The following is a 56449-nucleotide window of genomic DNA, read 5'->3' on the forward strand; positions in this document are numbered from 1 at the left end:
CCGACCAGTGGAGTCTCGTCAAGGACCAGGTCGCCTCCGGATTGCCGAACGGCGAGCCGGGCGGAGTCTACCTGAACGGCGAGGGCCCGAGTGTCTTCCCCGCGAATCCCGGCGACGTGAACGGGCTCGACTGGTACCTGTTCATCGACCAGCCCGACTACCACGGTGGCCCGAACCACTACATCCCGTTCGGGACCGACTCCCTCGACGACGGCGACTCCTGGGAGCCGTTGGGGGCCAAGCTCCGGGAGAACCTCCCTCAGAACGCGGACGGCGGAAAGCCGAGGCACGGCACGGTCATCCCCGTGACCCGTGCTGAGTACGAACGTCTGTTGACCGCCTACGCGCCGGCTGTCGCCGTCCAGGACGTCTCAGTGCCCGAGGTCGTCACCGCGGTGGGTACGGCTCCGAGCCTGCCGTCCGCCATCCTGACGAAGGTGGACGGTTCGATCGAGACGGTCCCCGTGGAATGGGCGGCCGTGCAGGCCGATCAGTATGGTGCGCCCGGCAGCTTCACCGTGTCGGGAACGGCGGCAGACGATGCCCGCACGCCGGTCGACGTCACCGTCACCGTGCGGGCAGGGGGCGTGCTGCCGGGTGAGCCCGAGCCGTCCACCCCGCCAGCGGCGGAACCGGGTTCGTCGTCGGGTGGTGACGCCGTCAGCGGCCCTGGCCCGAGGGACGGCCTGGCGTCCACGGGGGTCGACACGGAGGCCGTCGCGCTCCTGGCGACGGCCGGGACCATCGCCCTCCTCGTCGGCGGGCTGCTCACCCGGCGCCGCACGAGACGCGGGGAGATCTGAGGGCGATCTCGGCGTCGCACAGGCGTGGACAGCTGCTGTCCAGTCAGCGACGCGTGAACTCCACCGAGATCTCGACAGCATCGACGGTGTCGACGTCGAAGAGCTGCGGATGCCCTTGGATGAGGACAAAGGCACGGCGCTGCAGAGGATCATCCGGGCTGATGGCTTGGGTGTCGTCGCATACGCCGGTGACGACCGTGGGAACCTGCCTGCGTTCAGAGTGGCGCTGGCCAGCGGCGGGTATGCACTCGTCGTCGAGGGCCCCGACGCTGCGGAGGAGGTCGCTCGGATGCCCGGAGTCCACTTCTCAGGTCCCGGCGAGTTCCAGCAGTGGCTCCAGCAACTCGACGACGCTCTAAGCTGACCGGATCGCTACTCGCAGTCGTGCGCGATTCAGCGATCGCCGCAGCAAAAGAGAAAAGCACCGAAGAAATCTCCGGTGCTTCTCTCTTGAACAGCTGATCTGGTAGCAGGAGAGAGATTCGAACTCTCGACCTCACGATTATGAGTCGTGCGCTCTCACCAACTGAGCTACCCTGCCACGTCTCTCCGTATGCCGGCGAGAGCAGTGACGGAGAGAACGAGCCCCGAGCGGGACTTGAACCCGCGACCTCTTCCTTACCAAGGAAGTGCTCTACCACTGAGCTATCGGAGCGCGAACCAGACCGCTCACGCGGAAATGGCACCAGTAGAGACTAGCATCCCGCGAGGGGTGCTTCGTACACCGGATCGGGATCAGTTCGCGGCGAAGGTGTCCGCGGCGTGGACGACCTTCTGCAGGTACGACGCGGCCCCGTTGTACGAGCCGATCGCCGCGATCCAATCGGCCTCGATGCGGAGGTCCCGGCCACCGTGGCACAGGTAGTGCGCTGCGGCGAGCGCCGCGTCGTCGATCTGTTGCGGGTCCGCGACACCGTCACCGTTCCCGTCCGCGCCCCACCGCTGCCAGGTCGACGGGATGAACTGCATGGGCCCGACCGCACGATCCCATCTGGCGTCGCCGTCGAAGGCGCCGCGGTCCGTGTCGGTGACGGCGTCGAACTCGGTGCCGGTGAGCGCCGGGCCGACGATGGGTGGAACGGCCCGCCCGGCGTCGTCGAGGGCACCGCCGAAGATCGTGCCGTGGCCGGACTCGACGCTGCCGAGCGCGGCCAGCGTGTTCCAGGCGATCCCGCAGCCCGGCTGCGTCTCCGCGACGGCGAGCGCCGCACCGGCGTAGGCGACCATCGCCCGCTCGGGGATGCCGAGGCGGAGCGCCGTGGCCGTCGCCCAGGCACGGTCCACCCGGTCGGTGACGGCCGCCGGCGCTGTTCCAGCCGAGCCCGCGGCGGGGATGCCCGGTCCCTCGACGGCTGCATGTGGCGCGGTTCCGAGGGTCGAGTCCCGTGCTTCCGCCCGACTGATGAGCTCCGGTCCCCAGACGACCGCTGCCACGATGACGGCGAGACCGACGATCGCGACCGCCCCGCCGGCGACGAGCCATCCCACGCGGATCCCCGCCCGCCGGTTCCGGCGTGTCGGTGCGACGGGGCGCCGGGAGCCGTTGCGCGCGCCGGACGGTCGGGACCGCGGCTTCCGCGTCGAGCGGGTGGCGCTGGTCGTGCGTCGTCCGGGCGCAGCGGTCTTGCGTTGTGGGGGCCGACGCGCACCATTCCCCTTCGCCGATGTCCCCACCGGTCCACCGTACCCGCGCGTCGGTCGGCGCCGGGCGCCGCGGGCTCAGTGCTCCGGGGCAGCCTTCGCAGCCTGCTTGGCCTGACGCTTCGCCCGAAGTTCCTTCGCGATGGCGACGCCCTTCTTGGCTGCGGCGTTCGCCTTCGTGCTGGCCTGCTTCGCACCCTCGAACTCCGAGGCGAGGACGGCGAGCCCGCCGACGGCGATCAATGCTCCCGGTCCGGGAAGCGGGATCAGGGCCACACCGAGGGCCACGGTGCCACCGCCGACGACACCGACGCCCGCCCGGTAGACCCGGTTCGCGGTCGGATTCCGACGGATGATGCCACGCGTCGTCCGGGCCGCTGATCCGGCGATGCCTGCCGCCTGCGAGGCGACGCGCTTCGCCGTGCTGCGGGCCGAGCCGTCCGATTCCGTGGTCATGTCCCCACTCTAAGCAGGGCGGGCGGGTCGGTGGCCGGGAATCCGGTCCGAATCGACAGCCGCGCGCCCGCCCTGGTGACACCGCGCTGGCCAGTCCACGAGCGGCGACGGGCCCCGTGAATGGCCTAGGGTAGCGACATGGACTCCGCCCTCCCGACCACGTCGGCGACCGCAGCTCAGCACGCCTCCCCCGCAGGAGGCTCCACCCCCGGTTCGGAGTGGTGGCGCTCCGCCGTCATCTACCAGATCTACCCGCGATCCTTCGCGGACGCGAACGGCGACGGCCTCGGCGACCTGCCCGGGATCACCTCCCGCCTCGGCGCCCTGCAGGAGCTCGGCGTCGACGCCATCTGGCTGTCCCCCTTCATGACGAGCCCGCAGAAGGACGCCGGCTACGACGTCGCCGATTATTGCGACGTCGACCCCATCTTCGGCACGCTCGCCGACTTCGACGCGATGACCGCTGCCGCGCACGCTGCCGGCATCCGCGTCATCGTCGACCTCGTCCCCAACCACTCCTCGAGCGCCCACCGTTGGTTCCAGGAGGCCCTCGCGGCCGGGCCCGGCTCGGCGGAGCGCGCCCGGTACATGTTCCGCGACGGCAAGGGCGAGCACGGCGAGATCGCCCCCAACAACTGGGAGTCCGTCTTCGGCGGTCCGGCCTGGACGCGGGTCACCGAGGCCGACGGCACGCCTGGCCAGTGGTACCTGCACATCTTCGACTCCTCGCAGCCCGACTTCGACTGGACGAACCCGTGGGTCCGCGAGCAGTTCCGCGACATCCTCCGGTTCTGGCTCGACCGCGGCGTCGACGGGTTCCGCGTCGACGTGGCGCACGGCATGATCAAGGCCGACGGTCTGCCCGACTACACCCCACCGGCCGAGGGCGGCAGCATGGGTGGCGCCTCGGCGGGCGTCGCACTCGAACCCGGCATCAGCACCGGGCCCGCCTCGTGGCCGGAGACCGCACCGTACTGGGGTCAGGACGGCGTGCACGAGATCTACCGCGACTGGCACGAGCTCCTGGAGACGTACGACGGTGACCGCGTGCTGTGCGCCGAGGCCTGGGTCGACCCGCTCGACAAGATGGCCCTGTGGGTGCGCCCCGACGAGATGCAGCAGGCGTTCAACTTCCCGTACCTCGAGACCCCGTGGAACGCCGCAGACCTCAAGGCGGTCATCGGCCAGTCGCTGCGGGCGTTCGCGCAGGTAGGCGCTCCGAGCACGTGGGTGCTGTCCAACCACGACGTCGTCCGGCACGCGTCCCGCCTCGCGCTCACGGAGGAGAACCCCCAGGGCTACGGCGTCGGTCCGAACACCCCCGGCCAGCCGGATCGGGCGCTCGGGTTGCAGCGGGCCAGGGCGGCGACCGCCCTCATGCTGAGCCTGCCCGGTGGGGCGTACCTGTACCAGGGCGAGGAGCTCGGGCTCCCCGAGGTCATCGACCTGCCGGATGACGCCCGACAGGACCCGACGTGGTTCCGCACGAACCACGAGCGGTACGGCCGCGACGGTTGCCGCGTGCCGATCCCGTGGGAGGCCGGCCACCCCGCGTACGGCTTCAACACGACCGGTGCGTCCTGGCTGCCGCAGCCCGACGACTGGAACGACTACTCGCGCGACGCACAGGCCGGTATCCCCGGTTCGACGCTGGAGCTGTACCGCACGCTGCTCCGCCTGCGCCGCGAGCACACGCTGGGACTCGGCTCGATCGCCTGGATCGAAGGGGCTCCCGACACCATCCTCGCGCTGACGAACGGTGCGGTCACGGTCGTCGCGAACACCGGTGCCGACGACATCGCCGTGCCCTCGTCGCTCGCGGACTCGGCCGTGCTCGTCGCGAGCGGACCCTTCGACGGCAGGACCATCCACGGCGACACGACGGTCTGGTTCACGACGCCGTCGACCCTGCCCGTCGGCTGAGACACTCCGCCGGCCGGTGCGCCAGCGCGGTGCGCCGACGTGACCGCGCGCGTTCCGGCGTCGGCGCGGTGCGCTGACGCGAGCGCGCCGGAATCGGCCCCGCCGCGGGGCGTGCGCGTGAGCGCGCCCCACCGGAGGGGCGCGCTCACGCCGTAGACCCGCGCTCGCGTCAGCGCACCGCGCTGACCCGAGGCCCAGGGACTCAGTGGTGCAGGATGGCGACGGAGTGCGCTCCGAGCCGCAGTGACCCCTCCGTCGTGACGACCTCGCCGAAGCTGTCGAGCAGCTCACCGACCCGCTGGGTGAGCTCCACCGGTTCCGTCCCGAAGTTCACCGCGAGCATCGCAGAGCCACGACGCAGGACGAACGAGCCGGTCGCCTCGTCGACGATCGCGGTCGTGTCGGCGAACGCCGGATCGGTGAACGCCGGGACCGTCCGCCGCAGCTCGATCACCCGTCGGTACCAGGTCAGCAGCGTCGCGTGCCGCCCACGGGACCGCTCCGACCAGTCGAGCACCGACCGACGGTAGGTCTCGGGATCCTGGGGATCCGGCACGTCGGCCTCGTTCCAACCCATCCGGGCGAACTCGGCGATCCGGCCCTTCGCCGTCGCCTCACCGAGCTCGGGCTCCGGGTGCGAGGTGAAGAACTGCCAGGGCGTCGAGGCGGCCCACTCCTCCCCCATGAACAGCATCGGGGTGAACGGTCCGAGCAGCGTGACGGCGGCGGCGATGGCGAGCTGCCCGTCGTCGAGCGTCGCGGCCAGCCGGTCGCCCGTCGCGCGGTTCCCGATCTGGTCGTGGTTCTGGTCGGAGACGACAAGCCGCCAGCTCGGCGTCCGTTCGAGGTCGATGCGGCGGCCGTGGTGGCGCTTGCGGAAGCTCGACCAGGTGCCGTTGTGGAAGAACCCCTCCTCCATGACCTTGCCGAGGGCACCGAGCGGCGCGAAGTCGGCGTAATAGCCGGACACCTCGCCGGTGAGCGCCACGTGCAGTGCGTGGTGGAAGTCGTCGCTCCACTGCGCGTCGAGACCGTACCCGCCGGCACCGCCGGGCCCCCGGGGCGTGATGAGCTTCGGGTCGTTCAGATCCGACTCGGCGATGAGCGTGAACGGTCGGTCGAGGTCGGCGCTGAGCGCATCCACCGCGGCGTCGAGTTCCTCGAGGAGGTGGATCGCACGGGTGTCGTGCAGGGCGTGCACGGCGTCGAGGCGAAGGCCGTCCACCCCGTACTCCTCGAACCACAGCAGCGCGCTGTCGATGATGTACCGACGCACCTCGTCGGAGTCCGGCCCGTCGAGGTTGAGGCTGTCGCCCCAGGTGTTGCCGGCGCCGTCCGCGAGGTACGGGCCGAAGCGGGGCAGGACGTTGCCGGAGGGACCGAGGTGGTTGTACACGACGTCCTGGATGACGGCGAGCCCGCGCTCATGGCACGCGGCGACGAAGCGACGGTAGCCGTCCGGTCCGCCGTAGGCCTCGTGGACAGCCGACCAGAAGACGCCGTCGTAGCCCCAGTTCCAGACGCCGTTGAACGCGTTGACCGGCAGGACCTCGACGGCGTCGACGCCCAGCTCGACCAGGTCGTCGAGGCGTTCGATCGCCCCGTCGAAGGTGGCCGCCTCGGTGAAGGTGCCGATGTGGAGTTCGTAGAGCACGGCACCGATGAGGGAGCGACCCCGCCAGCCGGTCCCGTCGCACGGCACGGGGTCGGAAGCGACGACGCGTGACGGGCCGTGGACGCCCTCCGGCTGCCGACGCGAGCGCGGATCGGCGAACGGACCCTCACCGTCGACGAGATAGCGGTAGTCGCTGTCGACGACCGCCGCGCGGTGCTCGGCACCGTCGAGCGCGATCCACCATCCCTCGGCGACGTCGCGGTCCATCGGGTGCTGCTCACCGTCCAGGACGAGGTCGACGCGCTGGGCCTCGGGTGCCCAGACACGGAACCCGTCAGCCGGACTCGTGGTGCTGGTCGTCATCGTGCTCACTCCTCGCTCGCGGCCTCGGCCGCATCGTCGGGTCGCGTCAGGACGGCGACGGGATACTGCTCCAGCAGCGCCGCGAGACGGACCTCGCCGCCCTGCAGCTCACGGCCGGTCAGCACGTCGACGAGCCGGCCCTCCGGCAGGGTGACCGTGGTCGACTTCCATCCACCGTGCTCCGCGAGCCGGAGCGAGAGCCGGGTCGCGACCGTGGTGACGCCACCGCGTGAGAACGCGACGACGTGGTCGGCGGCCGGTCCGTCCGCCCCGATGGGGGTGTACTCGGCGAACCGCGACGGGTGCTCGCGTCGCAGGCGGAGGAGCCGGCTGGTCACGAGGAGCTTCGCGGCTCCGTCGGCGTCGACCGGCGGCAGCCAGCCCTCGTCGAGACGGGCCAGCACCGCGCGACGCTCGGCGTAGTCGACCGGGCGACGGTTGTCGGGGTCCACGAGCGATCGGTCCCAGAGCTCGCTGCCCTGGTACACGTCCGGCACGCCCGGCATCGTGAGCTGGATCGCCTTGGCGACCAGACTGTTCGTCCATCCGGCCGCCTTGACGTCCGCGACGGCGTCGAGCAGCGCGGCGTTCGCACGACGGCTGTCGTACAGTCCGTCGACCGCTGCATGCAGGGCGGCCTCGAACGTCTCGTCCGGTGCGGTCCACGTGGTCGAGTCACCTGCCTCACGGGCGGCCTTCTCAACGTAGGCGTGCAGTCGCTCGCGCTCGATCGGCCACGCACCGACGGCCGCCTGCCAGACCAGCTGCTCGAGCTGCCGGTCGGGGAAGCCGTTCGAGGTGTGGAGGGCGACGGCGTGCTCCGCCCACCGGTCCGCGACCTCGCTCAGGGCGTCGATACGGGCGCGGACGTCTTCGCTGCGCTTCGTGTCGTGCGTGCTGAGCGTCGTCATCGAGGACGGCCACTCCGCCTGCCGCCGTGCCTGGCGGTGGTGGAACTCGGCGACACTGATGTCGGTCTCGGCGGGGTCGCCACCGACCTCGGTCAGCGAGGTGAGCGCCGTGTAGCGGTAGAACGCGGTGTCCTCGACGCCCTTCGCCATCACCATGCCCGAGGTCTGCTGGAACCGCGCGGCGAGCGGATCGGTCGAGCTGCGCAGGCGCGGAGCCAGCGCGGCGAAGGCGTCTGCGAGCTCCGGCCGACGGGCCTCTGCCTCGTCGAGCGCGGCGTCCAGGTACTCGTCGCCGAGCGGCAGGTAGGAGCGGTAGACGGGGAACGCGGTCAGGATCTCGGCGAGGGCGTCCACGGCGTCCGGGACCTCGGGCACGAGCCGTGCAAGGCGTCGCACCTCGGAACCGAGGATCCCGTCGGCGATGCCGCGCTTCGTGGTGTGCACGAGGTCGTCCCAGGCGTCGCGCGTCAGTTCGACGCCGGCGAGCTGGCCGAGCGTCGGCAGCCCGGTCGGGTCGACGAGCACCCGGTCGACGTCGCCCAGGGCGTCGTAGCCGGTGGTGCCGAGCGTGGCCCACTCGGCCGGCAGGTCCTCTTCGCCCTCGAGGATCTTCTCCACCCAGATGGGTGCTCCACCGATGCGCTCGGACAGTCGGTCGAGGTAGGCACCGGGGTCGAGGAGCCCGTCCGGGTGGTCCACGCGGATCCCGTCGGCGAGGCCGTCGTCGAACCAACGACCGATCTCGACGTGCGAGCCGTCGAAGACCGCCGGGTCCTCGACCCGGATCGCTGCGAGCGTGTTGACGGCGAAGAACCGTCGGTAGTTCAACTCGCTGTCGGCGCGGCGCCAGTTCACCAGCTCGTAGTGCTGGCGGTCGTGTACCTCGCGGGCGCTCGCGTCGTCGTCCGCCGTCCCGGGAGCGATGGGCAGTCGGTGGTCGAAGTAGCGCAGTTCGCCGTCCTCGATGCTGAGGTCGTCGAGCGCACTACGTCCGTCCTCGTCGTCGCCCAGGATCGGCACCCGGATCCGACCGTCGCCGGCCTCCCAGTCGACGTCGAACGCGGCCGCGTGCTCTGCGTCCCGACCGTGCTGGAGCAGGTCCCACCACCAGGCGTTCTCCACCGGTGTCGCGACGCCCATGTGGTTCGGGACGGTGTCGATGAGGACGCCGAGGCCGGCCGCGTGGGCTGCTTCGGCGAGCGCCGTGAGCCCGTCGGCACCGCCGCGCTCCGGGTCGACCTCGGTGTGGTCGACGACGTCGTAGCCGTGGGTGGATCCGGGTTCCGCGCGGAGGATCGGCGACAGGTAGACCCAGTCGGCACCGAGGGCCTGGAGGTAGTCGACGAGCGCCGCGGCGTCCTGGAGTCGGAAGTCCGCGGTCAGCTGGAGACGGTAGGTCGAGACGGGCACGGTGGAACGCTGTGGCCCGCCGCCGGACACGGTGGTCATGATGCGACCCCCGATCGCAGGAGGGTGAAGGAGGTCCCCTGCACGATAACCGTCGTCGACCCCTCGGCGAGCATCTGCTCCGGGTCACTCGATTCGACGAGCGCCCATGGCAGGCCGGGAGCCTTCGGCAGGCTGAACTCCACACCGTTCTCGGCCGCGTTGAGCAGCAGGGCGAACGACGCCGATCCGGCGTGACGGAACACGAAGGTGATCGAGCGGGCGTCCGGGTTGTCCCAGTCCTCGTCGGCGAAGGGCTCGTCGTCGGACCGGGTGATGAAGACCCGGTCGTCTGCTTTGGAGCCCGGACCCTGGCGGAACCAGTCGGGTCGCAGGGCCGGCTCGGCGAGGCGCAGGGCGATCAGACGCTTCGTGAAGCCGAGGAGGTCGTGGTCGGCGTGCTCCCAGTCGAACCACGACACCTCGTTGTCCTGGCAGTAGGCGTTGTTGTTGCCGCCCTGGGTGCGGGCGATCTCGTCGCCGCCGAGGATCATCGGGACACCGGCCGACAGCAGGACCGTCGCGAGGAAGTTGCGACGCTGACGGTCGCGGCGCGCGTTCACGGCGGGGTCGTCCGTCGGACCCTCCGCACCGTTGTTGCTGGAGCGGTTGTCGCTCTCGCCGTCGTTGTTGTCCTCGCCGTTTGCCGCGTTGTGCTTCGTCGAGTACGCCGTGAGGTCGGCGAGGGTGAAGCCGTCGTGCGCGGTGACGAAGTTGACGCTGGACAGCGGCGAGCGTCGGGACGCCTCGTAGACGTCGGGGCTACCGAGGACGCGCTGCGACATGGTGCCGAGCACGCTGTCGGCGCCGTTCCAGAAGTCGCGCACGTCGTCGCGGAACTTCCCGTTCCACTCGGACCAGCTCGCGGGGAAGCCACCGACCTGGTAGCCGGCGGTGTCCCACGGCTCTGCGATCATCTTGATCGGGGCGAGCACCGGGTCCTGCTCGATGAGCGAGAGGAACGCACTGTGGATCTCGGCGGAACCGTCCTGGCGGGTCAGCGTCGTCGCGAGGTCGAAGCGGAAGCCGTCGACGTGCATCTCTGTCACCCAGTAGCGCAGGGAGTCCATGATGAGGCCGAGCGCCGCGGGGTGGCCGACGTTGACGCTGTTGCCCGTGCCCGTGGTGTCGAAGTAGTGCTCGCGGTCCTCATCGACGAGACGGTAGTAGGCCGCGTTGTCGATGCCCTTGAACGACAGGGTCGGGCCCATGTGGTTGCCCTCGGCCGTGTGGTTGTAGACGACGTCGAGGATGACCTCGAGGCCGGCGGCGTGCATCGCCTTGACCATGGCCTTGAACTCGTCGACCTGCCCACCGGTATCGCCGGCGGCCGCGTACTCGCCGTGCGGGGCGAAGAAGCCGATGGAGTTGTAGCCCCAGTAGTTGCGGAGCCCCTTCTCCTCGAGGTGGCTGTCCTGCACGAACTGGTGCACCGGGAGGAGTTCGACCGCGGTCACGCCGAGGTCGGTGAGGTAGCGGATGGCCGCCGGGTGGGCGAGGCCGGCGTAGGTGCCGCGGATCTCCTCGGGCACCTCGGCGAGCTGCTTGGTGAAGCCCTTCACGTGGACCTCGTACACGATCGTCTCGGCGAGCGGGATGCGCGGAGCGACGTCCTGGCCGTCGGCGTCCCAGTCGAACGAGGACGGGTCGGTGACCACACCGAGCGCGACGTGGCCTGCGGAGTCGGTGTCGTCCATCGTCTCCGGAGCGTCGAGGCGGTGGCTGAACTGCGCCTGGCCGAGGTCGTAGCGCCCCGTGACCGCCGTCGCGTGCGGGTCGAGCAGCACCTTCGCCGGGTTGTGGCGGAGACCGTTCGCCGGGTCCCAGGGGCCGTCGACGCGGATGCCGTACCGCGTCCCGGGGACGAGGCCCTCCACCAGTCCGTGGAACACGTGTCCGGTGCGCTGTTCGAGGCGCGTCTGCTGCTCCTCCCCACCCTCGGGGAAGATGCACACGGTGACGGCGTCGGCGGTCTCCGAGTAGATGGCGACGTTCGCACCATCGCCCCGAAGGGTGACGCCGAGCGGATAGGGGGTCGAGAGCGTCATGGCGCCCTTTCACTCGAAGGGATCGATCGTTGTTGAGACGGTACACCGGCCGGATGACTTCCCCGGTTCCGGACGAAACGTGGTAATGGGCCGATCAGAACGCGAAGATGCCGACCGCGACGCCGATGGCGAGCCCCGCGGCGGCCGTCGCGGCGGCGAGGAGCAATGCGATCCGGGGGTCGACGCCCTGGTCGACGACGAGACCGAGGCGCGCACGCACCCGGCGGACCCGGCGGACGCGCGACTCGGACCAGATCTCGCGCAGGCTGGCTGCGACCTCGTGCGCGGCGGGTCGGTCCTCCGGCTTGCGGGCGGTCATCGACCGCAGCAGCGGGTGCCAGGCGGCGGGGAGCTCGGGCGGGATCACCGGGTCACGGTGCAGGCGTGCGATGGCGGCCTCGACGAGACCGCCGTCGAACTCCCGGCGACCGGTCACGGCCTCGAGCAGGACGAGGCCGAGCGAGTAGATGTCCGTCTCGGTGCCGACGGTGTCGCCGAGCGCCTGCTCGGGCGAGAGGTAGGACGCCGTGCCGGAGATGGCCTCGGTGTTCGTGAGGCGCGACCCGCCCACGAAGTGCGCGATCCCGAAGTCGGACAGCTTCACGAGGTTCGCATGGCCGAACGCGGCGATGTCGCTGAAGAGCATGTTGTCGGGCTTGATGTCGCGGTGCACGATCGACCGCGTGTGGATGAAGGACAGCGCGTCGGCGACCTGCGCACCGAGGGCGGCTGCGTCACGCGGGAGCATCGGGCCGGCCTGCAGCTTGTCAGTGAGCGTGGCGCCCGGGATGTACTCCATGACGAGGAACCGGTGCTCGACGCCGCGGTGGACGACGGAACCGGAGTCGTAGAGCTCGACGAGGCCCGGGTGGCGGAGTTCCCCGAGCAGACGGATCTCCCGCTCCTGACGCAGCCGGTCGTTCGCGGTCGCGGCCTCGTCGCGGAAGAGCTTCACGGCGACGGGGCGCGAGAGCAGCTCGTCGCGTGCGCGGTAGACGTTGGCGGACCCGCCGGAGCCGAGCTGCTCACCGATGCTGTAACGCCCGTTCGACAGGCTGACGCCGGTGACGACCGTCTCGGTGTGCTCGGTGAACATCGCAGCTGGATCGGTGATCGATCCGGCGTGTGCCGGCGGTCGGTGCAGGGAGTCGCTCACGGCCGCCCCCTTCACGGTGCAGTCGATGTTGGCCGCGCCACCGTGTTCTCGGCAGGCTGTTCCAGCAACCACGTTACAAGGCGTTCGTCGTTCAGGCGGATTCGTGTCGGAGTGTTGAGAACGGCTAGCGCACCTGGTAGGCGTCTGCAAGACCCCGATGCTCCCTTGCGGGCCCCGAACCGCGACGAGGACCATGGAGAGGGCCGGGGAACCCGGGCCGAGTCGTCTGCTGCGAGGAGCACCCATGTCCACTGTCGCTGAAACCGTCGTCGCCACCCTCCAGGCCAGCGGTGTACAACGCGTCTACGGCCTCCCCGGCGACTCCCTGAACGGCTTCACCGATGCTCTCCGCTCCTCCGGCGGCATCGACTGGGTGCACGTGCGCCACGAGGAGGCGGCCGCCTTCGCCGCGGCGGCGGAAGCGGAGCTGACCGGCGAGCTGGCGGTCGTCGCGGCGAGCTGCGGCCCCGGCAACCTGCACCTCATCAACGGCCTCTTCGACGCGAACCGCTCACGGGTACCGGTGCTCGCGATCGCCGCCCACATCCCGAGCTCCGAGATCGGGACCACCTACTTCCAGGAGACCCACCCGCAGGAGCTGTTCCGTGAGTGCAGCGTCTACGTGGAACTCGTCTCCCAGCCGGAGCAACTGCCGCGGGTGCTCGAGATCGCGATGCGCACCGCGGTCGAGCGCCGCGGCGTGGCCGTCGTGGTCGTCCCGGGCGACGTCATGCTCCAGCACGCGGTCTCGGAGCACGTCGCCGCCATCCGGGCGACGCGACCCCGGATCCTGCCGTCGGAGCACGAACTCGACGAGGCCGCTCGCCTGCTCAACGGCGGCAAGCGGGTCACCATCCTTGCCGGAGCCGGCGTCGCCGGAGCGCACGAGCAGCTCATCGCGACCGCGGACGCGCTCGGCGCCCCCATCGTCCACGCCCTGCGCGGCAAGGAGCACGTCGAGTACGACAACCCGTTCGACGTCGGCATGACCGGCCTCCTCGGGTTCGCCAGCGGCTACCACGCCATGCTCTCGTGCGACGTCCTCCTCATGCTGGGCACCGACTTCCCCTATCCGCAGTTCTTCCCCGAGCACGCGACCGTCATCCAGGTCGACATCCGCGGTGAGCAGATCGGCCGGCGTCACCCGGTCGACCTGCCGCTCGTCGGGACCGTCCGGGACACGCTCGAGGCGCTGCTGCCGAAGCTCGAGCGCAAGACGCACCGCAAGCACCTGGAGGAGTCGCTCAAGCACTACCGCGGCTCGCGGAAGGGCCTCGACGACCTCGCGACCGCGGACCACGACGGCCAGGCGATCCACCCGCAGTACCTCGCGAAGGTCGTCGACCAGCTGGCGACGGACGACGCCGTGTTCATCCCCGACGTCGGCTCCCCCGTCGTCTGGGCGTCGCGCTACCTCACCATGAACGGGCGGCGCCGACTCATCGGCTCGTTCAGCCACGGCAGCATGGCGAACGCCGTCTCCCACTGTCTCGGAGCCCAGGCGTCCCACCCCGGCCGCCAGGTCATCGCGCTCGCGGGCGACGGCGGACTCACCATGCTGCTCGGCGAACTCATCTCGCTCACCCAGAACAAGCTGCCCGTGAAGATCATCGTCATCAACAACTCCTCGCTCAACTTCGTGGAGCTGGAGATGAAGGCCGCCGGGTTCGTCAACTTCGGCACCGACCTTGTGAACCCCAACTTCTCGCATGTGGCGGAGGGCATGGGGATCCACGGCGAACGCGTCGAGCGGGCGAGCGAGTTGGAGGGCGCCATCCGTCGGGCCTTCGATCACGACGGTCCGGCGCTCGTCGACGTCGTGACCGCCAGGCAGGAACTGTCGATCCCGCCGACGATCACCGCCGAGCAGATGAAGGGGTTCACCCTGTACGCGCTCCGGACGGTCATGTCGGGCCGCGGCGACGAACTGCTCGACCTCGCGAACACGAACCTGCTGCGCCGCATCCTGCCCGGTCACTGAGCGACGGCCGGATTCCCCCGCGGTATCCAGGGACCGCCGGGTAGACTCGTCTACCGTGTCCAGACTTCTCGTTACCGGCGGCGCCGGATTCATCGGCTCGAACTTCGTCCACTACGTCCTGAACAACACCGATCACTCGGTGACCGTCCTCGACAAGATGACCTACGCGGGCAACCGCGCCTCACTCGACGGCCTCCCGGCCGATCGTTTCGAGCTCGTCGTCGGCGACATCCAGGACGCGACGCTCGTCGACGAGCTCTTCGCCCGTCACGACGCCGTCGTGCACTACGCGGCGGAGTCGCACAACGACAACTCCCTGCATGACCCGCGCCCGTTCCTCGACACGAACATCATCGGCACGTACACGCTGCTCGAGGCGGCTCGCAAGCACGGCACCCGGTTCCACCACATCTCGACCGACGAGGTCTACGGCGACCTCGAGCTCGACGACCCGGAGCGTTTCACCGAGCAGACGCCGTACAACCCGTCGAGCCCGTACTCCTCCACGAAGGCCGGCAGCGACCTCCTCGTCCGCGCGTGGGTGCGGTCCTTCGGCGTCAAGGCGACGATCTCGAACTGCTCCAACAACTACGGTCCGTACCAGCACGTGGAGAAGTTCATCCCGCGCCAGATCACGAACGTGCTCGGCGGCGAGCGCCCGAAGCTGTACGGCACGGGCGAGAACGTGCGCGACTGGATCCACGCGAACGACCACTCGTCCGCCGTCCTCACGATCCTCGACAAGGGGGTCATCGGCGAGACGTACCTCATCGGTGCCGATGGCGAGAAGAACAACAAGGACGTCGTCGAGCTCATCCTCACCCAGCTCGGTCAGCCGGCGGACGCCTACGACCACGTGAACGACCGTCCCGGCCATGACCTCCGCTACGCGATCGACTCGTCGAAGCTGCGCACGGAGCTCGGCTGGACCCCGGCGTTCAGTGACTTCGAGGCCGGCCTCGCCGACACGATCGCCTGGTACCGCGACAACGAGTCGTGGTGGAAGCCGCAGAAGGCCGCCACCGAGGCGAAGTACCAGGAGCAGGGTCAGTAACCCTCAGACACCGTCACGAAGGCCCGTCCGGCATCAGCCGGGCGGGCCTTCGTCGTTCCGTGCCCCGACCCCCGAGCCCCGACACCGGCCCCTGAGCCACAACACCGGTCCCTGAGCCACAACACCGGTCCCTGAGCCTGTCGAAGGGCACCCGCCCTCGGGGTGAAACACGACTGCCCCGCCCGGAGTCGGGCGAGGCAGTCAATTCATTGGGTTCCGTGGCGTCAGTTGACGTTCGCGTAGAGCCACTCGAGCGGGTCGACCCAGGTGACGCCGTCGAGTCGGATCTCGAAGTGGAGGTGCGGGCCGGTGGACATGCCCGTGCTGCCGGTGAGGCCGAGGATGGTGCCGACCTTGATCGCCTGCCCCTCGACGACGCGGACCGAGCCGTGCTGCATGTGCGCGTAGACGCTCGAGACGAGGCGGCCGTTGATGGTGTGGTCGACGATGACGTTGACGCCGAGCGAGCCTTCGCCGTCTTCGACGTGGCGGACGACGCCGTCGGCGATGACTTGGATGGGCGCACCGTTGCCGGGGTTGAAGTCCTGGCCGTGGTGGTCGCTCGAGCAGCCGGCGCAGTCGCGGGCACCGAAGCGGTCACCGATGGTGACACCGACCGCGAACGGCCACTGGATGGTCCCGTTCGGGTTGTTCGTGAAGGTGTTCGCGGGGCGGATGCCCATTGCGGCGGCGGCTTCCTCGACGGTGCTCGTCGTGTAGTCGTCGCGGGTGAAGGTCAGCTCAGCCGATCCCTCGCTGTCGAGCGACTGCGACGCCTGGTTGCTCAGCCCGTTGCCGTCGCCGAGCTCGGCCTGCGAGGCCTCGGCCACCGACGTCGCGACGTCTTCAGCGGTGAGCAGCGCGTTGGCGGGCACCGAGGTGGCCACGGCCATGAGGGCGACGAAGCCCATCGCGGCACCCGCGAAGATCTTGGTGGTGATGCGACGCTTGCGCGCGATGGTCGTCGGGCGGGGCGACGCCGGTGCGGCGGACGGACGGGACGATGCGCGGGGCTTCGAGGCCGGCTTCGGTGCAGCTGCGCGGCGTGCACGGGGAGCGTCGACGGTGGAGGCGTCGACCGTCACCGTGATGGACTCGGTGGCCTGAGCGGTGTCGGAAGCCACGGCCGGTTCGGCGATGAGCGGCTCTGCATCGACCGGCGCGATGTCGGCGACGTCGGTGGTGTGCACGGCGTCGATCGCCTCGGCGATCATCTGGTCGACCGGGTCGATGGCCGCGGCCGCCTCCTCCTGGTCGGCGCTGGCCTCATGCGTCGGCTCCTGCAGAACGGACTCCTGGTGCTCCAGGGCGGCCGCCGCCTGACGCTCACGTTCGCGGAGTTCACGGCGGCTGAGCGGCGGCGTCTGCACGGGTGCAGCGCTGTTCTCGACAGACGTGTTCTGCGGGTCCTGAGGGTCGGGAAGCACAGGGGTGTCCTCAGGGCTTGCATGGCGTGACAAGGGGGCGGGGGCCTTTCAATGGGCTAGCAGGAAGATCTCGACGTCCGTCCGCGCGGGGGAACGCGAAGGTAACGAATGCATAAATGCTAGCAACGGGAGGCTGAAAAAGCCATGGCAGTGATCGGTTTTATCCGATAAAGACCTGGTCAGAGGCCATATGAGAGTTCTCTTATGAACGAGTCGCCACCGGAGCGCTACCGCGAGCGGCGGCGGCGCGCATGGAGTGTCACCCGATCGGCGTCGCGAAGCCCTGCTCGATGAGGAGCCGTTCGAGGACCGCGAGTAGCGGTGCATCGGCGGCCATGATGAGCTGCGTGGTGGCCGGAGCACCGTCGAAACCGGCGACCGTCGCGCCCGCCTCGGCAGCGATGAGCGCGCCCGCGACCTGGTCCCACGGCTTCAGGCCGCTCTCGTAGTAGGCGTCGAGGCGGCCGGAGGCGACGCTGCAGAGGTCGAGTGCTGCGGAGCCGATCCGCCTGACGTCGCGGAAGGTCCCGAGGAGGGCGCCGAGCACGGCTGCCTGCTCCATGCGACGCGAGGCGGTGTAGGAGAAGCCCGTGCCGAGCAGCGCCACGTTCGGTGCCACGCCTCGGTTGACCTCGAGGGCGCGGCCGTTCAGTCGTGCTCCACCGCCGCGGGAGGCGGTGTAGTGCTCACCCAGGACCGGGTTCACCACAGCCCCGGCGAGGGCGGTCCAGGTGGCCGGGTCCGGTTCACCTTCGACGACCCCGATGCTGACGGCGTACGCGGGGATGTCGTAGAGGTAGTTGACGGTGCCGTCGATGGGGTCGACGACCCAGGTCAGGCCGGAGGTCCCCGTCGCGCCGCCTTCCTTGCCGGTCTCCTCGCCGAGGAATCCGTCGTCCGGTCGTGCAGCGAGGAGGCGGTCGCGGATGAACTGCTCGGACTCGCGGTCGGCTCGGGTCACGACGTCCTCGACCGACGACTTGCTCGCCGCGATCTCGACGCCCTCCCGGCGTCGGCGCAGGATCAGTTCGCCGGCCTCTGCGGCGATGTCGGTGGCGATCTGGAGGAGTTCTTCGTGTCCGGTCACCCCACCACCCTATGGCGGCCCCTCCTGCCCTTCGACACGTCGACCGCCTCAGTGCGCTGCAGCTCAGGGCCGGCGACTCCGGGCACCCCTCTCCCGGTCACCGAGCTTGTCGACGTGCCCACGAGGACGCCTCGTCGTTCCGGGCGCACCCCTACCGCTCACTGAGCCTGTCGAAGTGCCCACGAGGACGCCTCATCGTTCCGGGCACACCCTTCCCGGTCACTGAGCTTGTCGAAGTGCCCACGAGGTACCCTTCGACAGACTCAGGGACCGGACCCGTTCAGAACGGTGCGGGGTCCGGTTCCGTTTGATGGTGTTTGCCGTCGGGTGTCGTCCAGTCGAGGGCCCCGCCGGGCCCGTGGTCGAGGTCCCAGCCGGGAAGGTGCTTCAGCCTGTGGTGATGTCGACACAGGCAGGCGAGATTGCCGACATCCGTCGTGCCGCCGTCTTCCCAGGCGACCGAATGGTCGAGGTCACAAGCCCTGGCGCGTCGACCGCAACCGGGCGCCCGACAGGTGCCGTCTCGGAGGCGCACCGCGCGCTGGAGGTCGGCCGGAACGCGGTACTGGCCGCGCCCGACCGACAAGACCGCGCCGGTTTCCGGTTGGACGAGGATCCGGGTGAAGCTGGGCGCGTTCACCGCGATACGTGCGGCGGTCTCCGGGTCGATCGGGCCGTAGCCGTCGAGCGTCGCCGGGGCATCGCTCACACCGGCCATACTGAGCGCCGGAACCGTGATCTGCACCGTCGGCTTGATGTGCTCCTGGACCTCGATCGGGTGCGGGAGCACCGGGCTCGACACGACGTCTTCCGGCGTGACGCCGGTGAGGGCGAGGGCTGCGAGGGCGTCGGCCTGGAGTTGTGCGCAGGTGCGGGTGTCGCCAGCTGCGCGTGACTCGGCCGCGGCGGCTTCAACGCGCTCGATGATGCCCTGCGCGATCGGCGCCGTCGTGAACAGGTGCACCCACGCCATGCCGTCCGCTGCGGGTTCGAACTCCGCCCGGCGGTCCGCCTCCGAGCGAGTTGCGCGCGCGGTGATGGACTCGGGGTGGAGGCGCTCGCGCAGGACGCGGGCACGCCTCCGGAGGTTCGCGTCGGTCAGCTGCTCCGCGGCCGGCAACACCGCCTCCAGGAACGCCGTCCGCCCTGCAGCCGGCACATCACTGAGCTGGTCGATGATCGTCCGCGCGTGCCGCGCCGAGATACGACCCGCCTCGAGCGAGGCAAGCACGGCAGGTGCTTCGTTCACGAGACGCTCGGCGCCGTTCGTCGCCCGCTGAACGGTCCGCTCAGGCGTGCGCGTCGCCATCGCAAGCGCTGCACATGCCGACCGGCGGGAGAGCGCCTGCCGCTCCGCGGGCGGAAAGATCGCCGGGACGGTGGCATCTGCGCGAGGCGCGCGGCGCACTCGTCGCCAGCTCGAACTGCGGAGGCGGCGGTCTCGGTCATGGAACAAGTTCATCATGGACCACTGACATTCCAGATGGTGAGTTGTGTCGGCTGTGGAGGTCTCCTCATGTGCCCTTCGACAAGCTCAGGGACCGGAGGAGGTCGGCCGGATTGGCGGTGTTTTCCGTGTGCCCTTCGAAGCTCAGGGATCGGGAGAGGCGTGCCGGATTCGCGGGGTTCTCCGTGCACCCTTCGACAAGCTCAGGGACCGGAGCGGGTTGCTCAGGGACCGGAGCGGGTTACTGAGGGACCGGAGGAGGCATGTCGGGTTCGTGGGGTTCGCCGTTGGCACGTCGACGCATCGACAGGCTCAGGGCGGCGCAGCTCAGGGACCGGCGGGGGTTCCCGCCAGACGCTCGCCAGCACAACGAAAAATCGCCCCATCCGAGGATGAGGCGATTTGTCCGTGGCGAGTGAGGGATTCGAACCCCCGAAGGCTGAGCCGTCTGATTTACAGTCAGATCCCTTTGGCCGCTAGGGTAACTCGCCAAGCGCGCCCGACCGACTTTCGAACAGCCAACCGAAAGCGCTTGACCAATATAGCCGTCAGACCGCCGGACGCGAAATCAGCATCTGCATCCGTCACCGGGCCGCTCAGCGCTCGTCGGACGGCGCAGCTTCGGCGTACTCGTTCGCCGCGGCGGCGACCCGGCGAAGGTACTCGGGTGACGAGTTGTACGCCCGGATCCCGCTCAGCCAGCCGTCCTCCGTCCGCATGTCGTAGTCGCTCGCCCGGCAGAGGTAGTTCGCGGCCGCCATCGCCGCGTCGTCGAGGTTCTGCGGGTCGAGCACGCCGTCACCGCTCGCGTCGGTCCCCCAGTTCTCCCACGACTGCGGGATGAACTGGAACGGCCCGACGGCACGGTCATGGACCGGGTCGCCGTCGATGACCCCCTGGTCGGTGTCGGTGATCTCCTCGGTCTCGCCACCCTTCAGCGGCACACCGAAGATCGGCGGCGTCACGACACCGTCCTCGCCGAGCTTCGAGCCGTCGTGGCGACCGTGGTCGCTCTCGGCGAACCCGACGGCCGCGATCGTCGTCCAGCCGATACCGCACTCCGGCGTCAGCTCGGCCTTGCGGATGGCGGCACCGGCATAGGAACGCAGGGCGCGCTCGGGGATGCCACTCGCCTCGGCGACCTCGGTGATCCACTGGGAGTCGGCGAGGTCGACGTTCGCGACACCGCCGTCAGGGGCGTCGCTCTTCGGCGGGAGCTCGACGGGGACCGCATACGGGACGGGGTCCGGCTCGGGAGCGCAACCGCTCAACACGAGCACACCGATCGCCAGGGTCGCTCCGGCGAGCGCCCCTCGTCGTCCGACGATGGTCCGCTGGTCCTGCTTCACCGGGCTGCGCATCGCACCCACCCAACCACACCTGCCTGAGCGACACCGGCGCTACCATGGTCCACATGGCAGATTCATCGTTTGACGTCGTGAGCAAGGTCGACAAGATGGAGGCGGACAACGCCCTCAACCAGGCGCACAAGGAGGTCGAGCAGCGGTACGACTTCAAGAACGTCGGTGCCTCGATCGCCTGGAGCGGCGAGAAGATCCTCATGAAGGCCAACACCGAGGAGCGCGTGAAGGCGATCCTCGACGTCTTCGAGTCCAAGCTCATCAAGCGCGGCATCTCGCTCAAGAGCCTTGAGGTCGGCGACCCGTTCGCGAGCGGCAAGGAGTACCGGATCGAGGCGACCCTCAAGGAGGGCATCAGCCAGGAGATCGCGAAGAAGGCCAACAAGCTCATCCGCGACGAGGGCCCGAAGTCGGTCAAGTCGCAGATCCAGGGCGACGAGCTCCGCGTCTCGTCGAAGAGTCGTGACGATCTCCAGGCCACCATGGCGCTGCTCAAGGGTGCCGACCTCGACATCGACCTCCAGTTCGTCAACTACCGCTAGCGGGTCGGACGCGGTCGATCACCTCGATCGCGTCATGATCGGCCCCCGCACCACTCTCTTCACCGGAGCACCCGCACGAGCGGGCTCGATGGTTGGAGTGGAGCAGTGGATCATCAGAGACCCGCGGACGGGTCGCATCTCGAACTCTTCCGGACCTCGCGCGCCGGCCAGGAGGTCGGTGTCCCGTGTTGGTGCGCGATCGGCGCGAATCACAGCTACGCCGACTGGCTCGCCGCCGGCCGACCGGATCCGCGGCGTCCGATGGGCTCGCGACGGCGCCTCCCGCCCGCTGAACGCTAGCGGCCGACGGTCGGCGGCTTCGTGAGGTAGCCACGTCCCCACGCGACGATCTGCTCGAACGCACGCTGTCGGACGGGCTCCTCGGACAGGAAGACGTCGTGCAAGGCGCCGTCGAGGCGCACGATCGTGACGGTCTCGCCGAGATCGAGTGCGCGTTCCGCGACCGCGTCGACGTCGAGCGCCGTGTCACTGCGCATCATCGCGTCGTTCCACCGCGGCAGCAGGACACTCCGCGCCGACAGCAGCGTGAGTGCCGGCACACGCAGCTGCAGGCCCGCGTCGACGAGCCGATGCCCTCGCAGGATCGCGTTCAACCATCCCGGATGCAACGGGAAGCCGTGGAGCGGACGCCAGGCGAAGTCGTAGTCCCAGGCGCCGTCCATCGTGCTCGACACGGAGCGGGTGTAGAACCCGAGGTCGACGACAGGGAGCTGCGCACGTGGGTCGATCCGCGATCCGGCTTGGACGAGCGGGGCGATCGCGAGCCGCCCGAGCTGTCTCGCCTGGAATTCGAGCCACGGACTGTTCAGGACGAGACCGGCGACGCGATCCTGGTTCCTGGCCGTCCAGAGACTCAGGGTGAGCCCGCCGGTCGAGTGGCCGAGGAGGACGAGTCGGCGCCGGTTCCGCCGCCCCGCGGGATGCTCCTCGGAGCCGTGCCCCATCACCGCGAGCGCGGCCTCGATGTCCTCGTCGTAGGTGCGGAGGTCGTCGACGTACCCCGGCGTCTGGTGCGGACGGAGACTCCGGCCGTACTTGCGCAGGTCGAGCGCGTAGAACCGCGCACCGAGCCTGGCCCAGAATCGCGCGAGGTGACGTTGGAAGAAGTAGTCGGACCAGCCGTGGACGTAGAGGACGTCGATACCGTCCGCGACGTCCGGCAGGAGGAACTCGCCCAGCTGTTCGAGGGGCGGCATCCGGTAGCGGACGAGGGTCGCGACGACGTCGCCCTCGTCATCCGGTTCGAGGGTCAGCGTGCGCTGCTGGAAGCCCTCGCCGAGGATGTCGGCGGTCCACCCTCGAGATCCGGCCATACCGTCACGTTACCGCGCCCGGTGATCGGTGGTCGGGCTCGCGCGCCGACCACCCGACCTCCGACTACTGCTGGTACGGGTTGTGCTGCTGCGGAGCCTGCGGCTGCTGTCCGTAGGGCTGCTGCGGCTGACCGTGCTGCTGGTGGGAGCCCTGGTCGTGCTGACCCTGCTGGTGCTGCCCCTGCTGCTCGTGCTGACCCTGCTGGAACTGCTGACCGTGCTGCTGACCACTGTGCTGCTCGCGCGGAGCGTCGGCGAGGCCCTCGGGTGCGACGAACCGCGTCACGAGCACGGCGCCGATCGTGAGGAAGCCGGCGAGGGTGATCCCGTAGAGGATCGGCGAGAGGAAGCCCTGATTGACGAAGAACGCCGGCGTGCCGTACTGCTCGACCACGCCGCGCACGATGGTGACGATGAGCACGATGAGCAGCATGACGCCGGTGCCGACGGCCGCGGCGATGCCCACCGACTGGATCAGGTCTCGGGCGGTGCGGACCCGGGTGAGCGGACGGACCATGATGAGGATGAGAGCTGCTCCCGCACCCCAGAGGGCGATGTTGACGAGGTTCGCGCCGAAGCTCAACAGGACGTCGCCGATGGGGTAGAACTCCGAGATGCTGAAGAACGACCCGATGAGGCTCACCAGGGCGACGGCCGCGGCGATACCCGCTGCGATCCCGACCGACACGAGGGCGAGACGCGTCTCGCGCGCACGGGGGTTCGGCGCCTTCGGAGCCTGCGCGTACTGCTGCGGCTGACCGTACTGGCCCTGCTGCGGCTGACCGTACTGACCCTGGGGGGCTCCGTACTGACCGGTCTGCTGCGGCTGGCCGTACTGGCCGGTGTCCTGGCCGTACTGGCCGGTGTGCTGCGGCTGGCCCGGGTGCTGGGGCTGGCCGTACTGGCCCTGCTGCGGCTGACCCCACTGGCCCGCCTGCTCACCCGTCTGCGGCTGACCCCACTGGCCACCCTGCTGCGGAGCCGGGGTCTGCTGGCTCGTCTGGTCCCACTGCTGCTGCACGGGGTCCGGGTGCATCTCGCCGTAGCGCGGCTGCTGCTGTTGCTGCTGCTGGCCGTCGGCGACGAATGCCGGCGGCTCGGACGGCGGTACGGACGTCGGCTGCTCCGACGGGACGTTCTGGGGCGCGTTGGGGTCGGTCATCCGTCCAGCATAGTGACCGACTCGCGCCGAAACCGGGTTCCGTGAAGCGGCTTGACTCGCGGCGATCGGCCGGATTGCGACCGTCGCCGGTGCGACTCAGGCGGACGGTGTCCCGTCATCCGACGACTGCGCCCGCGAGATCGCCACCATCTCCTCGCGCGGCACCACCTTGATGCGGGCACGACCCTGTGGTTCACCGAGCGCGATCTCGTGCTGGTCGAGGAGGTGCCAGCCCTCGAGGTCCGTGTAGGCGACGCCACGCGACTCGAGCAGCGCGACGACGGCCTCCTCCTCGGGTTCCGCGGGCGCCCACCAGTCCGCCTGATCGTTGATGACGTGACTGATGGTCTCCATCGCGTCCGACTTCGTGTGGCCGATGAGGCCGACCGGACCACGCTTGATCCACCCGGTCGCGTAGACGCCCGGGACGCGCTCGTTGCTCTCGGGGTGGAGGACCTTGCCCTCGTGGTTGGGGATGACGCCGTGCCGCGAGTCGAACGGCACGCCGGGCAGCGGGCTTCCGAAGTACCCCACCGCGCGGTAGAGCGCCTGGATCGGGACCTCGCGGATCTCACCCGTGCCCTCGACCCCGCCCTGACCGTCTGGTCTCGTCCGCTCGTACCGGAAGGCGGCGACCTTGCCGGAACCGTCGTCGACGACTTCGAGCGGCTTCGCGTAGAAGTGCAGGTGCAGTCGGCGCGAGGCCTGGCCGGTCTCGCGCTTGCGCCACTGCTGCAGGACGCGGTCGATGACCATGACCTGCTTGTTGCTCGCCACCGCCGCCTTCGACGCCTCGTCGTAGTCGAAGTCCTCGTCGGCCAGGATCATGTCGACGTCGTTGAGTTCCCCGAGTTCGCGGAGCTCCAGCGGCGTGAACTTCACCTGCGCGGGCCCGCGACGCCCGAAGACGTGCACGTCGGTCACGGGCGACTGCTGCAGCCCCTCGTGGACGTTGGCCGGGATCTCGGTCGGGAGCAGGTCCTCCGGGTGCTTCGCGAGCATACGTGCGACGTCGAGCGCGACGTTGCCGTTGCCGATCACGGCGATCGACTCCGCCTCGAGCGGCCAGGTGCGGGGGACGTCGGGGTGTCCGTCGAACCAGCTCACGAACTCGGCGGCGCCGTACGACCCGTCGAGGTCGATGCCCGGGATGTCGAGCGGGGCGTCCTCGACGGCGCCCGTGGAGAAGATCACGGCGTTGTAGTGGTGCTTGAGGTCGTCGAGCGTGATGTCGACGCCGAAGCGGACGTTGCCGAAGATCCGGATGTCGCCTCGGTCGAGGACGTCGCGGAGCGCGTTGATGATCCCCTTGATACGCGGGTGGTCGGGCGCGACGCCGTAGCGGACCAGGCCGTACGGGGCCGGCAGCTGCTCGAAGAGGTCGATGGAGACGTCGAACTTCCGTTCCGCCTTCAGGAGGATGTCCGCCGCGTAGATGCCTGCGGGTCCTGCGCCGACGATGGCCAGCCTGAGCTTGGTCACGGTGGTTCCTTTCGTGTCCCCGTGCGGGGTTCCGGGTGCGGCCGGTTGAGCGCTCCGGCCGTCATGCATGCGCGTCTGGGATGCCGTGCCGCTCCGGTGGAGCGGCGCCGCCATCAACTCCTTCGGTCGACGATCGCCTTCGCGAAGTGCACGAGCGCCTTCTTGACCGAGCCGTCGGGCAGCGGTGCCAGTGCCGCGATCGCTTCGTCGGCCCACTGCCGCGCCTCGGCGAAGGTCCGCGCGGTCACGGCGTGGTCGCGCAGGGTGGCGACCAGTGCGGCGAACCGGACAGGGTCGTGGTCCGTCTCCGTGACCTCGGCGTCGAGACGGGCGACGAGGGCCGCGGCTTCGGGGTCGGCGACCGCCTCGCGGCGCAGGTAGAGCATGGGGAGGGTGACGACGCCGGCCCGCAGGTCGGTGCCGGGGACCTTGCCGGTCTCCTCGGGTTGCGGCGACAGGTCGATGACGTCGTCGATGAGCTGGAAGGCGATGCCGACCTTCTCGCCGAACTCGACGACCGCGCTCTCGTACACCTCGGGGGCGTTGGAGAAGATGACGCCGCTCCGGGCCGCGGCGGCGATGAGCGAGCCGGTCTTGTCGGCGAGGACCTGGATGTAGTGCTCGACCTCGTCCTGACCCTCGCGAGGGCCGGTGGTCTCGTGCAGCTGCCCCAGCACGAGGCGCTCGAACGTGGCGGCCTGGATCCGGATCGCCCGCTCGCCGAGGTCGGCCATGATCTGGCTGGCGCGCGCGAACAGGAGGTCGCCGGTGAGGATGGCGGTGTTGTTGCCGAACACCTGGTGGGCGCTGGGGACGCCGCGACGCTTGTCGGCGTCGTCCATGACGTCGTCGTGGTACAGCGAGCCGAGGTGGGTGATCTCGATCGCCTCGGCCGCCCGCAGGACGTTGTCGGTGATGCCGTCGCCGAGCTGGGCGATGAGCATGGTGAGCAGCGGGCGGACCCGCTTGCCGCCGGCCTCGAGCAGATAGCGCGCGGTGACGTCGACGAGGTCGTCGGTGAACCCGAGCTGCTCCTCCAGACCGATCTCGAGGCGGGCCACGCCGTCGTCGATGGTCTTGGCGAGCTTCCGGTCTGCACCGGTCGCGAACATGCGTTCGGCAAGCCCGGCCTGGCTGGCCAGGTTGCTGACACGGCGGGTCGCGCTGGGATTCACAGCTCTAGCCTAGCCGGGGCAGCCCGTCACCTGTGCCGGAGGACCGGAATCCACGGGCGCGATCAGGCGATTGGCAGCTGTGGTCGGACCACATGACTCGGTTCAGCGGAGTCGCACGCCCTCGGCGTCGTAGAACGCCAGATGCGGGAACTCGTGCGCGAGGTCGAGCAGCATCGAGTATCCGTCGGTGTTGAGCGGCGGCCAGGTCCAGGCGTCGACACCCTGGGCGGTCGGCAACGCGGCGCGGAAGAGGCCCGCTTCGACGCCGGTCCCGAGGTGTTTCGGCGGCACGACGACGAGGGCGATCCTGGCCGACGGCCCGGACGCCACGAACTGGAGCCGCGCACCGGTCGCGTCGTCTCGCACGATGAACTCACGGGTACCCGGGGTGTCCGGCGGGATCTCGGTGGTGTCGTAGCGCTCGTACGGCTTCGCGAACGCGGACTTCGCCCGCCTGGCGTTCAGGAGGATGACGACGAGCACGAGACCGACGATCGCGACGCCCCAGATCCACGGGCCGCCTGGCAGGGTGTCCAACATCCCACCAGTATGCCCGGCCCGCCTGGACGGCCCCGGGAAATGCGCCCTTCGACAGGCTCAGGGACCGGAAGGGGTGGCTCAGGGACCGGAAGGGGGAGGCTCAGGGGACCGGAAGGGGTGGCTCAGGGACCGGAGTGGAGACTCAGGGACCGGAGTGAGGCTCAGGGACCGGAGGTCAGGCGAGACCGCCGTCGACGGAGCGGCCGTACTCGATCGGCTCGTCGGGCACGAGGACCTCGGTGTCGCGGTTGAGGCTCTCCCCGCGGAAGAAGGGCCGCGAGGACTTCCGGCTGTACCAGAGCAGCATGAGCACGAAACCGAAGGCCAGCGAACCGACGCCGATGACGAACGTGCCGCCGACGCCGAAGAGGACCGTGTAGCCGTAGTCGACGTCGAACATGTCGATGCAGCTCTGCACGAAGGCGAATGTGAGCATGAGCGCCCCAAGGAGCGGGAAGAGGCCCTTGAAGAAGAAGTCCTGCGCGGAGCGGAAGAGCACCTTCCGGAAGTACCAGACGCACGCGTACCCGGTGATGCCGTAGTAGAAGGCGATCGCGAGTCCGAGAGAGAGGATCGAGTCCGCGAGGATGTTCTCGCTCACGAGCGTCATGCCGACGTAGTAGACGATCGCCACGATGCCCATGACGAGCGTCGAGAAGGACGGCGTCTTGAAGGTCGGGTGGACGGTCGCGAACCGTTTCGGCAGCGCCTTGTAGGCAGCCATCGCGAGCGTGCCGCGCGCCGTCGGGAGGATCGTCGTCTGCGTCGACGACACCGCCGAGATGAGCACGGCGACGACCAGGATCCACGCCCACGGTCCGAGCACGAGGTCCTTCAGCGCCAGGAAGATGTCGTTCGCGTTGTCCTCGTTGGCGAGGCCGGTGCCCGTGGTCCCGAGTCCGGCGTAGACCATGGCGGCGACCGTGACGGTGACGTAGGTGACCAGCAGGATGACCGTGGAGATGACCGCCGCGCGGCCCGGGATCTTCTGCGGGTCCTTCGTCTCCTCGTTCAGGGCGAGGCAGGTGTCCCAACCCCAGTAGATGAAGAGTGCGAGCAGCACCGCCTCGATGAAGCCGTGGTAATCGGTGAACGCGAACGGGTTGAACCAGTCGAGCGAGATCGGCGTCGCGTCGGGCGCGGTGCCGTTCGACGCTCCGATGAAGGCGAACACGGCGAACAGCACGAGGGCGAGGTACTGGACCGCGAGGAGGATGTTCTGGATCCGCTCCCCCAGCTCGATGCCGCGGTACGACACCCACGTCATGAGGGCGATGAACACGACACCGGTCGCGGTGACGAGCGGGACGTTCGAGGCGAGGGAGCCGTCACCGATGAGCAACCACAGGTACTGCCCCGCGATCTGTGCGAGGTTCGCGAGCACCACGATGCCGGCGAGCGCGACGCCCCACCCGCCGATCCAGCCCGTGACCGGGCCGAAGGCCTTCGTCGCCCAGGTGAAGGTCGTGCCGCAGTCCGGTACGTCGCGGTTCAGCTCGCGGTAGGCGAACGCGATGAACAGCATCGGGATGAAGGCGACGATGAAGGCGATCGGCGCCTGGGCACCGACGGCGAGCACGACGAACCCGAGCGTCGCGACGAGCGAGTACACCGGCGCGGTCGACGCCAAGCCGATGATCACGGAGCCGAAGAGGCCGAGGGTGCCGGTGGCGAGACCCTTGCCGCCGGTGGGTGATGCCGGCTGCGACCCGCGGGCCGTGTCCTGTGCTGTCATGACGGAACGGTAGGGCCGGGCGCACCCGTGTGTCAATGCTCCCGTTCGGGACCGGGCTACGGAATCAGTCGCGCCGACTCGCGGGAAGTGACGGGATCAACAGGTTCCACCCCTCGAGAATGCCGAGACGAACCCCGACGGTGTCGAGACTCAGGCCGGCCTGAGTCCGCGGTGTAGGGCGACGATTCCGCCGGTGAGGTTGCGGTACGCGACGTGCTCGTAGCCCGCTTCACGCAGCCAGGCGGCCAGCTCCGGCTGGCTCGGCCAGGCGCGGATCGAGTCGTTGAGGTAGGTGTACGCCTCGGCGTTCGACGATGCGACGCCGGCGACGAGCGGCATCACGCGCTCGAGGTAGAGGTTGTAGGCGGCGCGCATCGGGGCGAGGGTCGGCGTGGAGAACTCGCAGATGACGATCCGGCCGCCGGGCTTCGTGACCCGGAGCATCTCGGCGAGGGCGTCCTTCGGGCGGACGACGTTGCGGAGGCCGAAGGAGATCGTCGTCGCGTCGAACTCCTCGTCGGCAAAGGGGAGGTCGGTCGCGTCGGCCTCGACGAACTGGATGTCGGAGCGGTCGGCGTACTTGTCGCGACCCACGGCGATCATGCCGGGCGAGAAGTCGGCAGCCACGACCTGTGCACCGTTGCGTGCCAGCGCCGCGGAGGACGTGCCCGTGCCGGCCGCGAGGTCGAGGATGCGCTCACCGGCGGCCGGACCGACCGCACGAGTGGTCGCGATGCGCCACAGGGCGTCGTTCCCGACGGAGAGGACCGCGTTCATGCGGTCGTACTTCGTCGAGACGTCGTCGAACATGGCCGAGACCTGCTCGGGCTGCTTGGAGAGGTCGGCGCGGTTCACCCGTCCATCCTACGTCCGCGCCGCTGGGAGCCGGCCGTCCGAGCACGGCTCCCAGGCTCGCGCTCAGTAGTCGATGCGTCCGTGCCGGTTGTGGAACTCCCCGGTGGGACCGTCCGGACCGAGCAGGGCGAGCGCGACGGTCGCGTCCGTCCCCTCGGTCACCGTCTGATGGCCACCGTGTCCGTTGAAATCGGTTGCGGTGTAGCCCGGGTCGCTCACGTTCACCCGGAACCCGGGCAGGTTCTTCGCGTACTGCACGGTGAGTGTGATGACGGCCGCCTTCGACGCGGCGTACGGGATCGTCGGTACCGCGAACTCGTCGGCCTCCTCGGAGGTGAGGAAGCGGGGCCATCCCACTCCCGAGGCGACGTTCACGATGACGGGTCGGGACGATCGGCGCAGGAGGGGCAACGCGGCCTGGGTGACGCGGACGACACCGACGACGTTCGTGTCGAGGACGTCCTGCATCGACTCCGGGGTGAGGTCGTCCACGCCGAAGGACGTGCCGAGCACGCCGGCGTTGTTGACGAGCACGTCGAGCTCCGGGAGCGCTGCGAGCGCCGCGTCGACGCTCGCCTGGTCGGTGACGTCGAGCTGGACGGGGTGGGCGCCGAGCGCGGCGACGGCATCGCCGCGACCCAGGTCGCGCATGCCGGCGTAGACGGTGTGGCCGGCGTCGATCAGTCGGCGTGCGGTTTCGAGTCCGAGGCTCTTGTTGGCCCCGGTGATGAGTGTGGTGGTCATGGGTCCATGCTCCGCCCGGCATGGTCGGTCCGCCAGGCCCCGGTCGACAGGGGGACCGGCAGTACCAGGATGCGGACCGCCACCGGGGGCACAATGGCCGGATGGACGAATTCGCCGGCGTGCTCCGGGCCTGGCGCGAACGGGTCTCCCCTGCCGAGGTCGGTCTCCCAGCCGGCCCAGGAAGACGGACGGCCGGCCTGCGCCGCGAGGAGCTGTCCGCCCTCGCCGGCATCAGTGTGGACTACATCGTCAGGCTCGAGCAGGGTCGCGCCCGGAATCCCTCACCGCAGCTGCTGCGGGCCCTCGCGGTCGCACTGCGACTGACGGATCAGGAGCGCGACCACCTCTACCGCGTCGCCGGAGCCGCTCCACCACCGCCCGGGGTCGTCCCGCGGCACATCGGTCCGGGCGTGCAGCGCATCGTCGACCGGCTCGGTGACGTGCCACTGGCGGTCTTCTCCGCCGCCCACGACATCCTGCTCTGGAACCCGCTGTGGGCCGCGGTGAACGGCGATCCCTCCGCCCTCGTCGGCGACGATCGCAACCTGGTGTGGCGGCACTTCACCGCGGGGCACGACGGCACGGACTTCGACGAGCAGCATGAGGAGGAGTTCGCGAGCGACCTCGCCGCAGACCTCCGGGCTGCGGTCGGGCGCTACCCGCGGGACGACGAGCTCGCACGACTCGTGGCCCGGCTGCGATCGGTGTCACCCGAGTTCGAGCGGCGCTGGACGGAGGCCAGGGTCGCGGAGCACCGGGCGAGCCGGAAGACGGTCACACGGACGCCGGTCGGACCGATCACCGTCGACTGCGACGTCCTGTCCACGCCGGGCGGCGACCTGCGCATCGTCGTGTACACGGCGGCACCGGGCACCGAGGACGCGGCGAAACTCGCACTGCTCGGGGTCACCGGGTTGCAGACGATCGGGACGTCCGGCCGGTGAACGCCTCGCCGACGAGGCGGTGACCGACCCTCCACCCGTCGGGCTGCGGCGGGGAGGACCCCCTCCTGCGCGGGCGTAGGGTTGAACGGTGACCATTCCCCTGACCTCGTCACTGGTCGCCCAGACCGTCGCCATCGACGACCCGCGCCAGCTCCTCCCGTTCGCCGACCAGACCTCGCCGCTCCTCTGGGTGCGGAAGGGACACGGGCTGGTCGGACTGGGTGAGGCGCTCCGCCTGGAGTTCTCGGGCCCCGACCGGTTCACGCGTGCCGCGGCGGCCTGGCGGGACGTCTGCGCCGCAGCAGTGGTGACGGACGAGGTGCGTCGGCCCGGGACCGGCCTGGTCGCGTTCGGCACGTTCGCCTTCGACGACGAGTCCTCCGCGACGAGCGTCCTCATCGTGCCGCGCACGATCATCGGCCGGTACCCCGACGCGAGCTTCATCACGCGGGTCTCCCTCGGCGACGGCGCCGAGGACGTCGATCCGGTGACCACGGCCTACGGGCCCGAGTACCGCATCCAGCTGACCCCCGGCGTGCAGAGCCGCGAGGGCTACCTCGACTCGGCCGAGCGCGCCATCGCCCGCATCCAGGCCGGCGGCCTGAGCAAGGTCGTGCTCGCACGCGACCTGGCCGGGCACCTCCCCGCGGAAGCGGACCGCCGCCGAGTGCTCCACGACCTCGCCCTCGGCTACCCCGACTGCTGGACCTACGCGGTCGACGGCTTCATCGGCTCGAGCCCGGAGACGCTCGTCCGAGTGGATCGGGGTGCCGTCTCGGCACGCGTCCTCGCCGGCACGATCTCGCGTGGTCCCGACGCCGAGAGCGACCACGACCAGGCCGTCGCACTCATGACGAGCGCGAAGGACCAGGGTGAGCACCAGTTCGCCGTGCAGTCGGTGCTGACCGCCCTGCAGGCACACAGCCCCCAGTTGCGCCGCAGCGAGGCCCCGTTCACCCTCAAACTGCCGAACCTCTGGCACCTCGCGACCGACATCGACGGTCGGCTCTCGGACGGCTCGTCCTCGCTCGACCTCATGGACGGCCTGCACCCGACGGCCGCCGTCGCCGGGACCCCGACGCGCGACGCCGTCGCCCTCATCCGCGAGCTGGAACCGTTCGACCGCGGTCGCTACGCCGGTCCGGTCGGGTGGGTGGACGCCTCGGGTGACGGCGAGTGGGCGGTGGCCCTCCGCTGTGCGCAGATCGCGCCGGACGGTGACATCACCGCCTACGCCGGCTGTGGCATCGTCGCCGACTCGGACGCTGCGACGGAGCTCGTCGAGACGAAGATGAAGTTCCGTCCGATCGTGGAAGCCTTCGGCTGAGCCGAGGAACCTCGGCTCAGCTCGCCGCGAGTCGTGCCTGCTCGACGGCGATGTCGTAGTCGGCCGCCGGCCACTGCGGATCGATGTCCTCGAGGGCGTCGAGCAGCAACCGTTGGACCGCGATGCGCGCGTACCACTTGCGATCCGCCGGCACGACGAACCAGGGGGCGGCCTCGGTGCTCGTCCGCTCGAACGCCACCTGATAGGCGTCCTGATAGGCCGGCCACAGCTCGCGTTCGTCCACATCGCCCGGGTTGTACTTCCAGTGCTTGTCCGGACGCGCGAGCCGGTCGGCGAGCCGTTCCTTCTGCTCGTCGGCGCTGATCTGCAGCATCACCTTGACGATGCGGGTCCCGCTCGCGACGATGCCCGCCTCGAAGTCGTTGATCGCCCCGTACCGACGCTCGATCTCGTCCGGCTCGGCGAGCTGACGCACCCGACCGATGAGGACGTCCTCGTAGTGCGAACGGTCGAAGACGCCGATCTGACCGGGCTTCGGCAGGTGCGGCTCAACCCGCCAGAGGAAGTCGTGGGAGCGCTCCTCCTCCGTGGGCTTCTTGAAGGCGTGGTGGTGCACGCCCTGCGGGTCGACCGAGCCGACGACGTGCTTGACGATGCCACCCTTGCCCGCCGTGTCCATCGCCTGCAGGACGAGGAGCACCGCTTCCGGGGCTCCCTGCGTGCTCGCCGCGAAGAGTCGCTCCTGCAGCTCGGACAGCGCGGGCACCCCTGTGTCGAGCTCGACCCGGCCCTGCTGCTTGTCACCGTCGAAGCCCGGCGTCGATGAGGGATCGACGTCGGCGAGGCTGAACCCCTCCCCCACGCGCAGCGTGTCTCGGGGTGGTGCCGTCCAGGTCGATGCGTGCTTCGATGCCGTCATCCGCCCATTCTGGCTGCAGGTCGCTTCGGAAGTCGACCCCTGGCAGGACCGGCGGGTCAGGCTCGCGGCAGCGGGACCTCGATGAGGACGGGACCGGTCACCGGCGCGGTGAACGCCTGGTCGAGTTCCGTGCGCGTGCGGGCCGAGCGGTACTCCCACCCGTAGGCGGTCGCGAGCGACTCCAGCCGGACGTGCTGTGGCGTGTACTGGACGCGGTCGAAGAGCGCTCCAGGGGCACTCTGGGCGACCTCGAGCGCGTCGAAGATGGTGCCGCCCCCGTCGTTGCCGACGATCACCTGGAGACGCGGCACGACGCCGTCGTCCAGGAGCATCGCGCCGACGTCGTGGAGGAAGGCGAGGTCGCCGAGGAGCACCCGCGTCACACCTGGGCCTCCGTCGGCCTGGCTCGCCAGCGCGATCCCCGTGGCGGTGGCGATGGTGCCGTCGATACCCGCGAGTCCGCGGTTGGCGTGCACGCTGATCTTGCGGCCGGGGACGAGACCGTCGGCCACGCGGATGAGCCTCGACGCGCCGACGACGAGGCGGTCGTGCGGCCAGGTGGCACGCCAGACCGCGTCGACGAGGACCTCGCGGGTGACCGGGAGGCGGACGGCGTCGAGCTCTGCCCGGACGGAGGCCAGTCGCTCGGCGGGAGTCGTCGAGTGCAGCCCCTCGAGATCGGGGGCTGCAGGCGAGGGGTCCACCACCCGTTCGCGGGATCCGACGACCCAGGCTCCGAGCCAAGCGCGATCCGCGGGCCCCACCTCGACGGAGACGGAGGACACGATCCGGTCGGCCCGTCGTCCGGGGTTGTAGACCTCGGCTCCGGCCGGGGCGACGACGATCGTCTCGACCTGCGGCTGCTGGAGCAGGAGCGGGACCTCGCGACTGAGGGTCGGGTGGCCGAAGACGACGACCCGCTCGACGGCCTCGCGGTAGTCGTCCTCGCGGAGCAGCTCCCGGTAGGCGGCGATGACGTTCCGCCCGAACCGGGATCCGCTCGACACCTCCGCGATCAGCGGCCATCCGCCGTCCGCCGCGAGCTGCTCGGCGGCCGGGCCGGCATGGTGCCCGGCGACGACGAGGGTCCTGGGTCCGCGCTCGAGGACGAGATGCGGTCGCCCCGGGTAGAGCGGTGCTTCCGCGGTGGCGTCTGTCTCGACCGGGACGTCGGGGGTCGCCCCGGCGACGACCGGGTCGAAGCTGCCCGAGAGCGGCTCCCGGAAGGCGAGGTTCAGGTGCACCGGGCCCGGATCGAGGACGTCCGTCGCTGCGAGGTACGCCCGCTGGGCGAGATCGCGGGCGGCGCCCTGCTCACCGTCGGCACCGGTCGGGGCCTCGACGACCACGGCGAGGCGCGCGGCGAACCCGTAGAGGTCGTCCTGCTTCGTCGTCTGGTTCGCCCGGATGCCGTGCGCCTCGGCCGGCCGGTCGGCGGTGAGGACGATGAGCGGCACGCGCGAGTGATGCGCTTCGAGGACCGCCGGATGCAGGTTCGCGGTCGCCGTCCCCGAGGTCGTGATCACGACGGCCGGACGGTCGGTCTCGACGCCGAGGCCCAAGGCGAGGAAGCCGGCGACCCGCTCGTCGATGCGCACATGCAGGGTGATCCGTCCGGAGGCCGCCAGCTCGGCAGCGGCGAGCGCGAGCGCCTGGGACCGGGAACCGGGGCAGACGACGACGTCGGAGACACCCACGGCGACGAGCGCGTCGAGGAGTGCCCACGCGGACGCGCTGGCCGGGCTCGACGAGCGAGCCGAGCCGACGGGCTCGGGAGCAGCGGACGGGTTCACGAGGCGCTCGGGGCGCCAGGCGGTCTGCGGCCGGAACCGTCGTCGGGCGTGTCGGATCCCGGGGTGGGGTCGTCGTGCGTCGTCGCATCCGGGCTGTCGCCCGACTCGTCGTCGAAGCGGTTGAGCTCGTCCTCGAGGTCGCGGATACGCTTCGTCTGCGCTCGGTCGGCGTCGAGCTTCTTGAGGAAGTCGGGGTCGTCGTCCGGCGCTGAGCCGCGGGGCACGGCCTTCGGAGCGCGAACCCGGCCGATGATCCACCAGAGGACTCCGCCGATGACCGGCAGGAGGAGGATGGCGATGATCCACGAGGTCTTGCTGATCCCTCGGACGCGGTCGCGCGGCATCGTGGCGCAGTCAACCACCGAATACACGATGAAGACGACTGCCGCGACGGCGAGGCCGATCCAGAGACGAACCATGTCTCCATCGTAAACGCCAGGTGACGTGATTACCTGGGGTTGCCTTCAGGCGGGACGCCTAGACTTGTCTGGTGAAACGCGTTCCCGCCGCCGTCCGGTACACCATCCTCCGCCTGTTGGCGTTCGTGGTGCCGCTCCTGCTCCTCGTCTTCCTCACGGGTCTGCAGCCCTGGGTCGCCGCGATCATCGCCGCGATCATCGGACTCTGCGTGTCCTACATCTTCCTGCGCACCCCGCGGGAGACCGTCGCGCAGGAGCTCTACGCCCGTCGGCACGGCGACAAGCCGACGCCGCACGACGATGAGGACTCCGAGGACGCGGCGCTCGATGCGAGCGCGGCGGCACCGGAAGCGCCGTCAGCCGGCGATGCCGGGCGTGTAGAAGAACGCCAGACCGAGGATCACCCCGAACGCTAGCTGCACGAGCCCCGTCAGCTTGAGCACCAGGATCTGCTCCCTGGCCGTCGTGGAGAAGAGCACGATCACGCACGCCGGGATGGCGGCGAGCAGCGCGAACATGGTGAACCAGGCGATCGGGTAGAACAGCGCGAGGAACGCGGCGATGCCGAACGGCACGAGCAGCAGGACGCAGTAGAGCACCTTCGACGCGATCCGGCCGATGAACGTCGACAGGGTGCGCTTGCCGACCGCCTTGTCCTGTTCGAGGTCGCGGAGGTTGTTGACGACGAGCGCCGCGCAGGCGATGAGGCCCGCGCCGATCGCGCCGAACCACGCCTCTTGGTTCACCGTCCCGACCTGGACGAAGGTCGTGCCGAGCGTGGCGACGAGGCCGAAGAACACGAAGACGAAGACCTCGCCGAGCGCGAAGTACCCGTAGGGGCGCTTCCCGCCCGTGTAGAACCAGGCGGCGACGATCGCGACCGCCCCGACGAGGAGCAGCCACCAGAACTGGGTGAGGATCGTGAGGACGATGCCGGCCACCGCCGCGATACCGAAGAACGCCAGCGCGACGGTCAGGACCGTCTTTGGCTTCGCCGCGCCGGAACCGGTCAGTCGGCTCGGGCCGACCCGCAGGTCGTCCGTTCCGCGGATGCCGTCGGAGTAGTCGTTGGCGTAGTTGACGCCGATCTGCAGCGCGAGCGCGACGACGAGGCAGAGCAGCGCACGGACCGGGTGGTAGACCCCGGGGCCCGCGATGATCGTCGCGGCACCGGTGCCGATGAGTACGGGGGCGACGGCCATCGGCAGCGTACGGATTCGGGCCGCACCGACCCAGTCGCCGAAGGTCGCCGGCTTCGCGAGCGGGACCTTGCGACCGCCACCGCGCGCGGGGTTGCCGGATCGTCCACCGTTCGCGCCACGACCCGCCGTGCTGCGCGGTGCGGACGTCTTCTGCTGTTTCGGCGCTGCCGGCCGTGCTCCATGTGCCACGACGGCGAGTCTACCCGCGGAGCCTCGGGGCGGACGGCGTCACAGTGCGCCGGCGGCCTGGAGCGTCTGGAGGACCGCCGGAGCGATGTGCTCGGCGAACGCCGGGGTGAGGTGCACGCTGTCGTACTTCGTCGGCGTCGTCCCGGCGAACGCCGGGCAGACGCCATCCGCACAGCTGAACGGGAGCGACGACACGAAGCGCTCTCCGGCCGCTCCCGCCGCCGACTCGGTCGCCGCGGCGAAGTCGTTCCAGGCGGCGTCGACGCCGACGGCGCAGTCCTGTGGACTGGACACCCGCGAGTAGCAGGAACCGAGATCCGCACCGAGCGGCGGCGGCGCGAGGAACACGACGCGGCCCGGGACCTGATACCCCGCCGTCTCGGCGAGCGCCGACGCGACCATCGACGTCGTGTCGAGCGATCGGCCGTCGGTGGTGCGGCCTGCGGCGAACGCGTTCGAGACGATCACGAGGTCGGGCTGGTCCGCGGCGATGCGTTCAGCGATGTCGTGCTTGCGCGTCGGGCAGTCGTCCATGACCCCGGCGCCGCTGTTCTGGATGAGGTCCTGCGTGAAGCGGCACCCGTAGAGACCGATGGTGGTGATCCGCACCGCACCGCCGCTCTGGTCCGCGATCGCACGGAACGCCGGCGCGTAGGCGAGCGCGGTCGAGTCGCCGACGAGGTAGACGTGCTTCGGCGCGGACGCATCGCCCCAGGTGCACGAACCGTCGTCGGGCGTCGAACCCAGGTCGAAACAGGCCCGGGCGGGGTTGGTGCTCGAGGTCGCGCGGATCGCGTCGTCGAGGCTCGGCGAGAGGTTGTCGGGCCACGCAGAGGCCTGGCTCGCAAGTTGCAGCTCGGCGGCGATGCCCTGGAGCGGGTCTCCGGCCGGTGCCGCGACGGCCGCCGGTCCCCCGGTGGTCACCGGCATGCGGAGCGCGGGGCCGATGGCGATCACCGCGAGCCCGGCGACGATCACGAGTCCGACCGCCGAGTAGAGGAACTGGGAGGCGAACCGCTCGCGCCAGGCGGCCCAGGCGGCGTCCCTGGCGTCGCGGTCGCCGTGGAAGGAACCTACGAGTGGTGTGCGGTGCAACGGCTGCTCGATGAGCAGGAAGGAGAGCACCGAGACCCCGAGGATGAGCCCGAGCATCCCCGGGACCGTGCTGAGGGCGGTGTCGGGGACGAGCATCGGTACGAACACGAGGATCGGGAGGTGCCAGAGGTAGAGCGAGTAGGAGATCGCTCCGACGCCACGGCCCAGCGGGTTCGCGAGCGGGAAGATCCAGCGCGAGTACGCCGGGCCGGCTCCGGTCCCGGCGGCGATGAGCAGCATCGCGGCGGCGACGGGCGCGACCGCCCAGGGGCCGGGGAACCCGATCGACCCGGTGATGAGCAGCGCGGACGCGACGATGCCGACGAGCCCCGCCCACCCGGCGACCACCCGGAGCGCCATCGGCAGTCGGCCGAGGAGCGGCGCGAGCACGGCCAGGAGTGCGCCGGCCCCCAGCTCCCACACTCGCGCGCCGGTCGCGAAGTAGGCGGCCTGCGGGGCCGCCCCCGACTGCCACACGGCGACGGCGAACGAGGCCGCGATGAGGACGACGAGGACGCCACCGACGACGAGGCGCGAGCGCAGCACGGGTCTGGCTCCGCGGGCCGCGACGGCGAGCAGGACGACGAGCAGCACCGGCCACACGAGGTAGAACTGCTCCTCGATCGAGAGGGACCAGAAGTGCTGCAGCGGTGACGCGGCGTCCGTCGCGTGGAAGTAGTCGGTGCCCGACGCCTCGAAGCGCCAGTTCGAGACGAGCAGCGCGGCCGACACTGCGTCCCACCAGGTCGCGAGCGCCCGCGGCGCGTTGAAGAGCCACGACGCCAGCGCGACGGTCGCGGCCAGGACGACGAGCGACGCGGGCAGGATCCGCTTGATCCGCCGCCCGAAGAAGGCCGGCAGGGAGATGCGTCCGGAACGCTCGTGCTCGCGCAGGAGCAACCCGGTGATGAGGAAGCCGGAGATCACGAAGAACACGTCCACGCCCACGAAGCCGCCGGCCGGCCAGCCGGTCGCATGGGCGAGGATCACCGCGGTCACGGCGAGCGCCCGCATCCCCTGGATGTCGGCGCGGAACGCCGTGGTCGGCCTCGTGGGCGCAGCGCCCGTGTCGGTCCCCGTTGTCACCTGTCGTCGTCCCCCGGCTGCGGTCGCTCGTCGACACGCATGGGAGAGCATGCCCTATGCGACAACCGCCTGCAAACCGGCGCTCGCGGGCACGCGGAGGACGGGGTCAGCCCAGTCGTGAGCGGAGTGCGACGAGGTCGGGTTTGCCGCTCGCGAGCAGCGGCAGCTCGGTCAGACGGACCAGTCGGGCGGGGCGCGCCGGGCGGCCGAGCGCCTCCGCGACGGCGTCTCGGGCGGTCTGCAGCAGCGCGTCGTCCGGGCGCTGGTCCAAGGGGGTCCCGACCCCCGTCACGATCACGGACGCCTGGCCGAACCGCTCGTCGGGGACGGCGACGACGACGGCCTCGGCCAGCCCCGGCACCGACCGGACGACCGCTTGCACCCGGTCGAGGGAGATGTTCACCCCGCCGCTGATGATCACGTTGTCGGCCCGCCCGGTCACCCGGACGACGCCGTCGACGAGCTCGGCGGTGTCGCCGGTGCGGTACCACCGGCGGCCGCCGTCGTCCGGGAAGGCGGTCGCCGTGCGGTCCGGTTCGCCGAGGTAGCCCTCGGCAAGGACCGGTCCGGCGATGAGGAGCTCCCCGTTCACCAGCCGGGGTTCGACACCGGCGAACGGCACGCCGTCGTACAGACAGCCGCCGGAGGTCTCGCTCGAGCCGTAACTCCGCACGACGCGGATGCCGAGCGCCGCGGACCGCTCGAGCAGCGGAGCGGGGGTGGCCTGTCCCCCGACGAGCAGCCCGGCGAGTCCGGCGAGCGCGTCACGCACGGAGGTGCTCGTCTCGGCGGCGTCGACGAGCATGCGCAGTTGTGCCGGTACGAGGGCAGCGAATCCGGCATCGGCGTCGAGCCGCTCGACGAGTCCGCAGAACGCCCGGGCGTCGAACGACCCTGTCGGTGCCTCGAGCGGCCTGGTCCCGGCGACGATCGACCGGAGTAGCACGTTGACGCCGGCGATGTAGTGCGTCGGGAGCGCCAGGATCCACTGGGACGAACGGCGATGGGCCTCAGGGCCACCCAGAGCCACCGCGGAACCCGCCGCGCTGGCCAGGAGGGCCTCAGCCGAGAGGGCGACCCGCTTCGGCACGCCCGTCGAGCCGGACGTCTCGATCACGAGGGCCACCCGGTCGTCGACCACGGCCGGTGCCGCGGACGATCCGGGTTGCATCGGGAGGACCGCGGGTCCGGAGCCCTCGAGCGCCGTCTCCAGGGCTGCGAGCATCGCCGATGCGGACGCGTCGACGGGGAGCAGCTGACGGGTCATGGATTCAGCGTACGCCGGGTGCGTCGGCGCTCCGCCGACTCCTCGCGGTCAGGCAGCTCAGAACTGCCAGGGGAACGGAGCCCAGTCCGGCTTGCGCTTCTCCAGGAAGGCGTCGCGCCCCTCCACCGCCTCGTCGGTGCCGTAGGCGAGGCGGGTGGCCTCGCCCGCGAAGACCTGCTGGCCGACGAGACCGTCGTCGACGGCGTTGAAGGCGAACTTCAGCATGCGGATGGCGGTCGGTGACTTGCCGAGGATGGTGCGGGCCCAGGCGACGCCCGTCTGCTCGAGCTCGGCGTGCGGGACGACCGCGTTGATCGCGCCCGCCTGCAGCGCGCGCTCCGCGTCGTACTCCTGGGCGAGGAAGAACACCTCGCGGGCGAACTTCTGACCCACCTGCTTGGCGAAGTACGCGCTCCCGTACCCCGCGTCGAAGGAACCGACGTCGGCGTCGGTCTGCTTGAACCGCGCGTGTTCCCGACTCGCGATCGACAGGTCGCACACGACGCCGAGGGAGTGCCCACCGCCCGCGGACCATCCGGGAACGAGGTTGATGACGACCTTCGGCATGAAGCGGATGAGGCGCTGGACCTCGAGGATGTGCAAGCGACCGTTGCGCGCGGCGTCGATGCCGCTCGCCGTCTCGTCGTCCGCGGCGTCGTCACTCGCGTACCGGTAGCCGTCGCGACCACGGATGCGCTGGTCGCCGCCCGAGCAGAACGCCCAGCCGCCGTCCTTCGCGCTCGGACCGTTGCCGGTGAGCAGCACCACTCCGACCGTCGGGCTCTGGCGAGCGTGGTCGAGCGCGCGGTACAGCTCGTCGACGGTGTGCGGGCGGAAGGCGTTGCGCACCTCGGGGCGGTCGAACGCGATGCGCACGAAGCCGCCCTCGCGCGCGACGTGGTACGTCAGATCGGTGAGGTCCTCGAACCCCGGTACGACGTCCCAGATCTCCGGGTCGAACAGTTCGGACACTCGATCGCTCATGCGTCCAGCCTAGGCACTACTTCGGCTTGTCGAGGTCCGCATAGGGCTTGAGCGCCTCCAGGTAGTCGGCGCGGTCCGCCTCCTTCAGGAGCGCATACGAGTCGAGGTGCAGCTCGACACCCTCCGCCGCCATGTCGTAGTAGTCGACGTCGAACTCGCGGTCCTTCGCGACCGTGCCGGCCGAGTCGAGCGTGAGGTCGACGATGCTCGTCCGGAAGTCGCCGGCTCCCGTGATGGCGTTGTAGGTGTGCAGGTCCCACAGTGCCTGAGTGTCGAGGGTCTCACCGCCGTACCGCTCGGTGAGCTCGCCCGGCTCACGCCAGGAGGACGGTGCGTTCTGCATGTCGAGGTTCGCGATGCCGTACCGGAGCAGCACCTGCCGGATCAGCTCGACGACCCGCGACTTCTCCTCGAAGGTGCGCACGGTCGTCGTCGTCTGCCACACCGGTGCCGTGTACTCGAAGAGCATGGAGTCCCCGCCGTACCCGTTCTGATCGACCTCCGTCTCGGCGGGCTGTCGCTCCACCCAGTCGAAGCCGAACTCGGCGGTCAGGGCCGTCCGGATCTCCGCGAGCATCTCGTCGGACGTCCCGACGAAGTCCTCGTAGCTCGGCCCGTCGAGGGTCTCCTTCGCGTCGACGTAGGCGGATCCCGGGTAGGTGTCCCAGATCGGGTCGTGCTCCTCGTCGCCGCTGCCACCGGCGGAGGCACCATTCCCGGCCCGATCCGTGGAGAGACCGCCGACCGCCATCGCCGTGACGGGGTTGACGACGAGGATGAGCACCAGCGCCAGCACACCCCAGCGGCGCCGCACCTTCCGGCGGATGACGATGACACTCCCGATGAGCAGCACGATCTGCACGACGACGACGAGGACGAACGCCACGAGGATGGCCCAGGCACCCTCGCCGGGCCGGTAGCTCACGGCCAGCAGGACGGTGAAGAGGGTGACGGCCACCACCGCGCCGAGCAGGGCGAGCGGCGAGAAGGGAGGCGACGACACCCCGACTCCGCGCGCCGAGCTCGTCCCGCCCGGTCGGGGACGCACCGCCGGCAGGCGGGTGGGCCGCCGGACTCCGCTCGCCGCCGTCGGCCGAGATCGCCGCGGACTCGGGTTGCGAGGCGGCCGCGCGTGCCGCCGCCTTCCGTTGACGGCGCGACGACGGCTTCCGTGATGCGGGCTGCCGTGGCGTCCGTCGTCCTCGGGACCCCGGACGACGGAACCTTGCGGTCTCCGCCTCCAGTTCCTCGGGCGTGCGCTCCGGGGCGGCAGGCGCTGGCGCGCTCGAGGACACGGCTGCCGGCGGCGCTCCGGGGATCGGCGGGGCGTTCGGATCGCGCGGCTCGTCGGAGGATCCGCCGGGCGCTTCCTCGACCACCGGGAGCACCTCGGCCTCGGGGCTCGGCTCGAAGATCGGCTCGGGCACCGAGAAGGCGGCGGGTTCGTCCGCGGGCACGCTTCGCCGATCGCCTGGCGTCGGCTTGCGTCGGGAGAACAGCGGCACGGGATCGATTGTGTCACGGGCGTCCCGCGACGGCTTCCGACGTCCGGGTGCAGGATGGGGTCATGCAAGCGAACCTCGACGACGTCCTCGCCACCGCCCGCGTGGTCTCCATCCCCCTCCGCGTCCGGTTCCGGGGCATCGACACCCGCGAGGCCGTCCTCTTCCGCGGGCCCGCCGGGTGGACGGAGTTCTCCCCCTTCGTCGAGTACGACGACCAGGAGTCTGCCGCGTGGCTGCGGGCCGCCATCGACTTCGGCTGGTCGGACCTCCCACCCCTCCACCGGGATCGCATCCTCGTGAACGCGACGGTCCCGGCCGTGGACGCGGCGGACGTGCCGTCGATCCTCTCCCGCTTCCCGGGCTGCCGGACCGCGAAGGTGAAGGTGGCCGAGCGCGGGCAGGTGCTCGCCGACGACGTCGCGCGCGTCGCCGCCGTCCGTCGGGCCATCGGACCCGAGGGTCGACTCCGCGTGGACGCCAACACCAACTGGAACGTCGACGAGGCCGAACACGCCATCCGCGCTCTCGAACCCTTCGACCTCGAGTACGTCGAGCAACCCTGCGCGACCGTCGCGGAACTCGCCGAGATCCGTGAACGGGTCTCCTCCCTGGACGTCGCCATCGCGGCGGACGAGAGCGTCCGCAAAGCCGAGGACCCCCTCGCCGTGGCTCGCGCCGGCGCCGCCGACCTGCTCGTCGTGAAGGCGCAGCCGCTCGGCGGCGTGCACGCCGCGCTCCGCATCGCGGGCGAGGCCGGCCTGCCGATCGTCGTCTCGAGCGCGCTGGACACCTCCGTCGGCATCTCCATGGGTGCCCACCTCGCGGCGGCCCTGCCGGAACTCGACTACGACTGCGGGCTCGCCACCACCGCGCTCCTCGGCGGCGACGTGACGACCGCACCGCTCGATCCCGTGGACGGCGGCATCGCCGTTCGGCGCGTCGAGGTGGACGTCGATCTCCTCGAGCACTTCACGGCGTCACCGGAGCGGACCGCCTGGTGGCTCGACCGGCTCCGCCGCACGCACGCGTTGCTCGGCTGAGGGCCGGCGCAGGGGCTTACAGGCCGCTGTAGGCGTGCAGACCCTTGAAGAAGACGTTGACCACGACGAAGTTGAACATCACGGCGCTGAAGCCGATGATGGCGAGCGTGGCCGCGCGTGATCCGCGCCAGCCGCGCGTCGCCCTGGCATGGATGTACCCGGCGAAGATCACCCAGATGATGAAGGTCCACACCTCTTTGGTGTCCCAGCCCCAGTACCGACCCCAGGCGCGCTCAGCCCAGATGGCACCGGCCATGAGCGTGAACGTCCAGAAGATGAAGCCGATGATGTTGACGCGGTAGGCGAGGTTCTCGAGGCGCTCCGCGTTCGGGAGGGTGAGCAGGAAGCGGAGACGCCCGGAGCTCTGGGTGGGCTGCACGAGCCCGAGCCGTCGCTCGCGACGCCCCTGCAGGAGCTGCACGACGCTCAACGCGAAGCCGATGGCGAAGAACGCCGTGCCGAGGCTCGCGACGAACACGTGGATGACGAGCCACGCCGACTGCAGCGCCGGCGGCAGCGGGACGACCTCGACGTAGAAGTTCGCGGTCGCGAGGCCGAGGAGCACGGTCACGAGGCCGATCACGAAGCTGCCGAGGAACCGGAGGTCCACGCGCGCGATGACCACGAGGAACACCGCGACGATGAGCAGCGTGCCCGTCATCGCGAACTCGTACATGTTCGCCCACGGGACACGACCGGCGGCGATACCGCGCGTCACGTCCGCGACGAGGTGGAGGAGGAAGGCGATGACGGTGAGCGAGACTCCGACCCGGAGGCTCGGCGACTTGCGCGACGCCTGCTGCTCGGGCTCGTCCGAGGGGCGGCGGGTCTTGCGCGGGACACCGTCGCTCGTGACGATCGGTGCGGCGGTCCGCGCCGCGGCGGAGGCGAGTGCACCGACGCGTTCCTCGGCGGCTGCCGACCGTTCCAGCTCGGCCCGCTCGGCCGCGTCGATCGCCGCGGTGACCTCGGCGCTGCGGCGCGCGAGGTCGAACGTGAAGGCGATGAACGCCAGCGCGTAGACGGCGACGGCCGACCAGAGGCAGAGGTTCGAGATTTCGACGAGGGTCACGGGGTGATTCTACCTTCGGGTTCGGACGGGACAGGCGTTGGACTGTGCGCTTCGGCGATCGCCGCGACGGCCGCTTCGAGGCCGGGGTCCTCACCGCGGGCGAGCCCGGCGTATTCGAGGGAGACGGTGCCGTCGCTCCCGGTCACGGCCTTCACCCAGACGCGGCGTCTGGCGACGAAGAGTGAGGTGATGAGGCCGGACAGGGCGAGGATGGCGAACGCGAGCACCCACAGCTGGGTCGGGTCGTGGTGGACGTCGAACGAGGCGAACCGCTTGACGGAGCCGGCGTAGTTCTCGGTCGACGGGTTGGCGGCGACGTTGTCGAAGGACACCGTGCCGAGTCCGTTCGGCAGGTCGGTGATCTGGCCGGGCGTGAGTTCGATCGACTCGACGCCGGTGTCGCCCCCCGTGAGCTGCTTCATGTCGTCGACGTCGAGCGCGTAGACCGACTTCGGAGCACCGGCGTTGATCCCGAGGTCGCCGGAGTAGACGTTGAGCGTCAGCACCGGGTAGGCGAGGTCGGGGTAGGACGAGAAGAACGGCGGCTTGGACGCGGCCTGCGTCGGGTAGAAGAACCCGATCATGCCGAGCTGCTCCGCCAGGCCGTCCGGGACCTTGACGATGCCGAGCGACGTGAGCTGGGCGTCCTGCGGCAGGAACGGGATGGAGTCGCTGAACACGACCTTGCCCTCGGGATCGCGGACGGTGATCGTCGGCGCGTAACCGTTGCCGAGCAGGTAGACGTCGGTGCCCTCGAACCGGAGCGGATCGTTGACCTTGATCGTCGCGTCCTGCGGCTTCCCGCCGGGCGAGGTCGTCGTGACCTTCGCGCGGTAGTCGATCGCCTGCCCGTACGCGTCGAGGTTCTCGGTCTCGTAGGTGACGCCGAACTCGTCGAGCGTCAACTTGTAGGGGGCCAGCTCCGACTCGTTGAAGAAGCGGCCGGGGTTGAACGAGTCGTAGTCGAGCAGGGTGTTGACGAAGGTCTGACCCTCGACGAGCACGCGCTGACCGGAGAAGCCGAAACCGCCGCCGAAACCGACCGTCACGAGGATGCCGACGAGTGCCGAGTGGAAGACGAGGTTGCCGGTCTCGCGGAGGAAGCCGCGCTCGGCGGACACCGATGCGGACCCCTCGGCGTCGTAGCGTTCGACTCGGTAGCCCTGGCGCTTCAACTGCTTCGTCGCGTCGTCGATGAGCTCGGTGGCGGTCGCGCCGCTGTCGTCGCTGCGACGCTCGAACGCGGAGAGCCGCGACAGGCGCGCGGGCGTCCGCGGCGGGCGGGAGCGCAGGGCGAGCCAGTGGTGCTTCGTCCGCGGGATCACGCAGCCGATGAGCGAGATGAACAGCAGCAGGTAGATCGCGGAGAACCAGGCCGAGCTGTAGACGTCGAACGCCTGCACCTTGTCGAGGATGGGCGCGAGGTCCGGGTTGTCGGTGAAGTACTGGGTGACGCCGTTCGGGTCGCTCGACCGTTGCGGGACGAGCGAACCGGGCACCGCGGCGATGGCGAGGAGCAGCAGCAGGAAGAGCGCCGTGCGCATGCTCGTGAGCTGACGCCAGAAGAAGCGGAGCCAACCGACGAACCCGAGCTTCGGCTGGTTGATGCCGTCGGCCGGAGCCGGTGCGGCGGAATCGATGTGATCAGAGGGGCGTGACAAGGCCGCTCATCACCCCCTGCAACGAGTACATCCAAGCGGACCAGAGACCAGACACCATCAACACACCGATCACGATGAGGAGCACGCCGCCGATGATGTTGATCGTGCGGATGTGCCGTTTGAGGAACGCCAACGACCCCGTGACCCAACCGAGTCCGAGCGCGACGAGCAGGAAGGGGATGCCGAGACCGAGGCAGTAGAACAGCCCGAGGAGGGCCCCGCGCCAGGCGGAGCCGCCCGAGAGGGAGAGCGCGCTGATCGCGGTGAGGGTCGGGCCGAGGCAGGGCGTCCAGCCGATGGCGAAGACGAAGCCGAGCAGTGGCGCGCCGGCGAGGCCGGTGGCGGGTGCCCAGTTGGTGCGCACCGTGCGCTGCAGCCGCGAGAACTGTCCGATGAAGATGAGCCCCATGAGGATGACGACGGCGCCGAGGACGCGGGTGATGACGCCCTCCCACTCGACGAACCAGGCGCCGATCGTTCCGACGAACGCCGCGATCGCCACGAACACGACGGTGAAGCCGAGGATGAAGAGGCTGACGCCGAGCAGCACGCGCCGGCGACCCGCACCGGAGCGCCCCTCCTCGACCGTCGTCATGCCGCCGACGTATCCGAGGTAGCCGGGGACGAGTGGCAGGACGCACGGCGAGAGGAAGGACAGCAGACCGGCCGCGATGGCGATCGGGATCGCCACGAGGAGCTGGCCGCCGTAGACGAGCTCGCCGGGGCTCACTCTGGGGCGCTCTCGGCGATCGTGTCGCGGATGAGGGTGTCGAGGATGGTGCGGTCCTGCAGCTGCCCGAGGATGCGTGCGGCGACCCGACCTTCGGCGTCGAGGACGATGGTGGTCGGCACCGCGTTCGGCGGGACACTGCCCGTGAAGGCGAGCTTCGCCTCCCCGCTGTCGACGTCGAGGATGGAGGGGTAGGTGATGCCGAAGGTTCCGTTGAACGCCTTCGCGGTGTCGGCGGTGTCGCGGACGTTGACGCCGATGAAGGTGGCGCCCTTGTCGGTGTAGGCCTCGTTGAGCGCCTGCAGGTCCTTCGCCTCCGCGCGGCAGGGGGCGCAGGCGGCGTACCAGAAGTTCACGACGAGGACCTGGCCCGCGTGGTCGGCGGAGGAGATCTGCTCGCCGTCCTCGCCGACGCCTGAGAAGCTGATCGACTCACCGCGGTCGTCCAGCGCGACCTCGGTCACGCTGCCGTCGCCCGCGACGTACCCCTTGCTGCTGCCCTCGCGGTACTGCTCGGCGAGCGGGTCGCTCCCGCACGCCGTGAGCAGGAGTGCCCCGACGGCCAACACGGCGGCGACGGCGGACGTCCTCGATCGGCGGGCCATCAGACGGCCCCGACATCGGTCGCGCCGGACGACAGACGGGCGGCCGGATCGACGTAGCCGACCTCGACGAAGCCCTGCTCGGTCCGCTCGAGGGTGGTGATGCTGGACAGGGCGCACCGCCGCTTCCGCGGGTCGTGACGATACGGCGCCCCGACGACGGAGCTGTGCAGCATCCAGATCGGCAGCTGGTGGCTGACGATGACGACGTCGCCCGACGGCGTCGCCCGCCAGGCGTCCTCGACGGCCGCGGTCATGCGGTTGACGATCGACGCGTACGGCTCGCCCCAGCTCGGGCGGGACGGGTTGCGGAGCTTGGGCCAGTTGAGCGGGTTCTTCAGGGCGCGGCTCATGCGCTTGCCCTCGAACTCGTTGAACGGTTCGATCACGCGCGGCTCGGCGACGACGGCGAGCCCGAACGCTGCGGCGACCGGCGCTGCAGACTCCTGGGTGCGCTGCAGCGGGGACGCGTAGAGCGCGCCCACCGTGCGATCACGGCTCACGAGGTCGTCCGCGGCGGCCTGCGCCATGCGCTCGCCGAGCTCCGACAGTCGGAATGCGGGGAGTCGACCGTAGAGCACACGAGAAGGATTGTGCACCTCGCCGTGACGCACGAGATGGATCTGGTCGGCTACCACCCTTCAAGTGTACGTTTCCCCAAGCTGCGGATTCACCGTGACCTCCGTCCAGGTCCGAGCCACGAGCGACGGCTAAGCTGTCGGGGTGAGTGAACGCGTCGTTGTGAAGAACCTGGCCGCCCTGTCCGACGGTCCCGTCACCGTCTCCGGATGGGTCGAGACCGTCCGCGACCAGAAGAAGGTGCAGTTCGTCGTCCTCCGCGACGAGAGCGGCGCCGTCCAGCTGGTGAACCCGGCTGTCCGCGAGGTCGACCCGGAGGTCGAGGGCTCCGCCGAGCGCCTCGCCACCACCGAGGCCATCTCCGCCCTCGCGCACGGCTCCTTCATCACCGTCACCGGCGAGCTCAAGCACGACGAGCGCGTCAAGCTCGGCGGCATCGAGGTGAAGGTCGCCACGCTCGAGGTCGTCACCGCCGCCAACCCCGAGACGCCGATCGCTGCGGACTCCTCGCTCGACAAGCGGCTCGACTGGCGTTTCCTCGACCTGCGCCAGCCGAAGCAGGCCCTGATCTTCCGCATCCAGACGACGTTCGAGCACGCACTGCGTCAGTACTGGATCGACAACGACTTCATCGAGATCCACACCCCGAAGCTCATGGCGAGCGCGAGCGAGTCGCGCGCCGAGCTCTTCGAGGTCGACTACTTCGAGGGCAAGGCGTACCTCGCGCAGTCCCCGCAGTTCTTCAAGCAGATGGCGCAGTCCGCCGGCTTCGGCAAGGTGTTCGAGGTCGGACCCGCATTCCGCGCCGACCCGTCGTTCACCAGCCGACACGCGACCGAGTTCACGAGCGTCGACGCCGAGATCAGCTGGATCGAGTCCCACGAGGACGTCATGCAGCTGCACGAGGAGCTCCTCGTCGCCGGCTTCACGGCGGTCAAGGACAAGCACGGCGAGCAGATCTCCGAGCTCTTCGGCATCGAGCTCGAGGTCCCGTCGCGTCCGTTCCCGCGCATCCCGCTGGCCGAGGCCAAGCGCATCGTCGCCGAGCGCGGCTACGAGATCCCCCGCGCCGACGACGACATGGACCCCGAGGGCGAGCGTCAGATCGCGGCCTACGTCAAGGAGACCTTCGGTCACGACTTCGTCTTCCTGACCGACTACGCGTCGAGCATCCGGCCGTTCTACCACATGCGCAACGCCGAGGACGGCTCGCTCACCAACAGCTACGACCTCATCTACAACGGCGTCGAGATCTCCACGGGCGCGCAGCGCGAGCACCGCGTCGACGTCCTCATCGAGCAGGCCAAGGAGAAGGGCCTGGAGCCCGAGGAACTCGAGTTCTACCTCGACTTCTTCCGCTACGGCGTCCCGGCGCACGGCGGCTTCGGCATGGGCCTCGCCCGCGTGCTCATGCTCATGCTGCACGAGACCTCCATCCGCGAGGTCACCTACCTGTTCCGCGGCCCGACCCGCCTCGCCCCGTAACCCCGCAAGAAGGACGCCATGCAGATCGTCATCCTGTACGGGACCGAATCCGGCAACGCCGAACGCCTCGCCGGCGACATCGGCAAGGCCATCGGCTCTCAGCATCAGTGGCGCGTCGCCGACCTCGGCGACGTCGACCCCGCGGAGTTGTCGACCGACGAGATCCACATCTTCATCACGTCGACGTACGGCGACGGCCTCCTCGGTGAGACCGGCCAGATCTTCTACGAGGCGCTCGAGGAGTCCGACGTCGAGCTCGACGGGCTCCGGTACGCCATCTTCGGGCTGGGCGACAGCAGCTACGAGGACACGTACAACCAGGGCAGCTCGCTGCTCGACGCCATCCTCACCGAGCACGGCGCGACCCGCTTCGGTGAGTTCGGTCTGCACGACGACGGCGGGTTCGAGCGGAAGAAGGACGTCGCGCTCGCCTGGTTGCCCGGCGTGCTCGCCGCAGCAGAACAGCTCTGACCTCCGCCCTGGTGCGTGCCAGGACGCGACGGTAGCGTGACTCGCACCGGCCGTGCGGCGTCCTCGCACGTGAGCGAGGGGTGAGCCAGATGAACGCGACCGCAGGATCCGTGGTCCTGCGCCTTCGTGCGGCGGGGTGCGTCTTCGCCGAGGACGAGGCGGCGCTGCTCCTCGCCGAGTCGGATGATCCGGATCGACTCGAACGGATGGTCGCGGCACGGGTCGCCGGCCGGCCGCTCGAACACGTCCTCGGCTGGGTCGCGTTCCGAGGACGCCGGGTCGTCGTCGAGGACGGGGTCTTCGTGCCGCGGCGACGGACCGAGCTCCTGGTCGACGCCGCCCTCCCGCGCCTCCGGAACGGTTCGGTGGTCGTCGAGCTCTGCTGCGGTGCCGCGGCTGTCGGGAGTGCCCTCCTCACCGAGGCACCCGGCCCCATCGACGTCTGGGCGTCGGACATCGACCTCGCCGCGGTGGAGTGCGCACGGCGCAATCTCGAGCCACTCGGTGGGCATGCCTTGCCCGGAGACCTGTTCGACGGGCTGCCCCGGTCGCTCGCGGGGCGCGTCGACCTCCTGCTCGCGAACGCACCCTACGTCCCGACAGCGTCGATGGCGACGATGCCCCCGGAGGCTCGGGAGCACGAGGCCGTGATCGCGCTCGACGGCGGTGCCGACGGGCTCGACGTGCAGCGTCGGATCATCGCGCAGGCCCCGGACTGGCTCGCGCCGACCGGTTCCCTCCTGATCGAGACGAGCGAACGTCAGGCCCCCGAGACCGCCGCGCTCATGCGGGCGGCGGGCCTCACGGCGTCGATCGTCCGCGACGACGAGCTCGACGGCACCGTCGCCGTCGGCATCATGGCCTGAGCCCTGCGGGTGCCGGGCTCAGTCGAGCTGGAAGTCGACCGCGGAGCGCTCGACCACGAGCTGACGGACGATCTGCACCACGCGGACGTGCTCCGGGTGGACCTGGTACCGTTCCAGGGCTTCGAGGCTCGGGTAGTCGCCGACCAGCACGACGTCCCAGTTGCTCTCGGGGTAGGCGATGTTGCGTCCGACCTGGAGGTGCTCGATGTCGTCCGGCATGAACCCGGCGAGTGCCTCGAGTTCGGACTGCATGGTGGCGAACGCCGCGTCGCGCTCGGCGTCGTCCGTTGCTGCCAGCTTCCAACTGACGATGTGGCGGATGGTCACTGGGCCCCCAAGGGTCGATGTGGATGGATGGACGTGCGGATCAGTCGGCGAGCAACGCGGACCGCAGGCGGTCGGGGTCGATGCGCCAGTAGTTGTGGACCTTGCCGTCGATGAGGACGACGGGGATCTCCTCCCAGTGGCGGTCGTGGAGCGCGGGATCGTCGAGGATCGAGAGCTCCTCGCGTTCGATCGTCGGGCCGCCGGACGGGAGGCCTGCGACCACCTCGTCGATCACGGCACGTGCGTCGTCGCAGAGGTGACAGCCGGGCTTGCCGATGAGCGTGACGTGCAGAGTGGACACCTCCTCAACTGTACGGGGTGCCCGAGGTCGGAGCACGTCCAAGGAACCGACACGTGTGGTGTTTCACCGAGACATCTGACACGATGCCGGAATGATGATGCCGATGAACCCAAGGTTGAGAACCATGTGTGTCGAATTCGCCGTGCTCAGACACTCTGGCATGCGCCGGTCGAGGTCCGTTGTCATTGTGTGATGCCTACACATTCGGAAGCCGCGACAATCCTCGGCGAGCGGCTGCGTGCCGCGCGCAACGAGCGACAGCTGACCCTTGAGGACCTGGGCGTGCTGGCCGGGATGCACTGGACGAACATCGGCAAGATCGAGCGAGGGCAGGTGCACCCGAGCGTGGAGACGCTCGTCCGGCTGAGTACCGCGCTCGACCTCGACCCGGCCCCGTTCATCACGGGCCTCAACGCCGACATGTACCCGGGGCGAGCGCACAAGCTGACGGCACGCGATCTGCTGGCCGCTCGCCGCGACCAGGAGCGCTGACCCGCCCGCCGGAGACCACTCCCCTCCACCCGCCGGCGTCCATCAGAAGGTGACCCGCCAGAGGTACTGGTGGCCACCGGGACGGAACCAGGACACCTGCACGCTGGTCGCGCGGGCCAGCTCGGTGCCCAACACCTCGAATTCCAGGGCGCTCCCCGGCGTCAGGCGACACGGTTCCAGTGGAGCGAGGAGTCCGGGTCCGATCAGGCGCAGCACGACCCAGTGGACGGCTTCGTCACCGACGTTCCGGAGTCGATAGCGAGGTGCGTCGTCTCGTTCGACGACGAACGGCACCCGATACGCGAGCTCGCGTCGGTTGCGGTGGACGGTTGGCGGGAGATCGCGGGTCATGCAACGAACCTACGAAGGACCGCCGACGATCTCGGGGCGACGGACCGCGTGCCGCGACGCGCTGTGGATCAGTCCCGTCCGGCCTCGCCTGTGGAGGAACCTCGACGCCGCTCCACCCGCGGAAACCACACGCTCTGACCGACCAACGAGACGATCACCTCGACAACGCCAGAAAGCGCCGTACCCCAATGGGCAGGCGCTTCCGGTGGACGAAGAGTCGTCAGGCGCTCCGAACGGAGCAGCCGGCTACTTCTTGTTGCGGCGCTGGTGACGGGTCTTGCGAAGCAGCTTGCGGTGCTTCTTCTTCGCCATACGCTTGCGGCGCTTCTTGATAACAGAACCCACGGATTTACCTCACAGAATTGGGGGGCTTGGCCGCAGGGATCGCGACCGAAGAGAACAAGTCTTGTTGCCAGTCTAGCCGATTGCAGCGCGCGTCGTTCACACGCCGTACGCCTGCAGGCTGCTAGGAGCGGGAAACGCCTCAGCCGACGTCGGCGACCGGGCGCTGCCGGACGGCGTCGACGGCGGTCTCCGGCACTCGGAACGACTTCCCGAACCGGATTGCCGGGAGCTCCCCCGAATGCACCAGGCGATACACGGTCATCTTGGACACCCGCATCATCTCGGCGACTTCGGCCACAGTGAGGAAGCGGACGTCAGCAGTGTCCTGCGTCATCGAACCCCTCCTGCGCCTCTGGAAACCCGCTTGAACGGCGCCCCGAGGACCGGAACGCCGCATGGCAACTCTAGAGGGCCCACGCCCGCCCTGTACATCCCCTGTGTGAACGGTATGGGGGCCGGGCTACGGGCGGAGCTTCTTCGTGACCGACTGCACCGCGTGGGTCACGTCCGCAGCGACCTTGCCGACCGATCCGGCGACCGCCTTGGCCTGGTCCGGGAGTGACAGCGCCGCGAAATCGACACCGTCGTCCTGGTAGTCGACGCTGAGGAACGGGATGAGCCAGTCCTCCACGTCCTCGAGCGGCGCCGAGTCCAGGCTGTAGTAGCGGTGCTGGCCCTCCTCGCGCACCTCCACGAGCTCTGCTTCGCGCAGGACCTTGAGGTGCTTGGACACCGTCGGCTGGCTGAGGCCGAGCTGCGCGACGATCTCGGAGACGCTCGTCCCGGTGCCACCGTGCCGTTCGAGCAGCAGCGCGAGGATGTCCCGCCTGGTGGTGTCAGCGATCACGTCGAAAATGTCGGCCATGCTCCAACGATAGTGATGGAGCGCACGGAGTACCATTGCCTCCGGCGCAGTCCTGAGGTGTTGAGGGGTCAGATGAGCGGCAATGCCATGGGGCGTCGTCCCTCGATCACCGTCCGTCACGGACTCGCGAGGGTCAGGGAGGCCGTCAGCGACTTCGCCGCGAAGTCGACCTCCCGGTTCGCCATCCTCGTGTTCAGCTTCCTGATCTTCGTCTTCACGATGCTGTTCTCGCTCCCGATCGCGAGCGCCGACCGCCAGGTGACCCCGATCGCCGACGCGCTCTTCACCGCCGTCTCCGTCATCTGCGTCACCGGGCTCTCGACCGTCGACATGGCCACGCACTGGTCGCTCTTCGGTCATGTGCTCGTCTTCATCGGCGTCCAGATCGGCGCGCTCGGCGTCCTGACCCTGGCATCGATCCTCGGGTTCGTGATCGCCCGACGACTCGGGCTCCGCCAGAAGCTCATGGCGGCGAGCGACACGAACCCCCTGCGGTCGCACCACGGCCCCGTCGCCGAGGGTCAGGCGGTCCGCCTCGGGGAGATCGGCAACCTGCTCGTCACCGTCGCCGTCAGCGCCCTCGTGATCGAGGCGGCCCTGGCGGTCCTGCTCTTCCCGCGCATGCTGCTCGACGGCATCAACCCCTGGGACGCCGCCTGGAACAGCGTCTACTACGCGGCCATGGCCTTCACCAACACCGGCTTCACGCCGAACGCCGAGGGGCTCGCGGCCTTCGAGAACGACTACTGGTTCCTCAGCATCCTCATGCTCGGGGTCTTCCTCGGCAGCATCGGCTTCCCGGTCATCTACGCCCTGAGCCGGAACTTCCGTCGACCGAGCCGTTGGTCGCTGCACGTCAAGCTCACGCTCGTCACGACGATCATCCTGTTCTTCGCCGGGGCGCTCGCCTTCATCCTGCTCGAGTTCAACAACCCCGAGACCTGGAACAAGTGGAACCTCTGGGACACGATCTTCCAGGGGTTCTTCCTGTCGGCCATGACGCGGTCGGGCGGCTTCTCCACCGTGGACATCGGCGACCTCAACGGCTCGACCCTGCTCGTCGCCGACATGCTCATGTTCATCGGCGGTGGCTCCGCCTCGACCGCCGGCGGGATCAAGGTCACGACGCTCGCCGTCCTGTTCCTGGCGGCGTTCGCCGAGGCCCGGGGCCGCGAGGGCGTGGAGGTCTTCCGCCGCCGGATCCCGCAGGACGTGCTCCGCGTCGCGGTGAGCGTCGTCCTCTGGGGTGCGACGATCGTCGCCCTGTCGACGATCGTCATCCTGCAGATGACGAAGGCCCCGCTCGACCACGTGCTGTTCGACGTCATCTCCGCCTTCGCGACGGTCGGGCTGAGCACCGGCCTCGTCGCGGACCTGCCCGACGCCGGGGTGTACGTCCTCGCCGTCACCATGTTCCTGGGCCGCGTTGGTACAGTGACACTCGCTGCAGCCGTGGCCGCGAGTCAGAGCGGCCAGCTGTTCAAACGACCCGAAGAGAGGCCCATCGTTGGTTGACCGCATCAAGCACGACGCCCCGGTCCTCGTCATCGGACTCGGTCGGTTCGGTGCGGCCTGCGCCGGCGAACTCGACCGACTCGACCGCGAGGTGCTCGCGATCGACGACAACTCCGACCTCGTGCAGAAGTGGTCCGACCGGGTCACGCACACCGTGCAGGCCGACGCGAAGAACATCGAGGCGCTCCGGCAGATCGGCGCGCAGGACTTCTCGGTCGCGGTCGTCGCGGTCGGATCCTCCATCGAGGCGAGCGTGCTCATCACCGCCAACCTCGTCGACCTCAAGATCCCGCAGATCTGGGCCAAGGCCGTCTCGCAGTCGCACGGCAAGATCCTCGCCCGGGTGGGGGCGAGCCATGTCATCTACCCCGAGCGCGAGGCCGGCGAACGCGTCGCCCACCTCGTGTCGGGCCGCATGCTCGACTTCATCCAGTTCGACGACGACTTCGCGCTCGTCAAGATGTACCCGCCGAAGCCCATCCGCGGGCTGAACCTGACGGAATCGGGCGTCCGGACGAAGTACCGGATCACGGTCGTCGGGGTGAAGTCACCGGGGAAGCCCTTCACGTACGCGACCGCCGACACCGTCGTGTCGAACCACGACCTCATCATCGTCTCCGGCACGTCGGCCGACATCGAACGCTTCGCCTCACTCGAGGGCTGAAGCCTCCTCAGGTGAGGCTACGCGCGTAGCAGCGCGACTGCGGCTCGTCGACGTACGGCCCGAACGCCTCGATCGGTTGGTACCCCTCGCGCTCGTAGAAGCGC

The 56449-nt window shown here is 69.7% G+C and carries 54 protein-coding genes and 3 tRNA genes (2 of these 57 running past the window's edge); 16 read left to right on the forward strand and 41 right to left on the reverse strand.

All coding sequences use genetic code 11. The annotated features are described in order from the left end of the window. Nucleotides 1–803: the 3' end of an immunoglobulin-like domain-containing protein gene (locus IFU30_RS15495; protein WP_192005912.1), read on the forward strand. The gene continues 1999 nt to the left of window position 1, outside the view; 803 of the gene's 2802 nt are visible here — the last part of the coding sequence; its start codon lies beyond the left edge, outside the window; it ends in the stop codon at nt 801–803. Nucleotides 804–912: 109 nt separating this feature from the next. Continuing rightward, a complete protein-coding gene (locus IFU30_RS15500; RefSeq protein WP_192005913.1) occupies nt 913–1167 on the forward strand; it encodes a hypothetical protein in 255 nt (84 codons plus the stop codon). Between the two features lie 100 nt (nt 1168–1267). On the opposite strand, the gene IFU30_RS15505 is transcribed toward IFU30_RS15500, so the two are convergent. From IFU30_RS15505 to IFU30_RS15520, 4 genes are all read right to left on the reverse strand, one after another. Beyond that, nucleotides 1268–1344: transfer RNA gene (locus IFU30_RS15505), tRNA-Met, on the reverse strand. A gap of 42 nt (nt 1345–1386) precedes the next feature. After that, nucleotides 1387–1458 (reverse strand) — tRNA-Thr (locus IFU30_RS15510). An 80-nt stretch (nt 1459–1538) separates the two neighbouring features. Continuing rightward, complete coding sequence (locus IFU30_RS15515; protein WP_229940091.1) at nt 1539–2291, reverse strand: lytic transglycosylase domain-containing protein; 753 nt, start codon at nt 2289–2291, stop codon at nt 1539–1541. Nucleotides 2292–2522: 231 nt separating this feature from the next. Continuing rightward, a complete protein-coding gene (locus IFU30_RS15520) occupies nt 2523–2900 on the reverse strand; it encodes a PGPGW domain-containing protein (RefSeq protein WP_192005914.1) in 378 nt (125 codons plus the stop codon). Between the two features lie 138 nt (nt 2901–3038). Between IFU30_RS15520 and IFU30_RS15525 the strand changes: the two genes are divergently transcribed. Continuing rightward, a complete protein-coding gene (locus IFU30_RS15525) occupies nt 3039–4823 on the forward strand; it encodes a glycoside hydrolase family 13 protein (protein WP_192005915.1) in 1785 nt (594 codons plus the stop codon). 202 nt (nt 4824–5025) lie between these two features. On the opposite strand, the gene treZ is transcribed toward IFU30_RS15525, so the two are convergent. From treZ to IFU30_RS15545, 4 genes are all read right to left on the reverse strand, one after another. Continuing rightward, nucleotides 5026–6801, reverse strand: coding sequence for a malto-oligosyltrehalose trehalohydrolase (gene treZ / locus IFU30_RS15530; RefSeq protein WP_192005916.1), 1776 nt, complete (start codon nt 6799–6801; stop codon nt 5026–5028). A 5-nt stretch (nt 6802–6806) separates the two neighbouring features. Further along, nucleotides 6807–9161 (reverse strand): malto-oligosyltrehalose synthase, encoded by a 2355-nt coding sequence (treY, locus tag IFU30_RS15535; protein ID WP_192005917.1) that lies wholly within the window; start codon nt 9159–9161, stop codon nt 6807–6809. Beyond that, nucleotides 9158–11206, reverse strand: a complete 2049-nt coding sequence (glgX, locus tag IFU30_RS15540; RefSeq protein ID WP_192005919.1) for a glycogen debranching protein GlgX — start codon at nt 11204–11206, stop codon at nt 9158–9160. The genes treY and glgX overlap by 4 nt, the downstream gene beginning before the upstream one ends. A 94-nt stretch (nt 11207–11300) precedes the next feature. Next, nucleotides 11301–12362: a protein kinase domain-containing protein gene (locus IFU30_RS15545; protein ID WP_192005920.1), complete on the reverse strand. Its 1062-nt coding sequence runs from the start codon at nt 12360–12362 to the stop codon at nt 11301–11303. A 244-nt stretch (nt 12363–12606) separates the two neighbouring features. Between IFU30_RS15545 and poxB the strand changes: the two genes are divergently transcribed. After that, entirely contained in the window at nt 12607–14343 is a 1737-nt protein-coding gene (poxB, locus tag IFU30_RS15550) for a ubiquinone-dependent pyruvate dehydrogenase (protein WP_192005922.1), read from the forward strand. A gap of 55 nt (nt 14344–14398) precedes the next feature. After that, nucleotides 14399–15397: a dTDP-glucose 4,6-dehydratase gene (rfbB, locus tag IFU30_RS15555; protein WP_071258697.1), complete on the forward strand. Its 999-nt coding sequence runs from the start codon at nt 14399–14401 to the stop codon at nt 15395–15397. A gap of 224 nt (nt 15398–15621) precedes the next feature. Here the strand turns inward: rfbB and IFU30_RS20955 are convergent, their stop codons facing one another. The 5 genes from IFU30_RS20955 to IFU30_RS15580 form a co-directional block, all read right to left on the reverse strand. After that, complete coding sequence (locus IFU30_RS20955) at nt 15622–16824, reverse strand: peptidoglycan DD-metalloendopeptidase family protein (RefSeq protein WP_192005924.1); 1203 nt, start codon at nt 16822–16824, stop codon at nt 15622–15624. Between the two features lie 259 nt (nt 16825–17083). Further along, nucleotides 17084–17911, reverse strand: a complete 828-nt coding sequence (locus IFU30_RS15565) for an inositol monophosphatase (protein ID WP_192005926.1) — start codon at nt 17909–17911, stop codon at nt 17084–17086. 280 nt (nt 17912–18191) lie between these two features. Then, nucleotides 18192–19376 carry an HNH endonuclease signature motif containing protein gene (locus IFU30_RS15570; RefSeq protein ID WP_342450877.1) on the reverse strand — a complete coding sequence of 395 codons (1185 nt, stop codon included), beginning with the start codon at nt 19374–19376 and terminating at the stop codon, nt 18192–18194. 391 nt (nt 19377–19767) lie between these two features. Further along, nucleotides 19768–19849: transfer RNA gene (locus tag IFU30_RS15575), tRNA-Tyr, on the reverse strand. 105 nt (nt 19850–19954) lie between these two features. Beyond that, complete coding sequence (locus tag IFU30_RS15580; protein WP_192005930.1) at nt 19955–20719, reverse strand: lytic transglycosylase domain-containing protein; 765 nt, start codon at nt 20717–20719, stop codon at nt 19955–19957. Between the two features lie 53 nt (nt 20720–20772). On the opposite strand from IFU30_RS15580, the gene IFU30_RS15585 reads away from it, so the two are divergent. Beyond that, a complete protein-coding gene (locus IFU30_RS15585) occupies nt 20773–21261 on the forward strand; it encodes a YajQ family cyclic di-GMP-binding protein (RefSeq protein ID WP_056014685.1) in 489 nt (162 codons plus the stop codon). 296 nt (nt 21262–21557) lie between these two features. Here the strand turns inward: IFU30_RS15585 and IFU30_RS15590 are convergent, their stop codons facing one another. The 8 genes from IFU30_RS15590 to IFU30_RS15625 all read right to left on the reverse strand — a co-directional run bounded on the left by IFU30_RS15590 (nt 21558) and on the right by IFU30_RS15625 (nt 30288). After that, a complete protein-coding gene (locus tag IFU30_RS15590) occupies nt 21558–22595 on the reverse strand; it encodes an alpha/beta hydrolase (RefSeq protein ID WP_192005932.1) in 1038 nt (345 codons plus the stop codon). 64 nt (nt 22596–22659) lie between these two features. Next, entirely contained in the window at nt 22660–23757 is a 1098-nt protein-coding gene (locus tag IFU30_RS20115; RefSeq protein ID WP_197977656.1) for a hypothetical protein, read from the reverse strand. 96 nt (nt 23758–23853) lie between these two features. Continuing rightward, nucleotides 23854–25239, reverse strand: a complete 1386-nt coding sequence (locus IFU30_RS15600) for an FAD-dependent oxidoreductase (RefSeq protein ID WP_079707009.1) — start codon at nt 25237–25239, stop codon at nt 23854–23856. Between the two features lie 113 nt (nt 25240–25352). Then, a complete protein-coding gene (locus IFU30_RS15605) occupies nt 25353–26414 on the reverse strand; it encodes a polyprenyl synthetase family protein (RefSeq protein WP_079706663.1) in 1062 nt (353 codons plus the stop codon). A gap of 102 nt (nt 26415–26516) precedes the next feature. Continuing rightward, nucleotides 26517–26954: a hypothetical protein gene (locus IFU30_RS15610; RefSeq protein WP_079706662.1), complete on the reverse strand. Its 438-nt coding sequence runs from the start codon at nt 26952–26954 to the stop codon at nt 26517–26519. Between the two features lie 175 nt (nt 26955–27129). Further along, nucleotides 27130–28689, reverse strand: a complete 1560-nt coding sequence (locus IFU30_RS15615) for an APC family permease (protein ID WP_085514037.1) — start codon at nt 28687–28689, stop codon at nt 27130–27132. 150 nt (nt 28690–28839) lie between these two features. Next, on the reverse strand, nt 28840–29544 hold the full coding sequence (locus IFU30_RS15620; RefSeq protein ID WP_192005934.1) for a demethylmenaquinone methyltransferase: 705 nt from the start codon (nt 29542–29544) through the stop codon (nt 28840–28842). Between the two features lie 63 nt (nt 29545–29607). Beyond that, the gene (locus IFU30_RS15625) at nt 29608–30288 is read right to left on the reverse strand and encodes an SDR family NAD(P)-dependent oxidoreductase (RefSeq protein WP_079706659.1); all 681 of its coding nucleotides are present in this window, start codon (nt 30286–30288) and stop codon (nt 29608–29610) included. 101 nt (nt 30289–30389) lie between these two features. Between IFU30_RS15625 and IFU30_RS15630 the strand changes: the two genes are divergently transcribed. Together IFU30_RS15630 and IFU30_RS15635 are read left to right on the forward strand one after the other, a co-directional pair. Continuing rightward, nucleotides 30390–31232, forward strand: coding sequence for a helix-turn-helix domain-containing protein (locus IFU30_RS15630; RefSeq protein WP_192005936.1), 843 nt, complete (start codon nt 30390–30392; stop codon nt 31230–31232). A gap of 88 nt (nt 31233–31320) precedes the next feature. Continuing rightward, complete coding sequence (locus tag IFU30_RS15635) at nt 31321–32559, forward strand: isochorismate synthase (protein WP_342450878.1); 1239 nt, start codon at nt 31321–31323, stop codon at nt 32557–32559. A 16-nt stretch (nt 32560–32575) separates the two neighbouring features. Here IFU30_RS15635 and IFU30_RS15640 read toward each other — a convergent pair whose 3' ends face one another. From IFU30_RS15640 to IFU30_RS20515, 3 genes are read right to left on the reverse strand one after another with little or no spacing between them, the layout of a single operon-like run. Beyond that, on the reverse strand, nt 32576–33439 hold the full coding sequence (locus IFU30_RS15640; protein ID WP_191941804.1) for a polyphosphate kinase 2 family protein: 864 nt from the start codon (nt 33437–33439) through the stop codon (nt 32576–32578). A gap of 56 nt (nt 33440–33495) precedes the next feature. Then, a complete protein-coding gene (menD, locus tag IFU30_RS15645; protein WP_192005938.1) occupies nt 33496–35232 on the reverse strand; it encodes a 2-succinyl-5-enolpyruvyl-6-hydroxy-3-cyclohexene-1-carboxylic-acid synthase in 1737 nt (578 codons plus the stop codon). Next, on the reverse strand, nt 35229–35651 hold the full coding sequence (locus IFU30_RS20515) for a PLD nuclease N-terminal domain-containing protein (RefSeq protein ID WP_085514031.1): 423 nt from the start codon (nt 35649–35651) through the stop codon (nt 35229–35231). The genes menD and IFU30_RS20515 overlap by 4 nt, the downstream gene beginning before the upstream one ends. 71 nt (nt 35652–35722) lie before the next feature. Between IFU30_RS20515 and IFU30_RS15655 the strand changes: the two genes are divergently transcribed. Further along, a complete protein-coding gene (locus tag IFU30_RS15655) occupies nt 35723–36067 on the forward strand; it encodes a DUF4229 domain-containing protein (RefSeq protein ID WP_192005940.1) in 345 nt (114 codons plus the stop codon). On the opposite strand, the gene IFU30_RS15660 is transcribed toward IFU30_RS15655, so the two are convergent. From IFU30_RS15660 to IFU30_RS15680, 5 genes are all read right to left on the reverse strand, one after another. Next, on the reverse strand, nt 36008–37042 hold the full coding sequence (locus IFU30_RS15660) for a 1,4-dihydroxy-2-naphthoate polyprenyltransferase (protein WP_192005942.1): 1035 nt from the start codon (nt 37040–37042) through the stop codon (nt 36008–36010). The two genes, IFU30_RS15655 and IFU30_RS15660, sit on opposite strands and share 60 nt — an antisense overlap. A gap of 39 nt (nt 37043–37081) precedes the next feature. Further along, nucleotides 37082–39223 carry an acyltransferase family protein gene (locus IFU30_RS15665; RefSeq protein WP_342450879.1) on the reverse strand — a complete coding sequence of 714 codons (2142 nt, stop codon included), beginning with the start codon at nt 39221–39223 and terminating at the stop codon, nt 37082–37084. Nucleotides 39224–39329: 106 nt separating this feature from the next. After that, complete coding sequence (locus tag IFU30_RS15670) at nt 39330–40490, reverse strand: AMP-binding protein (RefSeq protein WP_192005944.1); 1161 nt, start codon at nt 40488–40490, stop codon at nt 39330–39332. Between the two features lie 57 nt (nt 40491–40547). Continuing rightward, complete coding sequence (locus tag IFU30_RS15675; protein ID WP_064294597.1) at nt 40548–41474, reverse strand: 1,4-dihydroxy-2-naphthoyl-CoA synthase; 927 nt, start codon at nt 41472–41474, stop codon at nt 40548–40550. A 16-nt stretch (nt 41475–41490) separates the two neighbouring features. Further along, nucleotides 41491–42477, reverse strand: coding sequence for a hypothetical protein (locus IFU30_RS15680; RefSeq protein WP_192005945.1), 987 nt, complete (start codon nt 42475–42477; stop codon nt 41491–41493). Nucleotides 42478–43041: 564 nt separating this feature from the next. Between IFU30_RS15680 and IFU30_RS15685 the strand changes: the two genes are divergently transcribed. Continuing rightward, a complete protein-coding gene (locus IFU30_RS15685) occupies nt 43042–44019 on the forward strand; it encodes an o-succinylbenzoate synthase (RefSeq protein ID WP_124767396.1) in 978 nt (325 codons plus the stop codon). 16 nt (nt 44020–44035) lie between these two features. Here the strand turns inward: IFU30_RS15685 and ccsB are convergent, their stop codons facing one another. Genes ccsB through IFU30_RS15710 form a run of 5 tightly spaced genes read right to left on the reverse strand, consistent with a single transcriptional unit; the run spans nt 44036 to nt 48722 of the window. Further along, entirely contained in the window at nt 44036–45091 is a 1056-nt protein-coding gene (ccsB, locus tag IFU30_RS15690; RefSeq protein ID WP_079706648.1) for a c-type cytochrome biogenesis protein CcsB, read from the reverse strand. Beyond that, nucleotides 45088–46752, reverse strand: a complete 1665-nt coding sequence (resB, locus tag IFU30_RS15695) for a cytochrome c biogenesis protein ResB (protein WP_079003290.1) — start codon at nt 46750–46752, stop codon at nt 45088–45090. Before resB ends, ccsB begins: the two co-directional genes overlap by 4 nt. Further along, the gene (locus IFU30_RS15700; RefSeq protein WP_124767397.1) at nt 46736–47482 is read right to left on the reverse strand and encodes a cytochrome c biogenesis CcdA family protein; all 747 of its coding nucleotides are present in this window, start codon (nt 47480–47482) and stop codon (nt 46736–46738) included. Before IFU30_RS15700 ends, resB begins: the two co-directional genes overlap by 17 nt. Further along, nucleotides 47479–48087: a TlpA family protein disulfide reductase gene (locus IFU30_RS15705; RefSeq protein ID WP_138945214.1), complete on the reverse strand. Its 609-nt coding sequence runs from the start codon at nt 48085–48087 to the stop codon at nt 47479–47481. Before IFU30_RS15705 ends, IFU30_RS15700 begins: the two co-directional genes overlap by 4 nt. After that, complete coding sequence (locus IFU30_RS15710) at nt 48087–48722, reverse strand: histidine phosphatase family protein (RefSeq protein ID WP_192005946.1); 636 nt, start codon at nt 48720–48722, stop codon at nt 48087–48089. The genes IFU30_RS15705 and IFU30_RS15710 overlap by 1 nt, the downstream gene beginning before the upstream one ends. 85 nt (nt 48723–48807) lie before the next feature. Here IFU30_RS15710 and aspS point away from each other — a divergent pair, with 85 nt between their 5' ends. The 3 genes from aspS (at nt 48808) to IFU30_RS15725 (ending at nt 51485) form a co-directional block, all read left to right on the forward strand. Further along, nucleotides 48808–50148 (forward strand): aspartate--tRNA(Asn) ligase, encoded by a 1341-nt coding sequence (aspS, locus tag IFU30_RS15715; protein WP_192005947.1) that lies wholly within the window; start codon nt 48808–48810, stop codon nt 50146–50148. An 18-nt stretch (nt 50149–50166) separates the two neighbouring features. Continuing rightward, nucleotides 50167–50619, forward strand: coding sequence for a flavodoxin domain-containing protein (locus IFU30_RS15720; RefSeq protein ID WP_124767400.1), 453 nt, complete (start codon nt 50167–50169; stop codon nt 50617–50619). Nucleotides 50620–50708: 89 nt separating this feature from the next. Further along, nucleotides 50709–51485 carry a putative protein N(5)-glutamine methyltransferase gene (locus tag IFU30_RS15725; RefSeq protein ID WP_192005949.1) on the forward strand — a complete coding sequence of 259 codons (777 nt, stop codon included), beginning with the start codon at nt 50709–50711 and terminating at the stop codon, nt 51483–51485. Between the two features lie 18 nt (nt 51486–51503). On the opposite strand, the gene IFU30_RS15730 is transcribed toward IFU30_RS15725, so the two are convergent. Together IFU30_RS15730 and IFU30_RS15735 are read right to left on the reverse strand one after the other, a co-directional pair. Further along, the gene (locus IFU30_RS15730) at nt 51504–51812 is read right to left on the reverse strand and encodes a Dabb family protein (RefSeq protein WP_079706641.1); all 309 of its coding nucleotides are present in this window, start codon (nt 51810–51812) and stop codon (nt 51504–51506) included. Between the two features lie 40 nt (nt 51813–51852). Then, nucleotides 51853–52113 (reverse strand): glutaredoxin family protein, encoded by a 261-nt coding sequence (locus IFU30_RS15735; protein ID WP_192005950.1) that lies wholly within the window; start codon nt 52111–52113, stop codon nt 51853–51855. A 192-nt stretch (nt 52114–52305) separates the two neighbouring features. On the opposite strand from IFU30_RS15735, the gene IFU30_RS15740 reads away from it, so the two are divergent. Then, complete coding sequence (locus IFU30_RS15740) at nt 52306–52605, forward strand: helix-turn-helix domain-containing protein (RefSeq protein WP_064294610.1); 300 nt, start codon at nt 52306–52308, stop codon at nt 52603–52605. A 42-nt stretch (nt 52606–52647) separates the two neighbouring features. Here IFU30_RS15740 and IFU30_RS15745 read toward each other — a convergent pair whose 3' ends face one another. The 4 genes from IFU30_RS15745 to IFU30_RS15760 form a co-directional block, all read right to left on the reverse strand. Continuing rightward, nucleotides 52648–52956, reverse strand: a complete 309-nt coding sequence (locus IFU30_RS15745) for a hypothetical protein (protein WP_079706639.1) — start codon at nt 52954–52956, stop codon at nt 52648–52650. 246 nt (nt 52957–53202) lie between these two features. After that, nucleotides 53203–53301: a 30S ribosomal protein bS22 gene (locus tag IFU30_RS15750; protein ID WP_003792170.1), complete on the reverse strand. Its 99-nt coding sequence runs from the start codon at nt 53299–53301 to the stop codon at nt 53203–53205. Nucleotides 53302–53440: 139 nt separating this feature from the next. Then, nucleotides 53441–53635 (reverse strand): helix-turn-helix domain-containing protein, encoded by a 195-nt coding sequence (locus IFU30_RS15755; protein ID WP_079706638.1) that lies wholly within the window; start codon nt 53633–53635, stop codon nt 53441–53443. 126 nt (nt 53636–53761) lie between these two features. After that, nucleotides 53762–54166, reverse strand: coding sequence for an ArsR/SmtB family transcription factor (locus tag IFU30_RS15760; protein ID WP_064294613.1), 405 nt, complete (start codon nt 54164–54166; stop codon nt 53762–53764). Between the two features lie 72 nt (nt 54167–54238). Between IFU30_RS15760 and IFU30_RS15765 the strand changes: the two genes are divergently transcribed. Together IFU30_RS15765 and IFU30_RS15770 are read left to right on the forward strand one after the other, a co-directional pair. Next, entirely contained in the window at nt 54239–55681 is a 1443-nt protein-coding gene (locus IFU30_RS15765) for a TrkH family potassium uptake protein (protein WP_079706637.1), read from the forward strand. Continuing rightward, on the forward strand, nt 55674–56345 hold the full coding sequence (locus IFU30_RS15770; RefSeq protein ID WP_056013885.1) for a potassium channel family protein: 672 nt from the start codon (nt 55674–55676) through the stop codon (nt 56343–56345). The genes IFU30_RS15765 and IFU30_RS15770 overlap by 8 nt, the downstream gene beginning before the upstream one ends. 7 nt (nt 56346–56352) lie before the next feature. On the opposite strand, the gene IFU30_RS15775 is transcribed toward IFU30_RS15770, so the two are convergent. Further along, nucleotides 56353–56449, reverse strand: partial view of a GNAT family N-acetyltransferase gene (locus IFU30_RS15775; protein WP_192005952.1) — the 3' portion only. It continues 362 nt past the right edge of the window; only the last 97 of its 459 coding nucleotides appear in the window; the start codon falls outside the window, past its right edge — the gene reads right to left on this strand; its stop codon occupies nt 56353–56355.

This window comes from Plantibacter sp. CFBP 8798 (genome assembly GCF_014841195.1).
Taxonomy (GTDB): Bacteria; Actinomycetota; Actinomycetes; order Actinomycetales; family Microbacteriaceae; genus Plantibacter; species Plantibacter auratus.

What these genes read in the sequence shown, in the direction of transcription:
- IFU30_RS15500 (WP_192005913.1), top strand. Translation starts at nt 913, where the DNA reads ATGCCCTTGGATGAGGACAAAGGCACGGCGCTGCAGAGGATCATCCGG.
- IFU30_RS15520 (WP_192005914.1), bottom strand. Translation starts at nt 2,900, where the DNA reads ATGACCACGGAATCGGACGGCTCGGCCCGCAGCACGGCGAAGCGCGTC.
- IFU30_RS15525 (WP_192005915.1), top strand. Translation starts at nt 3,039, where the DNA reads ATGGACTCCGCCCTCCCGACCACGTCGGCGACCGCAGCTCAGCACGCC.
- treZ (WP_192005916.1), bottom strand. Translation starts at nt 6,801, where the DNA reads ATGACGACCAGCACCACGAGTCCGGCTGACGGGTTCCGTGTCTGGGCA.
- treY (WP_192005917.1), bottom strand. Translation starts at nt 9,161, where the DNA reads ATGACCACCGTGTCCGGCGGCGGGCCACAGCGTTCCACCGTGCCCGTC.
- glgX (WP_192005919.1), bottom strand. Translation starts at nt 11,206, where the DNA reads ATGACGCTCTCGACCCCCTATCCGCTCGGCGTCACCCTTCGGGGCGAT.
- poxB (WP_192005922.1), top strand. Translation starts at nt 12,607, where the DNA reads ATGTCCACTGTCGCTGAAACCGTCGTCGCCACCCTCCAGGCCAGCGGT.
- IFU30_RS15570 (WP_342450877.1), bottom strand. Translation starts at nt 19,376, where the DNA reads ATGATGAACTTGTTCCATGACCGAGACCGCCGCCTCCGCAGTTCGAGC.
- IFU30_RS15580 (WP_192005930.1), bottom strand. Translation starts at nt 20,719, where the DNA reads ATGCGCAGCCCGGTGAAGCAGGACCAGCGGACCATCGTCGGACGACGA.
- IFU30_RS15585 (WP_056014685.1), top strand. Translation starts at nt 20,773, where the DNA reads ATGGCAGATTCATCGTTTGACGTCGTGAGCAAGGTCGACAAGATGGAG.
- IFU30_RS15590 (WP_192005932.1), bottom strand. Translation starts at nt 22,595, where the DNA reads ATGGCCGGATCTCGAGGGTGGACCGCCGACATCCTCGGCGAGGGCTTC.
- IFU30_RS20115 (WP_197977656.1), bottom strand. Translation starts at nt 23,757, where the DNA reads ATGACCGACCCCAACGCGCCCCAGAACGTCCCGTCGGAGCAGCCGACG.
- IFU30_RS15610 (WP_079706662.1), bottom strand. Translation starts at nt 26,954, where the DNA reads ATGTTGGACACCCTGCCAGGCGGCCCGTGGATCTGGGGCGTCGCGATC.
- IFU30_RS15615 (WP_085514037.1), bottom strand. Translation starts at nt 28,689, where the DNA reads ATGACAGCACAGGACACGGCCCGCGGGTCGCAGCCGGCATCACCCACC.
- IFU30_RS15625 (WP_079706659.1), bottom strand. Translation starts at nt 30,288, where the DNA reads ATGACCACCACACTCATCACCGGGGCCAACAAGAGCCTCGGACTCGAA.
- IFU30_RS15630 (WP_192005936.1), top strand. Translation starts at nt 30,390, where the DNA reads ATGGACGAATTCGCCGGCGTGCTCCGGGCCTGGCGCGAACGGGTCTCC.
- IFU30_RS15640 (WP_191941804.1), bottom strand. Translation starts at nt 33,439, where the DNA reads ATGACGGCATCGAAGCACGCATCGACCTGGACGGCACCACCCCGAGAC.
- IFU30_RS20515 (WP_085514031.1), bottom strand. Translation starts at nt 35,651, where the DNA reads ATGGTTCGTCTCTGGATCGGCCTCGCCGTCGCGGCAGTCGTCTTCATC.
- IFU30_RS15670 (WP_192005944.1), bottom strand. Translation starts at nt 40,490, where the DNA reads ATGACCCGTCAGCTGCTCCCCGTCGACGCGTCCGCATCGGCGATGCTC.
- IFU30_RS15675 (WP_064294597.1), bottom strand. Translation starts at nt 41,474, where the DNA reads ATGAGCGATCGAGTGTCCGAACTGTTCGACCCGGAGATCTGGGACGTC.
- IFU30_RS15685 (WP_124767396.1), top strand. Translation starts at nt 43,042, where the DNA reads ATGCAAGCGAACCTCGACGACGTCCTCGCCACCGCCCGCGTGGTCTCC.
- IFU30_RS15705 (WP_138945214.1), bottom strand. Translation starts at nt 48,087, where the DNA reads ATGGCCCGCCGATCGAGGACGTCCGCCGTCGCCGCCGTGTTGGCCGTC.
- IFU30_RS15720 (WP_124767400.1), top strand. Translation starts at nt 50,167, where the DNA reads ATGCAGATCGTCATCCTGTACGGGACCGAATCCGGCAACGCCGAACGC.
- IFU30_RS15725 (WP_192005949.1), top strand. Translation starts at nt 50,709, where the DNA reads ATGAACGCGACCGCAGGATCCGTGGTCCTGCGCCTTCGTGCGGCGGGG.
- IFU30_RS15740 (WP_064294610.1), top strand. Translation starts at nt 52,306, where the DNA reads ATGCCTACACATTCGGAAGCCGCGACAATCCTCGGCGAGCGGCTGCGT.
- IFU30_RS15745 (WP_079706639.1), bottom strand. Translation starts at nt 52,956, where the DNA reads ATGACCCGCGATCTCCCGCCAACCGTCCACCGCAACCGACGCGAGCTC.
- IFU30_RS15755 (WP_079706638.1), bottom strand. Translation starts at nt 53,635, where the DNA reads ATGACGCAGGACACTGCTGACGTCCGCTTCCTCACTGTGGCCGAAGTC.
- IFU30_RS15760 (WP_064294613.1), bottom strand. Translation starts at nt 54,166, where the DNA reads ATGGCCGACATTTTCGACGTGATCGCTGACACCACCAGGCGGGACATC.
- IFU30_RS15765 (WP_079706637.1), top strand. Translation starts at nt 54,239, where the DNA reads ATGAGCGGCAATGCCATGGGGCGTCGTCCCTCGATCACCGTCCGTCAC.